Annotated in this window: 56 protein-coding genes and 2 pseudogenes (2 of these 58 cut by a window edge); 25 read left to right on the top strand and 33 right to left on the bottom strand. The window is 46.7% G+C overall.

Features of this window, described 5'->3' with window-relative positions:
* Positions 1 to 401: the 5' portion of a LysR family transcriptional regulator gene (locus LPW36_RS02710; RefSeq protein WP_230607955.1), read on the bottom strand. 568 nt of this gene lie to the left of the window's left edge; only the first 401 of its 969 coding nucleotides appear in the window; it begins with the start codon at positions 399 to 401; its stop codon lies beyond the left edge, outside the window.
* 427 nt (positions 402 to 828) lie between these two features.
* On the opposite strand from LPW36_RS02710, the gene LPW36_RS02705 reads away from it, so the two are divergent.
* The 3 genes from LPW36_RS02705 to dsbI all read left to right on the top strand — a co-directional run bounded on the left by LPW36_RS02705 (position 829) and on the right by dsbI (position 4,107).
* The gene (locus LPW36_RS02705) at positions 829 to 2,625 is read left to right on the top strand and encodes an aryl-sulfate sulfotransferase (RefSeq protein WP_230607954.1); all 1,797 of its coding nucleotides are present in this window, start codon (positions 829 to 831) and stop codon (positions 2,623 to 2,625) included.
* A 93-nt stretch (positions 2,626 to 2,718) separates the two neighbouring features.
* Positions 2,719 to 3,387: a thiol:disulfide interchange protein DsbA/DsbL gene (locus LPW36_RS02700; RefSeq protein WP_230607953.1), complete on the top strand. Its 669-nt coding sequence runs from the start codon at positions 2,719 to 2,721 to the stop codon at positions 3,385 to 3,387.
* Positions 3,388 to 3,399: 12 nt separating this feature from the next.
* Positions 3,400 to 4,107: a protein-disulfide oxidoreductase DsbI gene (gene dsbI, locus LPW36_RS02695; RefSeq protein ID WP_230607952.1), complete on the top strand. Its 708-nt coding sequence runs from the start codon at positions 3,400 to 3,402 to the stop codon at positions 4,105 to 4,107.
* 63 nt (positions 4,108 to 4,170) lie between these two features.
* Here dsbI and sspB read toward each other — a convergent pair whose 3' ends face one another.
* The 12 genes from sspB to citC form a co-directional block, all read right to left on the bottom strand.
* Entirely contained in the window at positions 4,171 to 4,671 is a 501-nt protein-coding gene (gene sspB, locus LPW36_RS02690) for a ClpXP protease specificity-enhancing factor (RefSeq protein ID WP_230607951.1), read from the bottom strand.
* Positions 4,672 to 4,676: 5 nt separating this feature from the next.
* Positions 4,677 to 5,318 (bottom strand): stringent starvation protein SspA, encoded by a 642-nt coding sequence (gene sspA, locus LPW36_RS02685; RefSeq protein WP_230607950.1) that lies wholly within the window; start codon positions 5,316 to 5,318, stop codon positions 4,677 to 4,679.
* Positions 5,319 to 5,634: 316 nt separating this feature from the next.
* Positions 5,635 to 6,027 carry a 30S ribosomal protein S9 gene (gene rpsI, locus LPW36_RS02680; RefSeq protein WP_130592718.1) on the bottom strand — a complete coding sequence of 131 codons (393 nt, stop codon included), beginning with the start codon at positions 6,025 to 6,027 and terminating at the stop codon, positions 5,635 to 5,637.
* A 15-nt stretch (positions 6,028 to 6,042) separates the two neighbouring features.
* On the bottom strand, positions 6,043 to 6,471 hold the full coding sequence (gene rplM / locus LPW36_RS02675; RefSeq protein ID WP_130592719.1) for a 50S ribosomal protein L13: 429 nt from the start codon (positions 6,469 to 6,471) through the stop codon (positions 6,043 to 6,045).
* 322 nt (positions 6,472 to 6,793) lie between these two features.
* Positions 6,794 to 8,227 carry an anion permease gene (locus LPW36_RS02670; protein WP_230607949.1) on the bottom strand — a complete coding sequence of 478 codons (1,434 nt, stop codon included), beginning with the start codon at positions 8,225 to 8,227 and terminating at the stop codon, positions 6,794 to 6,796.
* A 490-nt stretch (positions 8,228 to 8,717) separates the two neighbouring features.
* Positions 8,718 to 9,863, bottom strand: coding sequence for a 2-methylaconitate cis-trans isomerase PrpF family protein (locus LPW36_RS02665; RefSeq protein ID WP_230607948.1), 1,146 nt, complete (start codon positions 9,861 to 9,863; stop codon positions 8,718 to 8,720).
* A 21-nt stretch (positions 9,864 to 9,884) separates the two neighbouring features.
* Positions 9,885 to 10,802, bottom strand: coding sequence for a triphosphoribosyl-dephospho-CoA synthase CitG (gene citG, locus LPW36_RS02660; RefSeq protein ID WP_230607947.1), 918 nt, complete (start codon positions 10,800 to 10,802; stop codon positions 9,885 to 9,887).
* On the bottom strand, positions 10,795 to 11,325 hold the full coding sequence (gene citX, locus LPW36_RS02655) for a citrate lyase holo-[acyl-carrier protein] synthase (RefSeq protein WP_230608027.1): 531 nt from the start codon (positions 11,323 to 11,325) through the stop codon (positions 10,795 to 10,797). Before citX ends, citG begins: the two co-directional genes overlap by 8 nt.
* Positions 11,326 to 11,332: 7 nt before the next feature.
* The gene (gene citF, locus LPW36_RS02650) at positions 11,333 to 12,889 is read right to left on the bottom strand and encodes a citrate lyase subunit alpha (RefSeq protein ID WP_230607946.1); all 1,557 of its coding nucleotides are present in this window, start codon (positions 12,887 to 12,889) and stop codon (positions 11,333 to 11,335) included.
* Between the two features lie 16 nt (positions 12,890 to 12,905).
* Entirely contained in the window at positions 12,906 to 13,802 is an 897-nt protein-coding gene (gene citE / locus LPW36_RS02645) for a citrate (pro-3S)-lyase subunit beta (RefSeq protein ID WP_230607945.1), read from the bottom strand.
* Complete coding sequence (citD, locus tag LPW36_RS02640; protein ID WP_230607944.1) at positions 13,799 to 14,095, bottom strand: citrate lyase acyl carrier protein; 297 nt, start codon at positions 14,093 to 14,095, stop codon at positions 13,799 to 13,801. Before citD ends, citE begins: the two co-directional genes overlap by 4 nt.
* Complete coding sequence (gene citC / locus LPW36_RS02635; protein ID WP_268991460.1) at positions 14,092 to 15,168, bottom strand: [citrate (pro-3S)-lyase] ligase; 1,077 nt, start codon at positions 15,166 to 15,168, stop codon at positions 14,092 to 14,094. The genes citD and citC overlap by 4 nt, the downstream gene beginning before the upstream one ends.
* Before the next feature lie 335 nt (positions 15,169 to 15,503).
* Between citC and dpiB the strand changes: the two genes are divergently transcribed.
* The 5 genes from dpiB (at position 15,504) to degS (ending at position 21,309) form a co-directional block, all read left to right on the top strand.
* The gene (dpiB, locus tag LPW36_RS02630) at positions 15,504 to 17,132 is read left to right on the top strand and encodes a sensor histidine kinase DpiB (protein WP_268991459.1); all 1,629 of its coding nucleotides are present in this window, start codon (positions 15,504 to 15,506) and stop codon (positions 17,130 to 17,132) included.
* A 4-nt stretch (positions 17,133 to 17,136) separates the two neighbouring features.
* Positions 17,137 to 17,826 (top strand): two-component response regulator DpiA, encoded by a 690-nt coding sequence (gene dpiA / locus LPW36_RS02625; RefSeq protein WP_230607943.1) that lies wholly within the window; start codon positions 17,137 to 17,139, stop codon positions 17,824 to 17,826.
* A 284-nt stretch (positions 17,827 to 18,110) separates the two neighbouring features.
* A complete protein-coding gene (zapG, locus tag LPW36_RS02620) occupies positions 18,111 to 18,521 on the top strand; it encodes a Z-ring associated protein ZapG (protein ID WP_230607942.1) in 411 nt (136 codons plus the stop codon).
* A 252-nt stretch (positions 18,522 to 18,773) separates the two neighbouring features.
* On the top strand, positions 18,774 to 20,147 hold the full coding sequence (gene degQ / locus LPW36_RS02615) for a serine endoprotease DegQ (RefSeq protein WP_230607941.1): 1,374 nt from the start codon (positions 18,774 to 18,776) through the stop codon (positions 20,145 to 20,147).
* Between the two features lie 88 nt (positions 20,148 to 20,235).
* On the top strand, positions 20,236 to 21,309 hold the full coding sequence (gene degS, locus LPW36_RS02610; RefSeq protein ID WP_230607940.1) for an outer membrane-stress sensor serine endopeptidase DegS: 1,074 nt from the start codon (positions 20,236 to 20,238) through the stop codon (positions 21,307 to 21,309).
* A gap of 89 nt (positions 21,310 to 21,398) precedes the next feature.
* On the opposite strand, the gene murA is transcribed toward degS, so the two are convergent.
* The 7 genes from murA to mlaF all read right to left on the bottom strand — a co-directional run bounded on the left by murA (position 21,399) and on the right by mlaF (position 26,342).
* Positions 21,399 to 22,664, bottom strand: a complete 1,266-nt coding sequence (gene murA, locus LPW36_RS02605; protein WP_230607939.1) for a UDP-N-acetylglucosamine 1-carboxyvinyltransferase — start codon at positions 22,662 to 22,664, stop codon at positions 21,399 to 21,401.
* 127 nt (positions 22,665 to 22,791) lie between these two features.
* Positions 22,792 to 23,046 carry a BolA family iron metabolism protein IbaG gene (gene ibaG / locus LPW36_RS02600; protein ID WP_230607938.1) on the bottom strand — a complete coding sequence of 85 codons (255 nt, stop codon included), beginning with the start codon at positions 23,044 to 23,046 and terminating at the stop codon, positions 22,792 to 22,794.
* Between the two features lie 153 nt (positions 23,047 to 23,199).
* The gene (gene mlaB / locus LPW36_RS02595; RefSeq protein WP_230607937.1) at positions 23,200 to 23,520 is read right to left on the bottom strand and encodes a lipid asymmetry maintenance protein MlaB; all 321 of its coding nucleotides are present in this window, start codon (positions 23,518 to 23,520) and stop codon (positions 23,200 to 23,202) included.
* A complete protein-coding gene (gene mlaC, locus LPW36_RS02590) occupies positions 23,520 to 24,152 on the bottom strand; it encodes a phospholipid-binding protein MlaC (protein ID WP_230607936.1) in 633 nt (210 codons plus the stop codon). Before mlaC ends, mlaB begins: the two co-directional genes overlap by 1 nt.
* 84 nt (positions 24,153 to 24,236) lie before the next feature.
* Positions 24,237 to 24,752 (bottom strand): outer membrane lipid asymmetry maintenance protein MlaD, encoded by a 516-nt coding sequence (mlaD, locus tag LPW36_RS02585; RefSeq protein WP_230607935.1) that lies wholly within the window; start codon positions 24,750 to 24,752, stop codon positions 24,237 to 24,239.
* A gap of 4 nt (positions 24,753 to 24,756) precedes the next feature.
* Entirely contained in the window at positions 24,757 to 25,539 is a 783-nt protein-coding gene (gene mlaE, locus LPW36_RS02580; protein ID WP_230607934.1) for a lipid asymmetry maintenance ABC transporter permease subunit MlaE, read from the bottom strand.
* Complete coding sequence (gene mlaF / locus LPW36_RS02575; RefSeq protein WP_230607933.1) at positions 25,539 to 26,342, bottom strand: phospholipid ABC transporter ATP-binding protein MlaF; 804 nt, start codon at positions 26,340 to 26,342, stop codon at positions 25,539 to 25,541. The genes mlaE and mlaF overlap by 1 nt, the downstream gene beginning before the upstream one ends.
* 299 nt (positions 26,343 to 26,641) lie before the next feature.
* Between mlaF and LPW36_RS02570 the strand changes: the two genes are divergently transcribed.
* From LPW36_RS02570 to rnk, 10 genes are all read left to right on the top strand, one after another.
* Positions 26,642 to 27,610 carry a calcium/sodium antiporter gene (locus LPW36_RS02570; protein WP_230607932.1) on the top strand — a complete coding sequence of 323 codons (969 nt, stop codon included), beginning with the start codon at positions 26,642 to 26,644 and terminating at the stop codon, positions 27,608 to 27,610.
* Between the two features lie 65 nt (positions 27,611 to 27,675).
* Positions 27,676 to 28,644, top strand: coding sequence for an arabinose-5-phosphate isomerase KdsD (gene kdsD, locus LPW36_RS02565; RefSeq protein ID WP_230607931.1), 969 nt, complete (start codon positions 27,676 to 27,678; stop codon positions 28,642 to 28,644).
* Positions 28,645 to 28,706: 62 nt separating this feature from the next.
* Complete coding sequence (kdsC, locus tag LPW36_RS02560) at positions 28,707 to 29,255, top strand: 3-deoxy-manno-octulosonate-8-phosphatase KdsC (protein WP_230607930.1); 549 nt, start codon at positions 28,707 to 28,709, stop codon at positions 29,253 to 29,255.
* A gap of 2 nt (positions 29,256 to 29,257) precedes the next feature.
* Entirely contained in the window at positions 29,258 to 29,851 is a 594-nt protein-coding gene (lptC, locus tag LPW36_RS02555; protein WP_230608025.1) for an LPS export ABC transporter periplasmic protein LptC, read from the top strand.
* A 16-nt stretch (positions 29,852 to 29,867) separates the two neighbouring features.
* Positions 29,868 to 30,350: a lipopolysaccharide ABC transporter substrate-binding protein LptA gene (lptA, locus tag LPW36_RS02550; RefSeq protein WP_420844705.1), complete on the top strand. Its 483-nt coding sequence runs from the start codon at positions 29,868 to 29,870 to the stop codon at positions 30,348 to 30,350.
* Positions 30,351 to 30,393: 43 nt separating this feature from the next.
* Positions 30,394 to 31,119 (top strand): LPS export ABC transporter ATP-binding protein, encoded by a 726-nt coding sequence (gene lptB, locus LPW36_RS02545; protein WP_130592741.1) that lies wholly within the window; start codon positions 30,394 to 30,396, stop codon positions 31,117 to 31,119.
* A gap of 68 nt (positions 31,120 to 31,187) precedes the next feature.
* Complete coding sequence (gene rpoN / locus LPW36_RS02540; RefSeq protein ID WP_230607928.1) at positions 31,188 to 32,618, top strand: RNA polymerase factor sigma-54; 1,431 nt, start codon at positions 31,188 to 31,190, stop codon at positions 32,616 to 32,618.
* Between the two features lie 20 nt (positions 32,619 to 32,638).
* On the top strand, positions 32,639 to 33,148 hold the full coding sequence (ptsN, locus tag LPW36_RS02535) for a PTS IIA-like nitrogen regulatory protein PtsN (protein ID WP_420844704.1): 510 nt from the start codon (positions 32,639 to 32,641) through the stop codon (positions 33,146 to 33,148).
* A gap of 131 nt (positions 33,149 to 33,279) precedes the next feature.
* Positions 33,280 to 34,152, top strand: a complete 873-nt coding sequence (gene rapZ / locus LPW36_RS02530; RefSeq protein ID WP_230607926.1) for an RNase adapter RapZ — start codon at positions 33,280 to 33,282, stop codon at positions 34,150 to 34,152.
* A 327-nt stretch (positions 34,153 to 34,479) separates the two neighbouring features.
* Positions 34,480 to 34,872: a nucleoside diphosphate kinase regulator gene (gene rnk, locus LPW36_RS02525; RefSeq protein WP_230607925.1), complete on the top strand. Its 393-nt coding sequence runs from the start codon at positions 34,480 to 34,482 to the stop codon at positions 34,870 to 34,872.
* Positions 34,873 to 35,001: 129 nt separating this feature from the next.
* Here the strand turns inward: rnk and pmbA are convergent, their stop codons facing one another.
* Positions 35,002 to 36,342, bottom strand: coding sequence for a metalloprotease PmbA (gene pmbA / locus LPW36_RS02520; protein WP_230607924.1), 1,341 nt, complete (start codon positions 36,340 to 36,342; stop codon positions 35,002 to 35,004).
* Positions 36,343 to 36,559: 217 nt separating this feature from the next.
* Here pmbA and yjgA point away from each other — a divergent pair, with 217 nt between their 5' ends.
* The 7 genes and pseudogenes from yjgA (at position 36,560) to LPW36_RS02490 (ending at position 44,515) form a co-directional block, all read left to right on the top strand.
* Entirely contained in the window at positions 36,560 to 37,117 is a 558-nt protein-coding gene (gene yjgA / locus LPW36_RS02515) for a ribosome biogenesis factor YjgA (protein WP_230607923.1), read from the top strand.
* A gap of 246 nt (positions 37,118 to 37,363) precedes the next feature.
* Complete coding sequence (locus LPW36_RS02510) at positions 37,364 to 39,040, top strand: HAL/PAL/TAL family ammonia-lyase (protein WP_230607922.1); 1,677 nt, start codon at positions 37,364 to 37,366, stop codon at positions 39,038 to 39,040.
* A 19-nt stretch (positions 39,041 to 39,059) separates the two neighbouring features.
* The gene (locus LPW36_RS02505; RefSeq protein WP_230607921.1) at positions 39,060 to 40,682 is read left to right on the top strand and encodes a flavocytochrome c; all 1,623 of its coding nucleotides are present in this window, start codon (positions 39,060 to 39,062) and stop codon (positions 40,680 to 40,682) included.
* A 16-nt stretch (positions 40,683 to 40,698) separates the two neighbouring features.
* A complete protein-coding gene (locus tag LPW36_RS02500; RefSeq protein WP_230607920.1) occupies positions 40,699 to 41,130 on the top strand; it encodes a cytochrome c3 family protein in 432 nt (143 codons plus the stop codon).
* A gap of 10 nt (positions 41,131 to 41,140) precedes the next feature.
* Positions 41,141 to 41,833: pseudogene (locus LPW36_RS17925) on the top strand (cytochrome c3 family protein); the annotation flags it as partial.
* 237 nt (positions 41,834 to 42,070) lie between these two features.
* On the top strand, positions 42,071 to 42,772 hold the full coding sequence (gene phsC / locus LPW36_RS17920; protein WP_420844703.1) for a thiosulfate reductase cytochrome B subunit: 702 nt from the start codon (positions 42,071 to 42,073) through the stop codon (positions 42,770 to 42,772).
* A 264-nt stretch (positions 42,773 to 43,036) separates the two neighbouring features.
* Positions 43,037 to 44,515, top strand: coding sequence for a sigma-54-dependent Fis family transcriptional regulator (locus tag LPW36_RS02490; RefSeq protein WP_230607918.1), 1,479 nt, complete (start codon positions 43,037 to 43,039; stop codon positions 44,513 to 44,515).
* A 1-nt stretch (position 44,516) separates the two neighbouring features.
* On the opposite strand, the gene LPW36_RS02485 is transcribed toward LPW36_RS02490, so the two are convergent.
* The 12 genes and pseudogenes from LPW36_RS02485 to mreB all read right to left on the bottom strand — a co-directional run.
* A complete protein-coding gene (locus LPW36_RS02485) occupies positions 44,517 to 44,792 on the bottom strand; it encodes a barstar family protein (protein ID WP_230607917.1) in 276 nt (91 codons plus the stop codon).
* On the bottom strand, positions 44,792 to 45,310 hold the full coding sequence (locus LPW36_RS02480) for a ribonuclease domain-containing protein (RefSeq protein WP_230607916.1): 519 nt from the start codon (positions 45,308 to 45,310) through the stop codon (positions 44,792 to 44,794). Before LPW36_RS02480 ends, LPW36_RS02485 begins: the two co-directional genes overlap by 1 nt.
* Positions 45,311 to 45,463: 153 nt before the next feature.
* Positions 45,464 to 46,267 (bottom strand): annotated as a pseudogene (locus LPW36_RS02475) (DUF817 domain-containing protein).
* Positions 46,268 to 46,479: 212 nt separating this feature from the next.
* Complete coding sequence (locus LPW36_RS02470; protein WP_230607914.1) at positions 46,480 to 46,980, bottom strand: DUF1993 domain-containing protein; 501 nt, start codon at positions 46,978 to 46,980, stop codon at positions 46,480 to 46,482.
* Positions 46,981 to 47,106: 126 nt separating this feature from the next.
* Positions 47,107 to 48,552, bottom strand: coding sequence for a metalloprotease TldD (gene tldD / locus LPW36_RS02465; RefSeq protein ID WP_230607913.1), 1,446 nt, complete (start codon positions 48,550 to 48,552; stop codon positions 47,107 to 47,109).
* A gap of 5 nt (positions 48,553 to 48,557) precedes the next feature.
* Entirely contained in the window at positions 48,558 to 49,406 is an 849-nt protein-coding gene (gene nit1 / locus LPW36_RS02460) for a deaminated glutathione amidase (protein ID WP_230607912.1), read from the bottom strand.
* Positions 49,406 to 53,221 (bottom strand): AsmA2 domain-containing protein YhdP, encoded by a 3,816-nt coding sequence (gene yhdP / locus LPW36_RS02455; RefSeq protein ID WP_230607911.1) that lies wholly within the window; start codon positions 53,219 to 53,221, stop codon positions 49,406 to 49,408. Before yhdP ends, nit1 begins: the two co-directional genes overlap by 1 nt.
* A 46-nt stretch (positions 53,222 to 53,267) precedes the next feature.
* Positions 53,268 to 54,737, bottom strand: coding sequence for a ribonuclease G (rng, locus tag LPW36_RS02450; RefSeq protein WP_230607910.1), 1,470 nt, complete (start codon positions 54,735 to 54,737; stop codon positions 53,268 to 53,270).
* Positions 54,738 to 54,739: 2 nt separating this feature from the next.
* The gene (locus tag LPW36_RS02445; RefSeq protein ID WP_230607909.1) at positions 54,740 to 55,330 is read right to left on the bottom strand and encodes a Maf family protein; all 591 of its coding nucleotides are present in this window, start codon (positions 55,328 to 55,330) and stop codon (positions 54,740 to 54,742) included.
* 8 nt (positions 55,331 to 55,338) lie between these two features.
* Positions 55,339 to 55,827, bottom strand: coding sequence for a rod shape-determining protein MreD (gene mreD / locus LPW36_RS02440; protein ID WP_230607908.1), 489 nt, complete (start codon positions 55,825 to 55,827; stop codon positions 55,339 to 55,341).
* Positions 55,827 to 56,885, bottom strand: coding sequence for a rod shape-determining protein MreC (gene mreC, locus LPW36_RS02435; RefSeq protein WP_230607907.1), 1,059 nt, complete (start codon positions 56,883 to 56,885; stop codon positions 55,827 to 55,829). The genes mreD and mreC overlap by 1 nt, the downstream gene beginning before the upstream one ends.
* 189 nt (positions 56,886 to 57,074) lie before the next feature.
* Positions 57,075 to 57,671, bottom strand: the 3' portion of a protein-coding gene (mreB, locus tag LPW36_RS02430) for a rod shape-determining protein MreB (protein WP_108900499.1). Its footprint extends 447 nt past the window's final position; the window shows 597 of its 1,044 coding nt (coding positions 448–1,044); the start codon falls outside the window, past its right edge; the stop codon is at positions 57,075 to 57,077.

Here is a 57,671-nt window from a genome sequence, read left to right as displayed (position 1 = left end):
GGCAATATCTCAATGCGCGCTTTTGGCGCCTGACGAAAGAGCTCACCAATCACCTGGGAAAAGATAGTGAATACGCCATTATCTACCGCCCCCACATACAGCGTGCGCGTTAGCGACTCTGGTCGAAACTCATCTGGATCGGTTAAACGTTCCAGTTCCTGTAAAGCTGCCAGCACTCTGGGGGTAAGCAATTTGGCCCTCGGTGTTGCCTGCATGCCATAACCCGACTTAATAAACAGATGGTCATTAAAAATCGATCTGAGTTTAGTTAGTGCTCTGCTGGCGGCAGCCTGGCTCATTCCCTGCCTGTTTGCCGCCACCGTCAGTGATTGTGTTTCAGATAATACTTTGAATAAACCCAGTAATTCCGTATCCAGCGGAATGTTTTCCACTTTACGCATAATCGTTATCCGGAAAGGAGTATTTATCTCTGCACAGAGATAACCTACTATCGGCATAAAGTAAACAAATGTAACAAACGTAACGTGATTTTAGTCAAATAAAATTAAATTAACAAATTGATAGATATGAATATAAAAGAATTTAATCGCAATAAACCATCAAATATTAAGCGCTTAAATTTACATTTAATTTTACATAATATAGAGATGTTTCATTCATTAAGAATACAGAAAAACAATAACTATTAAATGGTTATGGATGAAAACCACTTTCCCTTTTATTGATACGTCTGGTTAAGCCAACCGCTTAGTTATACCAATTAACAGCATAAAAAATTCCCCTTTTGGGATGGTTGGGGTTGGTACCTGATTCTGAGGTATGCCCCTCTAATCGCAAGAAAATAGCATTACCAATCAGGAGATAACTATGACTATAAAGACCAGAAATACGCTGGTGGCAGGCACAATCGCATTAGCGTTAGGCTTTGCTTCCCCAACGCTAATGGCTGCCGGATTTAAACCGGCACAGCCCGCTGGTAATTTAGGTGCAATCGTTGTGGATCCATACGGAAACGCACCGTTAACCGCATTAGTTGAACTGGACGGTCACAAAGTTTCTGACGTTAAAGTCACGGTACACGGCAAAAGTGATAAGGGTGTCCCCATCAGCTACGCGGTTGGTGCAGATTCAATAAAGAGTTATGACGGCATTCCAATATTCGGCCTGTATCAAAAATACGATAACAAGGTCACGGTGGAATATAAGGAAAACAATAAGCAGCTAAAAGATGACTACATCATCAAAACTTCGGCCATCGTTAATAACTATATGGATAATCGCTCGTTAAGCGATTTGCAGGAAACAAAAGTCATCACTGTTGCTCCGGGCTTTGAAGATCGCCTGTACTTAGTTAACACCCATACCTTCACCGCACAGGGCTCTGACCTCCACTGGCATGGCGAAAAGGATAAGAATGCCGGCATTCTTGACGCTGGCCCGGCGGGCGGCGCCTTACCTTTTGATATCGCACCTTTCACATTTATCGTTGATACACAGGGAGAATATCGCTGGTGGCTTAACCAGAATGCTATTTACGACGGCCGTGATGTCAACATCAATAAACGTGGTTATCTGATGGGGATTCGGGAAACCCCACGCGGTACCTTTACCGCCGTACAGGGACAACACTGGTATGAGTTTGACATGATGGGCCAGATTCTGGTGGACCATAAGCTCCCCAGAGGCTTTATGGATGCCACTCATGAATCGGTGGAAACCTCTAATGGCACCGTACTATTACGGGTAGGTAAACGTAACTACAAGCGCGATGACGGCTTGCATGTTCATACCATTCGCGACCACATCATTGAAGTAGACAAATCCGGACGCGTGCTCGACGTATGGGATTTAAACCTGATACTCGATCCGTTACGCGATAGCCTGTTGGGTGCTCTGGATGCCGGTGCGGTGTGCGTTAACGTTGATTTGACCCATGCCGGTCAACAGGCCAAGCTGGAACCAGACACACCTTACGGTGACGCTTTGGGTGTTGGTCCTGGTCGCAACTGGGCACACGTAAACTCCATTGCTTATGATGCCAAAGATGACTCCATCATTCTCTCTTCCCGTCATCAGGGCGTGGTAAAAATCGGCCGTGATAAAGAAGTGAAATGGATACTGGCCCCATCCAAAGGCTGGAATGAAAAACTGTCTAAAAAGCTGCTAAAACCGGTATCAGACAATGGAAAACCGTTGCAGTGTGACGAAAACGGCAAATGCGAAAACACTGACTTTGACTTTAGTTATACCCAGCATACCGCCTGGCTCTCCAGTAAAGGCACCCTGACCGTATTCGATAATGGTGACGGCCGTGGCCTGGAGCAGCCTGCTCTGCCAACCATGAAATACTCACGTTTTGTGGAATATAAGATCGATGAGAAAAACATGACGGTTCAGCAGGTTTGGGAGTATGGAAAAGATAGAGGCTATGACTGGTATAGCCCTATCACGTCCATTGTGGAGTATCAGAAAGACAAAGACACCATGTTTGGCTTCGGCGGCTCCATTCACCTGTTCGATGTTGGTCAACCCACCGTCGGTAAGTTAAACGAGATCGACTATAAGACCAAAGCGGTCAAAGTAGAGATCGATGTGCTTTCCGATAAGCCTAACCAGACCCACTATCGCGCCCTGCTGGTGCGCCCACAAAATATGTTTAAGTAGTTGGTAACCGCTCCCTGAGTGCCTTTCCTCTCAGGGAGCAACAAGTCAGATAACAAAAAATTATTATATTTTTCAATTTATTAAGGAGCCATCATGTATTCATCAGGGTTTAAGTGCTTACTCAAAAGTGCACTTTGTGCCGCTTTGTTAGCTGTGTCATTTATCGCTTCGGCTTTTACTGAAGGAACTGACTATGTCGTTCTGGAAAAACCGATTCCAAACGCAGAGAAAACGCTAATCAAAGTATTCAGTTATGCCTGCCCTTTCTGCTACAAGTATGATAAAGCGGTTACCGCACAGGTAGCGGCTAAAGTGGCAGATACGGTGACTTTTGTTCCCTTCCATTTGGAAACCAAAGGTGAATATGGCAAACAGGCCAGTGAGGTTTTCGCCGTTCTGATTCATAAAGATCAAGCAGCAGGTGTCTCTATTTTTGATGAAAAATCCCTGTTTAAAAAGGCTAAGTTCGCCTATTACGCCGCCTATCATGATAAGAAAGAGCGCTGGTCTGATGGTAAAGATCCTGACGCCTTTATCAAAACCGGGCTTGATGCTGCTGGCATCACTAAAGCGGACTTCGATGAAAATCTGAAGGATGCAAAAGTTCAGGAAACACTGGAGAAATGGAAAGCCAGCTATGAGGTGGCAAAAATTCAGGGAGTACCGGCTTATGTGGTCAACGGTAAGTATCTGATCCTGACCAAGAGCATTAAATCCATCGACTTAATGGCCGATCTGGTTAAAGAGCTGGCCGCTAAATAAGGATTCCACGTTATGGGTCTGTTGAAAACAATGTGGAAAAACTTACGCACCTCACCGGTTGATACGCTGGTCAGATGGCAGGAACAGCGTTTCCTATGGCTATTAATGGTGGTGGTGATGGGCGGATTAATCGTTCTTGCCCATTCGTTTTTCCAGATCTACCTGTATATGGCACCATGTGAACAGTGCGTCTATATTCGTTTCGCTATGTTTGTCATGGTCATTGGTGGGCTGATTGCCGCCATCAATCCGAAAATAATTGTGCTTAAGCTGATTGGATGTATCGCGGCATTTTACGGTGCGATTACTGGTATGGGCTACGCCATTAAATTAAATGGTATTCACCATGCGGTACATAACCCTGACCCTGATGCGCTTTTTGGCGTACAGGGTTGTTCCACCGATCCATCATTTCCTTTCGGGCTTCCACTGGCTGATTGGTCGCCAGAATGGTTTAAACCAACCGGAGACTGTGGCTACGATGCCCCTATCGTTCCGGATGGGGTGACGCTAAACAGCATCCAACAATGGTTTATTGATATGTATGTTCAGGCGGAAGGCTGGTATCTGATTCCATCATGGCAGTTTATGAATATGGCTCAGGCTTGCTTTCTGGCATTTGGGCTGTGTTTTATTATTTTGGTGATCATGACTCTTGCCTGGATCATTAAGCTGGCTCGCGGCAACAAACCGGTACGGGTGGGTTCTCAAATCCGGTAGTGTTTTCTTTTGGGTGTGAAACAGGCGGAGATAATCTCCGCCTGTTTCATAAAACTGGTACCGTTATTTCACCACTCTCAACGCGGGACGGCCGCGTGGAGGTTGAGGTGGCTCATCATCACCCGGGCCGTTATCAGAAACCTCTGGTTCTTCATCTGAAACCAGATGAATTCCTGTTTCTGACTTGTCGCTGTCGGCCTCATCGGTATCCTGATAAGCGAATGCGGATTCCAGATACTCTGGTTCCGGTTCAAACATGGTACCTGCACCGTTCTCTCTGGCATAAATTGCCAGTACAGCCGCCATAGGAACATGGACATGGCGAGGAATGCCGCCAAAGCGGGCATTGAAACGAATATCATCGTTCCCCAGTTCCAGATTGCCTACCGCATGAGGCGCAATATTCAAAATTATCTGACCGTCACGGGCAAATTCCATTGGAACGGAAATTCCAGGGACAGAAACATCCACAACCAGATGGGGAGTGAGCTGGTTATCCAGTAACCAGTCATAAAAAGCCCGTAACAGATAAGGGCGACGCGGAGTCATCTGTGTAGGCTCCATCACTCTTATCCCCGCATTTGCAGACGCATTTCGCGCTCGGATTCGGTTAAAGAAGCCAGGAATGCTTCACGCTCAAATACGCGGTTCATGTACAGTTTAATTTCTTTAGCACCGGCACCTGTCAATTCAATACCCAACTGCGGTAAACGCCATAATAACGGAGCCAGATAGCAGTCAACCAGACTGAACTCTTCGCTCATGAAATAAGGCGCTTCGTTAAACACAGGGGCAATTGCCAACAACTCTTCACGCAGTTGCTTGCGGGCTGATTCAGCCTCTGAAGCACTACCAGTCAGGATAGTATTCAGCAGTGAATACCAGTCTTGCTCAATTCGATGCATCATCAGACGGCTGGTCCCACGCGCAACAGGATACACTGGCATTAATGGAGGATGAGGAAAACGCTCATCTAAATACTCCATAATGATGTGAGATTTGTACAGCGTCAGCTCACGATCGACCAAAGTAGGAACAGAACCATAAGGATTGAGATCGATTAAATCCTGCGGCAGGTTATCCATGTCGACCTGCTCGATCTCGACGCTCACGCCCTTTTCAGCCAGAACAATACGTACTTGATGACTGAAAATATCTATAGGGCCGGAAAATAGCGTCATGACCGAACGTTTATTGGCAGCGACAGCCATGAAAACCTCCAAGTTTCTTAAAATAATGACCAGAAATGGGCAGCCGTCGGACACGACAACTCCCCTAATTTTGTGCTTTCTGCTATGAATTATCTTCCTGCAAGGTAAATGACCTGAATCGATAAGCATACGAAGCGTCGGCTATTCTAGCAGATTTTAGCCATCTTGATCAGACGTCAGTGATGATTTATTCAACATTATTTGTAGGGGGTTTATAAATCTACAGAATAACGACGAAATTCCCTGGCGTTGGCCATAAAAAAACCCGGTATAAACCGGGTTTTTAACATTAAGCATCTGCCCGAAGGGCAAACAATTAACGCTTGGAGAACTGTGGACGACGGCGTGCTTTACGCAGACCGACTTTCTTACGTTCAACCTTACGAGCATCACGAGTAACAAAACCTGCTTTACGCAGTTCGCTACGCAGTGATTCATCATATTCCATCAGCGCACGGGTGATACCGTGACGGATAGCACCAGCTTGACCAGAAATACCACCACCTTTAACAGTGATGTACAGATCCAGTTTCTCAACCATCTCGACCAGCTCTAACGGCTGACGAACTACCATGCGGGCAGTTTCACGACCGAAATACTGTTCCAGACTACGCTGGTTAATTACGATATTACCGCTACCCGGCTTGATAAAGACGCGAGCGGAAGAGCTTTTGCGGCGACCAGTGCCGTAGTATTGATTCTCTGCCATTGCCTATAATCCCGATTAAATGTCCAGAACTTGCGGTTGTTGTGCCGCATGGTTGTGCTCGTTGCCTGCGTAAACTTTCAGTTTACGATACATAGCACGACCCAGCGGGCCCTTAGGCAGCATGCCTTTAACCGCGATTTCAATCACACGCTCAGGGTGGCGGGCAATCATCTCTTCAAAGGTCGCTTGCTTGATACCACCGATGAAACCAGTGTGGTGATAATAGATCTTGTCAGAACGCTTGTTGCCGGTTACAGCAACTTTCTCTGCGTTCAGAACGATGATGTAATCACCAGTATCAACGTGCGGAGTATATTCCGCTTTATGCTTGCCGCGCAGACGACGAGCCAGTTCAGTAGCAAGACGGCCCAGCGTTTTGCCAGTTGCATCTACAACATACCAGTCACGTTTTACTGTTTCTGGCTTAGCTGAAAAAGTTTTCATTTAAATAACTTACCCAATATAAAGTTACACACGTTGGTGAACACCAAAACGTCAAAAAACATTGTTGAGGCTCACACGACCAATCGAGTCCAGCAAACCTACCCCTTCGAGCAGTTAAATGCCGGCACCATTAAAGTTTCTGGGAAAAAAAACTTTGTTGTAACGTGGGGTCGCAAGATTATAGAGAAGTCGCCCCCAAAGGTCGACCTGTTTTTACAGCTAAACATACTTTATTCGCGATTAATTACGCAAAAAATTAGCCCGCAGTCAGTGCCGCGGGCTAAACAATCGAGGATGTTAACTGTTGATTCAGCTATCGGGCTTAAATAATGCCCATGCTGATTAACAGTTCCCACCAGCCAAGGCCAATGGTCATATGAATAAACAGGCTCAGGAAGGCAATCACACCGCCGATAATCCACCATGAACGAATGTCGTTATAACCGGCACCGAACACGATTGGAGCAGCCGCGCCTCCGTAATGGGTCAGACTACCACCGTAGGAGTTAGAAAACAGTAACCCTAACGCCAACAGCATTGGAGGTGCACCCGCCACCATACCAACGGTAGCAAATACCGGCACCATCGCCGCCACATATGCACCACCGGAAGCGAACAGGTAACGAATGGCTACGCTGATAAACATAATCACAAACAGCGCGGTCATTGCATGGTCACCAAACGTAAGGTGTTCACCCATAAAGGTAGCTAACCAGGTAAAGAATTCGGCTTTGGTCAATACGCCAGACATACCGATAATACCGCCGTACCAAATCAGCGTGTTCCAGCCACCTTTATTCTTCAGCACGTCATCCCAGGTAACGACACCCAAAATCAGCGTAACGGCCATAACACACAGTGCTACGGTAGAAGCATCGATGCCAATAAACTCAGCGCCAATCCAGCCTGACAGTGCTAATACGAAAATGACACCCAACAGTTTTTCACGCAGCGTCATTGGACCCAGTTTCTCCAGCCCTTCTGCTGCAATCTCTTTGTTGTTAACTTTTTTCAGCTCTGGCGGATACATCTTGTAGATCAGATAAGGCGTGATAGCCAACATAATCAGGCCCGGAACCGCAGCAGCCAGTGCCCAGCCAGCCCAGCTCAGTTTAATGTGCAGGATATCTGACATCATGGCTAATGCCAGCGCGTTAGGAGCCATTGCCGTCAGGAACATATAGCTGGTGGTTTTAGTCACCATATAGACGTTAACCATCAGATAATGACCCGCTTTACGTGGGCTATCGTTAGGATCGGAACCCAGTGCTACCGAAACGCTGTTAATAATCGGGAATACAATACCCCCGGCGCGCGCAGTGTTAGAAGGGGTCGCAGGTGCAATAAACAGATCGAGAATAGCGGTAACATAGCCTAAACCCAGCGTTGTTCCCCCTAATTTACCAATCAGGATATAGGATATTCTTTTGCCCAGACCGGTAATAACGAACGCAGCACTCAGGGTAAACGCCGCAAAGACTAACCAGGTCGTACCGGAGGAATAGCCCTTCAGCACTTCAGCTATTTTAATATCCTTACCGCCGTAGAGACCAATCACCACCGCTGTTGCTGCAATCGTTGCCAACAAAATAACCGGTTCAGAATAAGGTTTTAATACCAGACCGACAATGGCAGCCAGATAGAGACCAAACAATAGCCAGGCTATTGGCGGCAATCCTGCCGGCGTAGGTATTAATGCAATAACTATGGGAATAGCTATTAACAGCAATAGCTTCCACATTTTTTCTTTACTCATTACTCTCAATCTCCTTAAGATAAAAACAAAATAAGGGGTGTGCTTAAATCAATAGAAATAAGCATCAAAGCTGTTTATAAAAATCGGCGAACTACTTTAGTACTCTATTATTTATTGTTATCGACTTGTTATTATCGACATAGCTGTCGATTCGCTATCTAACCTTAGTAAATAAACACAATGCCTGAAGGCAAATATATTCTTATCAATTGCCTCAGATAATGCGGCAAACCAAATAATAATTATGTGACGCAGACTGAATTGAAGTTATAAATTTAATGTTTTTAATTATCCTTTTAATTCTTATTAACTTTATATATTTAACTATTCATATGAATAATATTATCCACAAAGAAAAAATGGCACTTACCAAGGAATAATAAGTACCAAGACAGATAAACAAACAGGAAATTAACCATGACCTATTCGAGTCTTATATTTTCTAATTTTTATTACTTAATTTATAAAGGATATAATAAATGATTTATTATTAATTGAAATCAATATCACCCCGCATTAAAACCCGGGCAGTTCGATATACCGTTCCGTTTAATACTTTCAGTTCACCGTTCTGGTTTTCTACTCTGGCGCTAACCGATAAAACTCCGCTGCAATGACCGATATTCAACTCCGCTTTTTCACTACAGTTGCCAGCGATTTCGTGCACCAGCGTTCCCGGAGTTTTGGCCGCTACGCCAAGACAGATCCCCCCGGTAATGGCCAGTACCGGATGCAATTTCCCCATAGACAGCATTCTGGCCTGGATATCGATGGCATCAGTGGGTACAACCTGACCGGACAACGCAGTATAGCTCATCGGTGGTGCAATAAAACAGAACTTAGGGACCGCCTGACTGTTGTGTTTAGCATCATTCATATCCTTCGCCAGTCCAATCAATACTGCCGCCGCCTCGCGAATAGCCAGCATTCTGTCTAACAGACCCGCATTACCGTCAATTTCAGCCGGTAATTCATTGCCGATGAGACCTAAATCAGCGGCTCTGACAAATACCAGAGGATTAGCTGCGTCAATAATGGTGATTTCCGTAAGCCCGTAACCGGGTACATCGATCACATCTTTAGGCTGTCCTGTTGGTAGTAATTTTCCCGTTACCGCACCGCCGGGAGAGAGGAAATCCAGTTGGATACGGGCACCGGTACCAGGCACGCCGGAAATAGAGAAATCGCCGTTATACAATACCTTACCCGCTTTAACCGGCACATGGGAAACAATGGTTTTTTGGGTATTGGTATTGAAGATTTTGACTTGAGTTACCGGTTCCGTGATCTCATCCACCAACCCATTTTCAATCGCAAATGGCCCTACCGCAGAAGAGATATTGCCGCAGTTTCCTTTACGGTCTACCGCATTAGTCGATGTTTCAACCTGACAAAAAGTATAGTTAACGCTGTTCTTTTCACCGTTTCGCTTTCCTACAATCATGGCCTTACTGGTGGTTGAAGTTCCGCCACCCATACCGTTTATCTGGCGTCCTGAAGGATCGCTACTGCCATAAATGCGACACAGCAATTTGTCCTGTTCTGAAATTTCCGGAGGAAGCGTATCCTCCACAAAACAACCGGCTTTACTGGTTCCCCCTCGCATCCAGAAGCAGGGAATTGTACGATTTTCCACGATAAACTCCTCCAGCGATAATTAATGAGTATTCTTGCTATGGGATTCAGGAAATTGGGCCAAAAACCAGGTCACAATCAGCAAATCGGCGCTGCCACCGGGGCTTAAATTGCGCTCAATGCACTGCCGGTCGAACTCTTTCAGTTTGGTGATGTAATCGGTTTGCATCACCCCACCTTCGGTTAAAAACTGTTGCGCCGTTTGCTGCAACCAGCGCAAACCTTCCGGTCCACCGCGGGAGGCAACATTGGTGTCACCATTCACCGCCATCAGACTGAGCAATGCCTGTAATAAGGCGCGCTGAGGGTCAATTCCCTGAGCAATTAAACTTTGATAAACCGGTAATGAAACGGTCAATACCGACTGAAAACCAGACTCGGCCTCACCCCGGGCACCGGATAATCCGTACTGCTGATAGAGCCTCTGCCCTGCCGTTAGCGCCTGATTATTCTGTTCCAGCTCACGCATCACCATGCCCTGGCTCATGGATGCCACTTCATGACATAAGCTTTGCTGGGTAACCGCCTTCTGATTAGAAACCAACCGGCCTATCGCGGTTGCCAGTAGTCCCAGTGAAAAAATCGTGCCTTTATGAGTATTGACGCCGGATGTGGCCTTATACATTGAAGCTTCACAAGCCAGCCCCAGCGGGCGTAAACCGTATAGAATATCGCTACCGGGTTGCAGGTGAGTGCTCATTCCATACTCGATGAAATAAGGGATCCAAACCCGAATCGCCTCCGCACTGCGATAGAAATCCGTCAGATCCATATCTTTATGCGCGCCGTTATTTCGCATATCCACCAGACCGGGTTTAGGTGTCAGATTGACTTCGTTAAGCATGGCGCTGTTAGCCAGTTGGCTACAGCGAGCTACCCAAGGTAGCTTATTAAGTTCCAGACAATGAGCGGCATTCGCCGAATTCATTGAACTAAACATGACTGATTAACTCCTCCATCGCCTGATACAGCGCCGGTATGGAATGGGTACGTTCGCGGGCGCAAATTCGCGCATCACGGGAGCAAAGAAAGCACTGTCTTGGAGCCATTCCCATTGACTGACGGGAGATAATGCCTTCGCTACCGACCACATCAATATCCCACAGGCGACCAACCGCGCTTTGTTCTTCACTGTCTACACAAGCACGCTTAACCTGACTGGCATCATGAGCTATTGCTACCAGCCCTTCCGGGCCGGTTGGCAAACAAAATACTGCTTTATCAACAACCTTCCACTTGTGCTGCTGACATAACTTATCCAACGTTTGCCAGGCCAGATTAAAAGCCTGGCGCACTACGGTGCTGTCTTTAATTTCACCCGGAGCCACAACGGTTAAAGAAATCAGCGTGGATTGATATTTAGCTAACCAGCGCTGTTGCCGTTCCTGACGCGCCTCTCTGCTCAGCAAAACCTCTTCCAGCGTGACTTTGTGATAACTCGCCTGTTCCGGGAGAATATGCATCACAGGGTTACTCTTTTATCTGATTAACAACGTCAATCACCGAACCATCACGATAACGAACAACTGCCACCACCCGATCGGTAAACTCAATCGGCTTAGGCTTACCGGTTAGCATTAATGCACGCTGATACAGGTCATTAATGCTGACAATATCGATACCTGACTTCTGTAACCGTTCTGCCAGTTCAGGGCGTGCCGGGTTAACCGCAATGCCGTGGTCAGTAACCAGAATATCGATACTGCTTCCCGGTGTGATTAAGGTTGTTACCTGCTCAACGATGGTTGGAATACGACCACGCACCAGCGGTGCCACAATGATGGATAGCTTGGAAGCGGCGGCAGTATCACAGTGTCCACCAGAGGCTCCACGCAGTACGCCATCAGAACCGGTTAATACGTTGATATTAAACTGGGTATCAATCTCCAGCGCGCTGAGGATCACCACATCCAGATGGTCAACGGAAGCCCCTTTGGAAGTGAAGTTAGCGTACTGATTAGCGCTGATTTCAACATGATTCGGATTACGCGCCAGTGATGCAGCAGCACCGCTGTCAAAGCTCTGTACATCCAACAGCTTGTCGATAAGCCCTTTCTCATGCAGATCAACCATCGCCGCGGTAATGCCACCTAAGGCGAAACCGGCGGTAATGTTCTGGCTGCGCATTTTATTTTCCAGAAAACGTACCACCGCCAGAGAAGCACCACCGGTACCGGTTTGCATTGAGAAACCCTGTTTAAAATAACCAGAGTTAATGATGACTTCAGCCGCTTTGCGGGCAATCAGCAGTTCACGCGGGTTGGTGGTCATACGGGTAGCATCAGCACCAATCTTATCCGCATCACCAACGCGATCGACTTGTATAATCAGATCAACCTGATCCTGACAAATACTCAGCGGATGATGTGGATAAGGCAGAATCTCTTCCGTTAACAGCACCACGGTTTTAGCGTGCTCTGCATCCACCCGGCCATAACCCAGCGAACCGCAGCAGGCTTTGCCGGTAAACCCATTGGCATTACCAAACTCATCGCATGCCGGAACCCCAAGGAAAGCCACATCAATGCTTAACTCCCCGGATTCCACCAGATTAACGCGACCGCCGTGAGAGTGAACCTGAACCGGCTCTTTCAATAAACCACGGGAGATCTCTTCTGCCAGTGGCCCGCGAAGACCAGAAGTATAAATTCGGGTCACCACGCCATTACGGATATGTTCAATCAACGGAGAGTGGCAACCAGCCAGCGAACTGGAGGCCAGCGTCAGGTTTTTGAACCCCATGGCGGCAATTTGAGCCATGACTAAATTAACGGTTAAATCCCCACCGCGAAAAGCATGGTGGAAAGAGATAGTCATCCCATCCTGCAGGCCAGAGCGACGAATCGCATCTTCCAGCGAATTGCAGATTTTCTTATCTCTTGGCTTTTTCGATTGCAAATTAGCCTTGGAAACATCGCGAAAAGGCGACAGTTTCAACGGTGGTTTAGCGCCAGATTCTTCATCAAAATCATTAAGTTGCTGAATCAGGCTATTACATAAATTGGTTACACGTTGTTGGCGAGCCATTATTATTCACCTCATCTTATTCTTCACGAACGCCGGAAAGCGCTGCGCGTTGTACCACCAGACGAGCACGTTCAATAATCGGGCCGTCAATCATTTTGCCATTTAGAGACACTACACCCAGCCCTTCAGCCGCCGCAGCTTCTGCCGCTTCAATCACTCGCTGGGCATGGTCCAGCTCTTTGATTGTTGGTGCATAGAGGTTGTGAAGAAGTTCTATTTGACGAGGGTTAATCAGCGATTTGCCATCAAAGCCTAATTGCTTAATATGAGCCGCTTCATTCAGGAAGCCCTGCTCGTTATTGGCATCGGAGTAAACGGTATCAAACGCCGCAATTCCCGCCGCGCGAGCGGCCTGCAGAATAGAACAGCGGGCAAACAGTAACTCAATACCTTCCGGTGAGCGTTCGGTACGCAGGTTGCGCACATAGTCTTCAGCACCTAAGGCGATACCAATCAGGCGCGGAGAAGCCAGTGCGATATCAACAGCATTATTAATACCTTCCGCAGATTCAATCGCCGCCATCATACCGGTGCTGCCAACTTCACGACCACACTCCGCTTCAATGCGAGCGATATGTTTTTCCATATCAATCACATCCTGAGCGCTATCGGTTTTTGGCAGGCGAACAATATCAACTCCGCCGCGCACTACCGCTTCAAGATCTTTAATGCCAAATTCAGAATCCAGCGCATTTACCCGCACAACGGTTTCAATCTTCTGGTACATCGGATGTTGTAGCGCATGAAATACCAGCAAACGCGCGGCATCTTTTTCTCTCAACGCCACTGAGTCTTCCAGATCGAACATGATGGCATCGGCAGAATAAATAAAGGAGTTACTCACCATGGCGGCATTAGCGCCGGGAACAAACAGCATACTGCGGCGGACCCGCTGCTTCAGAGCTGGATTCATTTTAATGCCCCCCACGGAAGTTCTTTGCTGTCACTGGCTCTTAACAACACGGTTTGCAGACGAGCACGTAAAATACAATCCAGAGCGCCTTTATCATCAATAATCAGTTGAACGCCTGTTACACCCAGTTTGGCTAAGGTATCCATCACAGTTTCCCGAATGGCATCACCAAACTGTTTTTCTACGCTGCTGTTTAACTGCAGATCGATTTCCGATCCTCCAATGGGAGCTATCCGTACCATGACATCACTTGACTCAAGTGTGCCGGCTACGGCTTCTTTTACAATTTTCATAATTCACCTACGGTAATAACAGATTCTTCTGAGGTATCTCCTGCACTTTTCTGCCGAATATTCGGGTTATTAATTAAATAGTTATAAGTGCAGTCAGGTACCAGATTGGCGATAACATCCATCTGTTTTTTAGCCAACAGACGACGTACCCAGGAAGCTGAAATCGCGGTGCCTTCATGTTGCAAACGCTCTATTTCAACTGACTCAATAGGAGGGAAAGTTAATTCAGGAGTATTTAACCAGTAACGCATATCAGCGTTGTATTTGCTGGTCACTTCGCAGAAAGGCTCGGTGCCCACAAAACGATGAGTAACCCCCAGCGCCGGTGCCAGATACTGCCGAAAAATTTTCAGATCAATTTCGGTATAGCAGTTATCAACAATGCCCTGTTCTTTAATAAAGTAACAAGGGAAGGTTGCCCGGGAAATCATATACTCAGACCCGGGATGGACCGTCAGATTAGGAATGCTTGCCGTTCCCTCAGTGACCAGCCTTAAACGGTCAACATAAGGAAAAGTCGAGGTATTTTCTTTAACTAAAAACAGGTGAAGCCAGTCGCACTGTGCTGCCGCTTGCTGTACCAGATATTGATGCCCCAGAGTAAATGGGTTGGCATTCATAATGATACAACCAATCTTATCCCCCGGCTGGCGACTGGTAGCCAGTTGCTGACTATAACGACGTAAACGACAGCTGCTGTTTTCCATCAGAACGACAATGCCGGGAACTGAAGCGATAGGAAAGAAACCACACTGGCGAAACAAAACTTCATTTTGAGTTTTCGTATAAATAAACAGATGGGTATGGTGGCGTTCATAAGCCAGATTAACCAGCTCAGTGGCCAGAGAGAGCGCAATCCCTTCTCCCCGTAGCTCTTCGTTAATAGCAACACATTTAATTATATTATCGGCAATGCCACCGCAGGCGATAATTTGGCTATCGCGCATCACAGTAATAAACTCTTCAACCGATGTATCAATATTCAAATCGTTCTTACGCAGAAATTTCGTGATCTCAGCTATCTTTTTATACTCTGAACGTTTTACACGACTGAATATTGTTGAGTTATACATGTTTTATTCTCTATATAAGTATTTAGCTATAGCAATAAAGAAAAATACCGTGTTAACTTCCATTTTTATCCGAAGTTAATAATTAAAAGAAAATGATGTCTATAACATTATCGGAAATGTTATTTTAATATTTAAAAAATAAGCCAATTGACTAATAAAACCATGGATTACATCATAGTAACTAGGCTGAGGTAGTTAATTGATCTGCTTCACACTTAACCGAATAAACATTAATATCTTAATGGTTTTTATTTTTTTTATTAATTAAATGCATTTTATAAATAAATTAATTATATTCATTCCTGATAACTTAAATAATAAAAAGCGAATGTTAAATGCGTATTAAAACTAAAAAGGAATATATTAAGAATATGTTAAAAAACATGTCATTTCAATGGCGTGTATTCTTATTATTGCTTGTCGTTTTTACTTTGCTGTTAGGCGCATTAAACAAATTCATGGAATATCAGTTAGATAATTATCTGACCGAAAAGGTCAGTGAAATCGCCATGAATCAGGCCAAGATTATTGCCTCAATGGATGATGTGATTGAGGGTGTGGAAAAAAGAGATACCCAAAAGCTTAAAAAGATAGCTGACCGTCTCAGTATGGAGTCTAACTTCAGCTATCTGGTGATTGGTGATGAAAACTCTATCCGCCTGTATCACCCCAACCCGGAAAAGATTGGTTATACCATGCAGTGGAACAAGCCCGGCGCACTGGAACGAGGTGAAAGCTATATTATCAGCAGTGAAGGCTCCATGGGGCTGGCACTCAGAGCAAAAACCCCAATCTGGAATAAAAATAACCAGGTCATCGGCGTTATATCCCTGGGTTATCTCAATAGTAAAATTGATATGTGGCGCTCCAATCAAATCCTTCCGCTCACCAGCGCCCTGATGCTGATTCTGTTTATCCTCATTCTTCTCTCATGGCAATTTTCCACCCATATTAAAAAACAGATGATGGGCATGGAACCGATGGAAATCGCCAGAGTACAACGCCAGCAAGACGCTCTGTTTGGTGCCGTTTTCGAAGGACTTATTGCCGTTGATACAGAAGGTAAAATTACGGCCATCAATCAGAATGCCCAAAAAATGTTGAAGCTGGTCGGTACAGCAAAGTATCTGGCGGACCATCGGGTACAGGACTTAATTACGCCTGCCGATTACTTTCTTGAAACCAGTGGCACTAACCGTATTGACGATCTGCTGATCATTAATGGTTTAAAAATTATTGCTAACCGGGTGGGAATTTGGATTGATGGCGAATTTCAGGGTTGGGTCATCAGTTTCCGTCGTCATGATGAAATTAATACCCTCAGTGCCCAGCTTAGTCAGATACAACAATATGTAGAAAACCTGCGCACGCTACGCCATGAGCATCTTAACTGGATCTCCACCATTGGTGGATTATTACAGCTAAAAGAGTATGACCGTGCGCTGGAGATGGTTAAATTCGAATCATCTAACCAACAGTCTCTCATTGATAGTATTAGCCAAATGTTTAAAAATCGCCTGATTGCAGGCCTACTGTTTGGTAAGTACCATCGGGCCAAAGAACTTGGATTGGAAATACAGTTCATTCCCAGCAGTTCACTGAGCGCTAGCGTGAGTCCACTGACAGAGAATGAGCTGGCCAGTATTCTGGGAAATTTATTAAATAATGCTTTTGAAGCCACATTAAAAAATCCTGACAGCAATAAACTCATTGAGTTTTTTATTTCAGATGAAGGCTCTGAACTAATTATTGAAGTTTCAGACAATGGCTGCGGCATTGCTCCCGATATTCGTGACACTATTTTTACGCGAGGCGTGACGTCTAAAAACAGCGGAGACCACGGCATCGGTCTCTATCTGGTCAAAACCTATATTGACCAACATAACGGCACCATCACTATTGATGATAATGAACCTTGCGGCACCGTATTCTCTATTTTTATCCCCAAAGGAAAAGGAAGTTAATTAAATGAAATATCTAAATATTCTAATTATTGAGGATGAAACCCCGCTCGCGGAAATGCACGCTGAATTTATTAAACGTCACAATAGCTGTCGTCAGGTTTGGCTTGCCGGTAATCTTGAGCAAGGGCGCATGATGATTAATAACTTCAAGCCCGACTTGATCATTCTGGATAACTATTTACCAGATGGCCGTGGCATTGAGCTATTACAGGAACTTTCCGCTGAAAAATATCATGGAGAAGTCATTTTTATTACTGCCGCCAGTGATATTGATACCGTTTCGGAAGCCATTCGCTGTGGTGTTTTTGATTATCTGCTTAAGCCAGTTTCTTATGACCGTCTGGAACAGACGCTGGTTCGCCTTAGCCACCTGCATCGGGTTCAGGAACAAACGGAAGATGTCAGCCAATGGCAAGTAGACGAAATGTTTAACACCTTCGCCCGCATTCAGGCTAAACCAACCATGCCTATCGGCATTGATGAAATTACATTAAAGATTGTTCAGGACGCATTCAGCGACGCACAAGTTGGCTATACCGCTGAAGATATTGCTAAAAAATTAGGCTTGAGCCGCACAACAGCCAGACGCTATCTGGAGTTTTGTGCCAGGGAACGATTCCTGCAGGCTGAAATTATTTACGGCAAAGTCGGTCGGCCTCAGCGTATTTATCGCTTAAGCATCCCGGTCGAATAATACTAACAAATTAATAAATAAAGCATTACTAAGGATAACGACGTAAAACTCCCATTACCGGTTTAAGATTAAAAAGTGCGTTTTATCATGGTAAGATATAGGGAAATGTCGAACGAGGTTCCCCCGGAGCACTATTTACGGGTATAGTTGTTTGGTAAAAATTGAGTAAGTGGATTTCACTGGTAAGGTGAGCACAGAACTATCAGTAAAAGAGACTTGTTCCACTATTACTCTGTTATCCGGGATTGCCCCTCTGTAATTTGTGATCGTAAAAAGGAGTCAATATGACTTGGGAGTATGCACTGATTGCTGGCTTAGTTGTTGGTCTTATCATTGGCGCGTTAGCTATGCGTTTTGGTAACAGAAAACTACGTCAACAAACTGCATTACAGCAGGAGCTAAATAAGAATAAGGCAGAGCTGGAAGCTTACCGTCAGGAGTTGGTTAGTCACTTTTCCCACAGCGCAGAGCTGTTAGAGAAAATGGCGCAAGATTATCGCCAGTTCCAGAAACATATGATTAAAAGTTCAACCGCGCTGTTACCTGATATGGCCACCAGCGATAATCCGTTTAGCTATATCAACTATAAGCCCGTTTCTTCTGCTTCAGAACAAGATCAGCTGTCTGCTGATATCCCGCCGCGGGACTATTCTGAAGGTGCTTCCGGATTATTCCGCTCGGAACGCAAAGACTAAAATCTCTGATGACGCTATCTCCCCGATAGCGTCATTTTCTTCTGCTACAATTAATTACCTTTCTTTACTTTATGCTTTTTATCTGCGCCCCGGCTGTATTTGAAGCGTATCACATTTCCTGATACGACCTATCTCAGCCCTGACTGGCGCTTGAATCATGAACTTTTTGACACGATATACAGTCATAGCATTAGCTACACCATTTTGTCATAGTTTAAACATGTAACCTGTTGGTATTGAGAGTAATCACCCATGAAAAAAACTACTTTATTATTAATCGCCCTGACCGTCAGTTTGGGATTAACTTTTTCCTCAGTACCGGCGGCCAATGCGGCTCTACCAACCACCGTAGCCGGAGAGCAAGTTCCCAGCCTGGCCCCAATGTTGGATAAAGTTCTTCCTGCTGTTGTCAGCGTATATGTTGAAGGTACACAGGTTCAGCGTCAGCGGATCCCTGAAGAGTTTAAGTTCTTCTTTGGTCCAAATATGCCGTCTGAACAACAACGCACCCGTCCATTTGAAGGACTGGGTTCTGGTGTCATTATCAATGCAGAGAAAGGTTATGTGGTGACTAACAACCACGTGATTAACAATGCAGACAAAATTCGTGTTCAGTTGAACAACGGTAAAGAGTATCAGGCAAAACTGATTGGACGTGATGAGCAATCAGATATCGCCCTGCTGCAGTTAACCGACTCTAATCCAAAGGATCTGACCTCTATTAAGATGTCTGATTCTGATACCCTGCGCGTTGGTGATTTCGCCGTTGCGGTAGGTAACCCATTTGGTCTGGGTCAGACCGCTACATCCGGTATTATTTCCGCTTTAGGCCGTAGCGGCCTGAATCTGGAAGGCCTGGAAAACTTTATCCAGACAGATGCCTCCATTAACCGCGGTAACTCCGGCGGTGCGCTGGTTAACCTTAACGGTGAGCTGATTGGTATTAATACCGCGATCCTCGCCCCCAGCGGCGGTAACGTGGGCATCGGCTTTGCCATCCCAAGCAATATGGTGCAAAACCTAACCGACCAGTTAATTAAGTACGGTGAAGTTAAACGCGGCATGTTAGGTATTAAAGGCAGTGAAATGACTGCCGAGATGGCAAAAGCGTTTAAAGTTGATGCCCAGCGCGGAGCATTTGTGAGCGAAGTTCTGCCTAAATCTGCGGCGGCGCAGGCTGGCATTAAATCTGGCGATGTGATCACCTCACTGGATGGTAAAACCATCAGCAGCTTTGCTGAACTACGGGCTAAAGTCGCTACTGCCGGAGCCGGTAAGAAAGTAAAACTGGGTCTGCTGCGTGAAGGCAAGCCAATGGAAGTTAGCGTAGAGCTGCAAAACAGCGAGCAAACTTCCATTAGTGCAGAATCCCTGTCACCGGCCTTGCAGGGAGCAAGCTTTAATAATGGTGAAGTTAAAGGCACCAAAGGTGTGATGATTAAAGACGTGGAAAAAGACTCCCCGGCCGCTCAAAGTGGCTTAAAGGCTGGCGATATGATCATTGGGGTCAACAGCGACCGTACCACTAATATTGGTGAACTGCGCAAAATACTGGATAGCAAGCCAAATGTGCTGGCGCTCAATATTTTACGCGATGATGACAATATCTATCTAATTCTACGTTAATTCCGATCGCAAAAAAGGATACGGCACTATGCCGTATCCGTTCAAGTCATGGTATCCTTCCTTACCTTTACTATTTTTGATGATATGCATGCTTGCCAAACTGTTACGTTCAATAATTATTGGCTTAATTATTGCCGCTGCTTTGCTGATGATATTTCCCTCGCTGCGTGATGCGTCGGGGCTATTTAACAATTCCCTGAATTTACCCCTCAGTGAATCACCAGTAAGCTATAACAGTGCCGTCAGGCGCGCTGCCCCTGCGGTGGTTAACGTCTATAACCGCAGCGCTCTTAGTTCTTCCAGTCAGAATACATTAGGGATTAACACCCTGGGCTCTGGCGTTATTATGAATAAGAAAGGTTATATCATTACCAACAGACACGTTATCCTGAATGCTGACCAGATAATTATCACATTACAGAATGGTCAGGTTTATGAAGCGATTTTAGTAGGTGCTGATACTTTAACCGATTTGGCAGTTCTCAAAATTAAAGAGGACAATCTGCCGGTTATTCCGATTAACTCAAAACGTTCTCCCCATGTTGGCGATGTGGTTCTGGCGATAGGTAACCCTTATAACCTCGGGCAAACCGTTACTCAGGGCATTATCAGCGCCACCGGGAGAACCAGCCTCAGTCCCTACGGTCGACAAAACCTGCTGCAAACCGATGCCTCAATTAACCACGGTAACTCCGGCGGTGCATTAATTAATACCTTAGGTGAATTAGTGGGTATCAATACCCTGTCATTAGATAAACGCACCGATGGTGATACGCCTGAAGGTATTGGTTTTGCTATTCCAACCGAGCTTGCCACTAAAATCATGAATAAATTGATTCGGGATGGACGGGTAATTCGTGGTTTTATCGGTATCGAAGGTCGTGAATTCAGCCAGATGCAAAATCAGGGGAGCCCATTCGATCGACTACAGGGTATTCTGGTGCGTTCCGTAACCCCGGGCGGCCCGGCAGAACAGGCCGGATTACTGGTCGGTGACATTCTGGTTAACGTCAACAACAAACCTGCGACCTCCGCCATTGAAGTGATGGACGAAGTCTCCGAAATCCGCCCTGGCACCAATATTCCGGTCGTGGTATTACGTCAGGGCCAACGCATGACCTTCACGCTGAAAATCTCCGAATACCCGGCGCAAAACAACTAATTTATTCCAGACGTTTCAGTAAAAACAGAAAGTGCGCAGAACATATGTTCTGCGCACTTTTTCATTAATTCAAATAACCAACTTAGCTGTTATTCATCTTTCTCTTTAAAACGCTGAATATTCGCACCCAGAGCATTTAACTTTTCTTCAATGCGCTCATATCCACGATCGATATGATAAATACGATCAACAACCGTAACGCCTTCAGCGATACAGCCCGCCAACACCAGGCTTGCCGATGCGCGTAAATCCGTTGCCATTACCTGAGCGGCAGACAGTTTCTCTACGCTATGACAGATAACGGTGTTGCCCTCTATTTCAGCATGAGCGCCCATACGGATCAGCTCAGGAATATGCATAAAGCGGTTTTCAAAAATGGTCTCGGTAATCACACCGGTTCCTTCAGCCACCAGATTCAGTAAAGAAAACTGTGCCTGCATATCGGTAGGAAAACCAGGGTGTGGCGCAGTACGAATGTTCACACTGTGTGGACGCTTGCCCTTCATATCCAGGCTGATCCAGTCACTACCGGTTTCTATTTCAGCACCGGACTCACGTAATTTGGCCAGTACGGCATCCAGCATATCCGGACGCGTATTGCGACAAATCACTTTACCGCCGGAAATCGCCGCCGCCACCAGAAAAGTACCGGTTTCAATACGGTCAGGCAGTACGCGATAAACACCACCGCCTAAACGCTTAACGCCTTCAATAGTGATATGGTCAGTACCCGCTCCGGTGATTTTTGCACCTAATGTATTCAAAAACTCAGCTGTATCCACGATTTCTGGCTCGCGTGCCGCATTCTCGATAACGGTAGTCCCTTCTGCCAGAGTTGCTGCGCTCATAATGGTTACCGTAGCGCCTACGCTCACTTTATCCATCACAATATGCGCAGCTTTCAGACGACCATTAACCGATGCTTTAACATAGCCCTCTTCCAGCTTAATCTCTGCACCCAGTTGCTCCAGGCCCGAAATATGTAAATCAACCGGACGAGCACCGATAGCACAGCCACCCGGCAGAGAGACCTGACCATAACCAAAACGAGCAACCAAGGGTCCTAATGCCCAAATAGAAGCACGCATGGTTTTTACCAGATCGTAAGGCGCACACAGCTCGGTTACATGACTGGCATCAACAAAAATCGAACCATTGCGCTCAATTTTAACCCCCAGTTGGCTCAACAGTTTAAGGGTGGTATCAATATCTTTCAGCTTTGGAACATTCTGTAGCTCTACGGGTTCTTCCGCCAACAGCGCTGCAAAAAGAATCGGTAAGGCTGCATTTTTAGCGCCGGAAATAGTTACTTCACCACTTAGTCGGGTGGGACCCTGTACTCGAAACTTGTCCATAATCACTCTCTCTAATACAACAACATTTAAATGGTCAGATGCGGATTTAATATTTCTTGTTATGCTTATGCGTTGTTATTTAATCAACATCGATAAATTTACTACTGACATGGGATATTTGGCCCAATTACATACCGCTCAGTTTACGGTCACGTTCCCACTCTGCCGGGGTATACACCTTAATCGACAGTGCATGGATACGGTTATCAGAAATATATTCCATCAGCGGCGCATAGACGGCCTGCTGCTGCTTAACGCGGCTCATACCTTCAAACATATCACCAATGGCAATCACCTGAAAATGGCTACCGTCACCGGTGACGCGAACATCTTGCAGATTTAATGCATCGAGCAAAATTTGTCTTATTTCATTAATATCCATCGTCTTCACTATATTAATCAGAAAGGACCTGCTTTTCAGAATGAAAAACAGCTTAAATTAGCATGTACGCTCAGATTAGCTACAAAAACATCGCGGAGATATAGATATCTATATCTCCGCGACTCATTTCAAATCAGCCTGATGAACATACTATCACACCATGGTTGGTGTACTCACGAGGTAAGGCTGAATAATTTGTTGCAGATTATACAAAGATGCCAACATTTGCAGCTTCTCCGTAATTCCCGTTAGTTGTAGCGGCTGCTTGCGAGCTTCCCCCTCATCCAACAGATGAACCAGCATCGCTAATCCTGCGGAATCTACCCGGGACAGGCCAGATACGTCAATGGTAGCAATATCCGTACCGATAGCCTGCTGCCGAGCTTGCCAGAACGGCAGTAACGTTTCGCGATCTAAATCACCGCTTAACGCTATTACGCCATTTTCAGCCTGCCAGTTCAGAGCGTTCTGCATTATTTTTTATCATCCAGAGTAATTGGCTGACTGGCTAACGTCTTCAGCTGTTGAGTTAAGCCATCAACACCTTCACGGCGCAGGGTTTCAGCCCACTCATTTTGCTTGGTGGTGATCATACTGATACCTTCAGCAATCATGTCATAAGCCTGCCATTCACCGGTTTTGGTATTTTTACGCCATTGGAAGTCCAGACGAACTGGAGGACGGCCGTTGGTGTCATTAATGGTGATACGAATAGAAACGTTATCCTTATCCCCTAATGGTTGCTCAGGCGCAATTTGATACTTTTGACCATTATACATCGCCAGTGCCTGCCCATAAGCCTGCTCCATATAGGCTTCAAAGGCTGGCATATAAGCATCACGCTGTGCCGGCGTTGCATCACGATAATAACGACCTAACACCAGTGCACCGGCATATTTAACCTGAATATAGGGCAGGAGCTCTTCCTTCACCACGGTACGTAAGTAGTCAGGGTTTTGCTTAATCTTAGGTTGTTCATTGGTCAGACGGGTAAAGACTTTTTCCGCCGCAACTTGCATCTGCTGGTAAGGATTACTGGCATCAGCCGCATTTGCCGCCAAAGGGGCAATAATGAAAAGTGCTGCCATCATAAAACGTTTTAACATAGCTGTTCCTCTTATCCTACTGTTGTCCATAATGTTGAATAAACATGGTTAACTCCGTAACCAACCTTTTGCCAGCCGGTTATATTAATGAACCGGTGCAGGCGCAGTACTTTCATCAGCCGGTTTTTCATCACCGCCGCTTTTATATAAGAACTGACCAATAAGATCCTCCAATACCATTGCTGACTTGGTATCTTTGACCTCATCGCCATCTTTCAGAATTTTGGTTCCCATTTCTTCATCTTCAAAGCCAATGTTCAGCGCCAGAAACTGCTCACCCAACAAGCCGGAAGTGCGAATCGATAAAGAACTGGTATCCGGAATATGGTTAAAACGTTGCTGCATATCAATTGCTACGCGCGGGAAGTAGGTTTTTTGATCGAGGGTAATATCAGCCACACGGCCAACCAAAACACCCCCTACTCTCACCGGGGAACGCGCTTTTAACCCGCCGATGTTATCAAATGTAGCGTAAAGCCGATAAGTTGGCTCATTACCCAAAGATTTCACATCAGCGACTTTTAAACACAGGAATAAAAGTGAGCACAGGCCAATCAGCATGAACACCCCTACCCAGATTTCCGTTTTTTTACTTTGCATCGATTTAATTCCCAAACATCATTGCGGTCAGTACAAAATCTACGCCTAATACGGCGAGAGAGGCATGCACGACGGTACGAGTAGTCGCCTGGCTAATTCCTTCCGATGTAGGAATACAGTCATAGCCATTATAAAGCGCAATCCAGGTTACTGTGATTGCAAATACTACACTTTTAATTAAACAGTTCAGCAGGTCGGTGTGCCAGCTAACGGAGTCCTGCATTGCCGCCCAGAAGAAACCATCATCGATCCCTTTCCAGTCCACACCAACCATGGCTCCCCCCAGAATACCGACCGCGACAAAAATCGCGGTTAACACCGGCATACTGATAAAACCAGCCCAAAAACGTGGAGTAATAACCCGGCGCAGTGGATCAACGGCCATCATCTCCAGGCTGGAAAGCTGCTCCGTCGCTTTCATCAGGCCAATCTCCGCGGTTAACGCCGAACCAGCCCGACCGGCAAACAGCAAGGCGGTAACAACCGGCCCCAGTTCGCGCAGTAAAGAGAGTGCCACCATCATACCCAGACTGGCTTCTGCACTGTAGGTGGTAAGGATCAGATAGCCCTGTAACCCCAGAACCATGCCGATAAACAGGCCGGAAACCATAATAATCAGCAGAGACTGAACGCCCACAACATACAGTTGCTTGAGTAATAGCGGCCACTGCTTGCGAAACTCCGGCTTTCCAACCAGTGCTCCATATAACATCAAACCGGAGCGGCCAAATGAGGTGCAAAAATGGATACCACGACGCCCTAAAGACGCCAATGCCTGTAGCAACATTAACTTAGTAACTCCGTTTTATAATCACCGGCGGGAAAACGGAAAGGAACCGGGCCATCTGCCACACCGTCCAGAAACTGTCTGGCGCGAGGGTCAGGGTTAGCACGTAATTCGTCCGGCGTTCCTTCTGCAATAACACGATGCTCCGCCACAATATAAGCATAATCAGCAATGCTCAAGACTTCCGGCACATCGTGTGAAACCACAATGCAGGTGATACCTAATGAATGGTTAAGCTCATCAATCAGTTTAACCAGTACCCCCATGGTGATTGGATCCTGACCGACAAAAGGTTCATCGAACATAATCAGTTCAGGTTCAAGAGCAATTGCCCGAGCCAAAGCGGCCCGACGCGCCATACCGCCCGACAGTTCTGCTGGCATCAGGTTGGCAGCACCGCGCAGGCCAACCGCCTCCAGCTTCATCAATACGGTGCTGCGTAGCAACGCTTCAGGTAATTGGGTGTGTTCCCGTAAAGGATAAGCCACATTGTCAAATACCGTTAAATCAGTGAACAGTGCTCCTGACTGGAACAGCATGCTCATCTTTTTACGGACTTCATACAGGTGGCGACGGGAAAGGGTCGGGATGTTGTCCCCGTCAAAAATGATATCACCGCTATCCGGAGCCAACTGCCCGCCGATTAACCGTAATAATGTGGTTTTACCAATGCCTGAAGGGCCCATAATTGCAGTAACTTTACCGCGGGGTACCGTCAGGTTGATATCCTGAAATATTGGACGACCATTACGGGAAAACGACATCCCCCTTACTTCGACCAAATTCGCTGCCGATTTAATCATAACGTCCTTAAACTATTAGGATGAATACCTATATCGTCCATCATAAGTATTAATATACTCGGGCTCAACATTTCATTCTGCTTGATAAACAGAGGCTGAAACGCAGGCGGTGTTTTACTTTTCATCCAACGCCAGTCAAAATTAACTCAGGGATGTTACCAATGTTCTCAGCCGGAGCCAAAGTCCCTTGTGATAATTCAGTAATAATAATGTTAAACCAACTCTGAATATTACTGTCCATCTGACCTGACTAAGACGATTGTATGAATGAAAAAGTTCAATTTTAAACAGGATAGCGCATGCTGATTGCCGTAGTAATGCTGTTTGTTGGCCTCATTCTGCTGGTTTATGGTGCCGACCGCTTAGTTTTTGGTGCTACTGCTATTGCAAACACCTTAAACATTCCCCGTCTTGCCGTTGGTATTATGATCACCGGAGTAGGCACCTCATTGCCGGAACTGGCCTTTTCGGTTACTGCCGGGCTTAACGGCAAAACCAATATGGTGGTAGGTAACGCCATTGGCTCAAACATCACCAACATATTACTTATTTTAGGATGCGTTGCTGTTATTCGCCCATTGAATCTGCATTCTAAACGACTTAAGCATGAAGATCCCTTACTGTTTCTGATCATGTTACTGGCGGGTTTTGTCCTTTATGATAACCAGCTCAGTCGCAGTGATGGTATTATTCTGCTGGTTACCTTTATCAGCTTTATGGCGCTGGTATTCAAAATGAGCAAACGTAATTTTCTTCGGGAAACGGATTCACTTTCAGTAAGTCAGGAAGCAGAAACGCCCAAAGAGATAAGCCAAACCGTCGCTTTTTTATGGATACTGATAGGCGTATTGGTTTTACCCATCGCCGCCAAAATAGCGGTAGATAACGCCACCGTGGTTGCCCGTTATTTAGGTTTAAGTGAACTAATGATAAGCCTCACCATTATCGCTATTGGCACCAGTCTGCCAGAACTGGCAACCGCTATCACCGGTATGTATAAGCATGAAGATGATATGGTAGTGGGTAATGTGATTGGCTCGAATATTTTTAATATTTTAGTGGTCATGGGAATACCGGCGTTAATTTCCCCGGGCAACTTCTTTAGTGAAGCCTTTCTCCGAGATTACTGGATTATGCTGGCAGCCAGTCTGCTTCTGACCTTGCTTTGTGTAGGTCGCCGCCGTCGATTAACGCGGTCAATGGGAATAGCACTACTGGCCGGTTTTACCCTTTATATTGGCGTACTGATGTATTTCGCATACGCCTGAGTTTAAGTTTCCCCGATCCACAAAAAGACTAAAGGAAACTTTATTAATGACAGTGAGAATGAGTAATGTCTAACTTTGATTTTCAACAAGCGGGAAAACAGGTTCTTGATATTGAACGATCCGGGCTTGAACAACTCTATCAATACATCAATCAGGATTTCTCACACGCCTGTGAGCTGATGTTTCACTGCAAAGGCAAAGTTGTGGTGATGGGAATGGGTAAATCCGGGCATATTGGTTGCAAAATGGCAGCCTCTTTTGCCAGTACCGGTACCCCCTCATTTTTTGTTCATCCGGCGGAAGCCAGCCACGGCGATTTAGGTATGATCACTGCGGATGACATTGTGATTGCCATCTCTTATTCCGGTGAATCCAGTGAGATTATGGCGCTGATTCCGGTGATTAAACGTTTACAAATTCCATTGATCTGTATGACCGGTAATCCAAACAGTTCAATGGGCAAAGCGGCCGATACACATTTATGTATTAATGTTCCTCAGGAGGCTTGCCCACTGGGGTTAGCACCCACTACCAGCACCACTGCTACATTGGTAATGGGTGATGCATTAGCTGTTGCTTTATTAGAGGCCAGAGGATTCACCGCCGACGATTTCGCCCTGTCACACCCGGGGGGAGCGCTTGGGCGCAAACTGTTATTACGCGTTAGTGATATTATGCACACTGGTGACGAAATCCCGCGGGTGAATAATCAGGCATCACTGCGCGAAGCTTTAGTTGAAATTACCAGAAAAAATCTGGGCCTGACCGTGATATGCAATGACGATATGTTGATTCAGGGGATCTTCACCGACGGCGACTTACGTCGGGTCTTCGATCAGGGTGTTGATATCAGCAACGCTAAAATTGCCGATCTGATGACCAAAGGCGGCATTCGCGTTCACCCTGATATACTGGCGGTAGAAACACTGAATCTGATGCAGTCGCGCCATATTACGGCCGTTCTGGTGGCTGAAGGCGATCGATTAGTGGGTGTAGTTCATATGCATGATATGCTGCGCGCCGGTGTGGTTTAAGGCAAAATAGCTGGCTTACACTATTTAAGTGAAAATTAAGTGACAAGTGAAAGAGTATAAACATGATTAATACCTGCTACGGTGCGGTAAGCAAAGCGGTTTTTCAACGGGCGGCTCAAATTCGCCTGTTGATCTGTGACGTGGATGGCGTAATGTCTGATGGCCTGATCTATATGGGTAATCAGGGAGAAGAGCTAAAAGCCTTTAACGTCCGGGACGGTTACGGTATCCGCTGCCTGATTACTTCCGGCATCGATGTTGCCATTATTACCGGACGTAGCGCTAAACTGGTTGAGAATCGAGCCAAAACGCTGGGAATTACCCATCTGTACCAGGGACAATCTGATAAACTGATGGCTTTCGAGAAAATACTTAAAGATGTCTCTCTGGCGCCAGAACAGGTGGCTTATATTGGTGACGATTTGATCGACTGGCCAGTGATGCAAAAAGTGGGTTTGGCGGTAGCGGTAGCCGATGCGCACCCATTGCTTCTGCCAAAAGCACACTTTGTAACGCAAATTGCCGGTGGTCGTGGTGCTGTACGCGAGTTATGTGATTTAATTCTGCAAGCGCAAGATAAACTCGAAGGGGCACAAGGGTTATCCATATGAGTATAAGCAAGACAAAGCTAAGCCTGACGATTGTACTAACGCTAATCGCTTTAGGTCTTACTGGCTGGAATCTCGCTGATTTTGGTGACAATAAAACCATCGTGCCACCGGATGATAAAGAACCCACCTATCAGAGCCAACAAATGGTCACGATAGTGTACAATCCGGAAGGACTGTTAAATTACAAATTAACGGCGGAAGACGTAAAATACTACTCCACTCCGGAAGATACCTGGTTCACTAAGCCGGTTATGATCATGTATGACAAGGATCAGGTAGCTACCTGGTCAGTGCGTTCCGATCGCGCTAAATTAACCAAAGACCGTATGCTTTACCTTTATGATAATGTGGAGGTCAACAGCCTGACGACGACGTCGCAGCTGGAAAGAATCAAGACTAACAGTGCTGATGTCAATCTGGTGACTCAGGATATCAGCTCTGACGATCATGTTACTCTGTACGGGGCTAATTTTACCTCCGAAGGAATGAAGATGCGTGGTAATCTGCGCAGTAGAACAGCTAAGCTGATTGAAAAGGTAAAAACCTATTATGAAGTTCAACCAAAAGCCGGCAATGAAACTCAGCCATCATCGTAAAAACGTGGTTAACAGCATGGTAGCCGGCATACTTCTGGTTACCAGCGCCTCTGCGTTTGCATTAAAGAATGATACAAATCAGCCGATTAACATTAACTCTGCTCAACAATCATTAGACATGAATGGTAATGTCGCCACCTTTATCGGTGATGTTATTGTGAAGCAGGGAACCATTGATATTCGTGCAGATAAAGTTGTTGTCACTCGCCCTGAAGGCGGAGGCGGAAAAGAAGTGGTAGAAGCATTCGGTAATCCAGTGACCTTCTACCAAATGCAAGACAGCGGTAAACCAGTAAAGGGCCGGGGTTTGAAACTCCGCTATGAACTGGCGAATGACTTTGTTGACCTGACGGGCAATGCCTATCTGGAACAGCTGGACAGTAATGTTCAGGGTGACCGCATCACCTATAAAGTGAAAGAGCAGAAGATGGAAGCGTTCAGCAACAAAGGCAAACGCGTAAACACCGTTCTGGTACCATCTCAGATACAGAAAAAATAAACACTTTTAACCGCAGTTAAAGATAAAGAGTAAACAATAGCGAATGGCAACGTTAACAGCAGAGAATCTGGCCAAGGCCTACAAAGGTCGCCGAGTGGTAGAAGATGTCAGCCTGACCGTCAACTCCGGTGAAATCGTTGGTTTACTTGGGCCAAACGGCGCAGGTAAAACCACTACCTTTTACATGGTGGTAGGTATTGTCCAGCGTGATGCGGGTTCAATTCTTATCGACGGTGAAGATATCAGTCTGTTACCGCTGCACGCCCGTGCCCGTCGCGGTATTGGCTACCTGCCACAGGAAGCCTCTATTTTTCGTCGCCTGAGCGTTTACGACAATCTGATGGCGGTGCTGCAAATTCGCAACGATTTAACCAATGAACAGCGGGAAGATCGTGCTAATGAGCTGCTGGAAGAGTTCCATATTGAACATCTTCGTAAAAACCTCGGGCAGTCTCTCTCCGGTGGTGAACGCCGTCGGGTAGAGATTGCCAGAGCGCTGGCTGCTAATCCTAAATTCATTTTGCTGGATGAGCCCTTTGCCGGCGTTGACCCAATATCGGTTATCGATATTAAAAAAATCATTGAGCACCTGCGTGACAGCGGGCTTGGTGTACTAATTACCGACCATAACGTACGTGAAACACTGGACGTTTGTGAACGCGCATACATCGTTAGTCAGGGTCATTTAATTGCTCATGGAACACCATCATCTATCCTGGAAGATGAACATGTGAAGCGGGTCTATTTGGGCAATGAATTCCGATTGTAGCTATGGCTACCCTGTGGGAACATTCGCTTAGCCATTCAGGAATGCGATAATAAGTGTAATATGTCATTATGAAGCAAGGTTTACAGCTCAAGTTAAGTCAACAATTAACCATGACGCCCCAGTTACAGCAGGCAATTCGCCTGTTGCAGCTATCGACACTTGAACTGCAACAAGAGATTCAAATCGCACTGGAAAGCAATCCACTGCTTGAGCAAGCGGATAGTCATGACGAAATAGATTCTCACGAAGAGACCGAGCACGAACAGCTCGATACCAGCGAAGCGCTACAGCAATCGGATATTCCTGAAGATCTCCCTCTCGACGCCTCATGGGACGAAATTTACACCGCAGGGACTCCGTCCGGCACCCATAACGATTATGGTGATGACGAACTCCCGGTGTTTCAGGGTGAAACCACTCTGACCCTACAAGACCACCTGATGTGGCAAATGGATCTAACCCCGTTCTCCGATCTGGATAAAGCTATTGCTACCGCCATTATAGATGCGGTGGACAATACCGGCTATTTGACGGTTACGTTGGAGGATATCGCTGACAGCCTGGGGCAGGATGAAGTCGAACTCGACGAAATTGAAGCAGTACTGAAACGCATTCAGCGCTTCGACCCGGTGGGCGTTGCCGCCCGGGACCTGCGAGAATGTTTGCTGGTGCAGCTTTCCCAGCTATCCCCTGATACACCTTATCTGAATAATGCCCGCCAGATTGCCGATCAACATTTGGCGCTGTTAGGCAGCCATGATTTCCGCTCATTGCTAAAACTGAGCCGAATCAGTGAAGAGTCACTAAAAGGTGCCATGCAGCTGATTCAAAGCCTCGATCCTCGCCCCGGTCAGTCAATTCATGCCAGCGAGTCTGAATACGTTATTCCGGATGTGTTGGTACGCAAGGTTCATGGTAAGTGGGTGGTGGAACTCAATACGGAAAGTATCCCACGCTTGCAGATTAATCAATATTACGCCTCTATGGCAAATACTCACAATGCCAGCGATAATCAATATATCCGTACCAACCTACAGGATGCCCGCTGGCTGATAAAAAGCCTTGAAAGTCGTAACGATACGCTACTTAGAGTAACGGAATGTATTGTAGAACGGCAGGAAGAGTTCTTTGAACTGGGGGCTGAATACATGAAGCCCATGGTTTTGGCGGATATCGCCCAAGCCGTTGATATGCATGAGTCAACCATCTCACGCGTAACAACACAGAAGTACTTACATAGCCCCAGAGGGATATTTGAGTTAAAATACTTCTTCTCCAGTCACGTAAATACCGATAGTGGTGGTGAAGCTTCCTCCACTGCAATTCGTGCGCTGGTTAAGAAATTGATTTCGGCTGAAAACCCGGGCAAGCCGTTGAGCGACAGTAAAATCGCCAGCATGCTAACCGACCAAGGGATTATTGTTGCCAGAAGGACGGTAGCAAAATACAGGGAGTCGTTATCTATTCCCCCGTCAAATCAGCGTAAACAACTGGTCTGACTCAATGGTTCCTACAAATGATGAACACGTTATCTACCATGCAATTACGCTCTATTCTGAAATTAGACAGCACACGCAATGCCGTTCACTGCTCCAGTAAAAAACGGGCGTTAGAGATTGTCAGCGAAATGGCCGCCAGCCAGCTGAATATACCCACCAGCGTAGTGTTTGAGGCCATCCTCAGCCGCGAGCGCATGGGCAGCACAGGTATTGGCGCAGGCATTGCCCTTCCACACGGTAAACTGGAAGAAGACACCACTCGTGCCGTAGGCGTATTTATCACTCTGGATAGTCCTATCAGTTTTGATGCGGTCGATAATCAACCGGTTGATATCTTATTTGCCCTGCTAGTTCCGGCAGATGAGTGCCAGGCTTACCTGGCAACGCTATCCGCTATAGCTCAACGTCTGGCGGATAAAACCCTGTGCCGTCAATTGCGAATGGCTCAAACCGATGAAGAGCTTTATCAACTATTTACTCAGGAATCGTCTGATAAAGAGAATGAACCAACTGAAAATCAATCTGTTTAAAAACAATTGTTCGTGTTAACGTTTATTCAATCAGGGTTGATTTTAACCCACAACAACACATGAAGTGTTGTGTAAGGTCCAGATACCGGCGATATTGATATCGTATCGTGATGATTAAGAGGAATAGCAACATGGTGCTGATGATTGTCAGCGGCCGTTCAGGCTCAGGTAAGTCCGTAGCGCTGCGCGCGCTGGAAGATATGGGTTTCTACTGCGTCGATAATTTGCCGGTAGTCTTATTGCCCCAGTTAGCCGAAACGCTGGCAGAAAGGAAAACTTCTGCGGCGGTAAGTATTGATGTGCGAAATTTACCTGAAACCCCAGAAATTCTCGAAGAAGTTCTGAATAACCTGCCGGGTGATTTCTCTCCTCAGCTGCTGTTCCTTGATGCCGATCGCAATACGCTAATCAGACGTTACAGCGATACCCGTCGTCTGCACCCGCTGTCGAATAAGAATCTATCGTTAGAGAGCGCCATTGACGAAGAGGATGCTCTGCTTGAGCCGTTGCGTTCACGGGCTGACCTGATTATCGATACCGCAGAAATGTCAGTCCACGAACTGGCCGAAATGCTAAGAACCCGACTGTTAGGTAAGCGCGAACGTGAACTGACCATGGTATTCGAGTCATTTGGCTTTAAGCACGGTATTCCAATCGATGCCGACTATGTTTTTGACGTGCGTTTTCTGCCAAACCCACACTGGGATCCCAAACTTCGTCCAATGACCGGTCTGGATAGGCCTGTGGCTTCCTTTTTGGATCGTCATACTGAAGTGCATAACTTTATTTATCAGACTCGTAGCTACCTTGAGCAGTGGCTGCCGATGCTGGAAACGAACAACCGTAGCTATCTGACGGTAGCCATTGGTTGTACCGGTGGTAAGCACCGTTCAGTTTATGTGGCAGAACAACTGGCTGATTATTTCCGTTCCCGTGGGAAAAACGTGCAGTCACGTCATCGCACGCTGGAAAAGCGTAAAAATGACGGTAAAAACAGTAACTAAGCGTGAAAAAATCGTTAATTAGCCTTTGCCCTGCTTTACTGATATGATGAATTTAACAACATATCGTATTGCACTGATGCACCAAACATCAGATAAGCCAAAGGCGATATAAAACCAGAATCTGTAGAGCGTGATCCCGATCTCTTTAATTTAACGTGGTTTTATTAATACTCAGGAAATAGCGCTCTTAGCCCCCGCATTCAACCTGCGGGGGTTTTGTTTTGCTTAGTATATTATTTTACTGCTGGTCTGAAACTCAGGCCGACAAACAATGAACCCTAAAATTAGATAGGACTAGTCTAATCAAAGATATTATCGGAGTGATGTATGCTTAAACCCGCCATAATCATAAATGAACTGGATGCAGAGCGTATCGACATGCTGCTTGAACACCCTGAATTCGCTTCATCACCGGTGGCTCAGGCACTTAATGCAGAAATCGATCGGGCAGAAATTGTTGCGCCAGGTGAAGTCCCTGCGGATGTTGTGGCCATGAATAGCCGGGTGCGGTTTATCGATCTCAGCACGCAGGAAGAACGGACTCGCACTCTGGTATTTCCTCATGACCTGAAAGACAGCGCCGAACAAATTTCTGTTATGGCGCCTATTGGCGCAGCGCTGTTAGGGATGCGGGCAGGCAACGATATTAGCTGGCATTTACCAAACGGTACCGTCACTCAGATTAAAGTGCTGGAGATTTTGTCTCAGCCCAAAATATAAGGTGATTCACGGTAACCAGTTCCTGTTTACCATGACACTTAATTCTTTTTTAATATGAAACAGGCAGACTTCTAATAGAAATCTGCCTGTTTGTTTATGATGAATAATAAAAATAGATAGTTACATTACTTACTCACCCGCAATCTTCATCTGTTCCAGCAGAACGGAACCGCATTGAATATTGCTGCGGGTTTCAATATCGTCACCGACAGTAACCATATTACGCAACATGTCTTTCAGGTTACCTGCGATGGTAATTTCACTAACCGGATACTGAATTTCGCCATTTTCAACCCAGAAACCGGCTGCGCCACGAGAGTAATCACCGGTTACCGTGCTAACCCCTTGCCCCATCAGTTCTGTCACTAACAGACCGCGATCCAGCTGTTTTAACATGGCGTTAAAATCATTTCCCTGACCTTTGATACGCCAGTTATGAATGCCGCCCGCATGGCCGGTGTTGGTCATATTTAATTTACGCGCTGAATAGCTGGTCAGAAGGTAGGTTTCCAGTACTCCGGCTTTGACGATATCACGGGTTTGGGTACGAATCCCCTCGCTGTCAAACGGCGTTGAAGCCATACCTTTGAGCAGATGTGGATATTCACCAATGGTCAGCCAGTCCGGCAGAATCTGCTGACCTAAGTGGTCCAGTAAGAAAGAGGATTTACGATAGATATTTCCACCGCTGATAGCGGAAACCAGATGACCAAACAGTCCGGTGGCTACTTCAGCGGCAAACATAACCGGTGCCTGCATGGTTGCCAGTTTACGTGGGTTCAGGCGCGCCAGAGTACGACGCGCGGTCTCCTGCCCTACCCATTCAGCGCTTTTCAGGTCGGCAATATCACGACCAATGGTATAGGCATAATCACGCTCCATATCACCATTATGTTCTGCAATGACACAACATGACATGGAATGGCGGCTGGAACAGTAGCTTTGCAGCATACCGTAACTATTACCGTAAACTTTGATGCCATAGTGGCTGTTAAAGCTGCCGCCTTCACTGTTGGTAATACGGCTATCTGCTGACATAGCGCTACGCTCTGCCAATGCGGCCTGCTGAATAAAGCGTTCAGCATCCAACTCCGTTGGGTGGAACAGGTCTAAATCCGGTGATTCAAAGGCCATCAGCTCACGTTCACCCAGCCCTGAATAAGGGTCCGGCGAAGTATAACGAGCAATGTCCAGAGCAGCCTGAACGGTACGGGCGATAGCGTCCGGACTTAAATCGGTGGAAGAGGCATTGCCCTTACGCTGTTGGTGATAAACCGTAATGCCTAACGCACCATCACTGTTAAACTCCACGTTTTCCACTTCACCAAATCGGGTAGATACGCCAATACCGGTAGATTTAGTAATGGCAACTTCCGCAGCGTCTGAAGCGGCTTTAGCAAGCTCCAGCGCTTGGGCAACCGCCTGCTCTAACATTTTACGTTGTTCTGCAACTTGAGTGACTATTTTCATTGTTCAGGGCTCTACCATCATCAGAAAAGAATTGAGTGAAGTTTAACAGGATATGCGTCCGATTTCGCAGAACGCCAACAACCTGTTAAGATTAATCTCCAGATTTCGTCCCCGGCACTAGCCTATTCGGACGCTGTTTATCCTATAATAATGGAAAAACAGAAAGAGATTAATGGATTACCCATTTTAAGCATCCTGATTTAGGTTAAGTAACAATATGAATAAATTCGATAATGACAACGAATGGCTTGATGACGAGCTTCCCGGCGAAGAGCAGGAAGACGATGAGATCATTTGGGTCAGTAAAAGTGAAATTAAACGGGATGCCGAAGCGCTCAAAGATCTCGGTACCGAGTTAGTTAAGCTGGGTAAAAACGCTCTGGAACGTATTCCACTGGATGAAGATTTGCGTGCCGCCATTAATCTGGCACAGCGGATCAAAAAAGAAGGCTATCGCCGTCAAATCCAGCTGATTGGTAAAATGTTGCGTTCACGGGATGTGGAACCCATTCAAACCGCATTAGATAAGCTGAAAAATCGCCATAACCAGCAGGTCTCGCTGTTCCATAAGCTGGAAAACCTACGCGACCGTCTGATAGACCACGGCGATGATGCTATCTCTGAAGTGTTAGCGCTTTACCCTCAGGGCGACCGCCAACAGTTACGTTCGCTGGTACGAGCCGCACAAAAAGAGCGTGCGGGAAATAAGCCACCAAAAAGTTCGCGTTTGATATTCCAGTATTTAAAAGAGTTGGCTGAAGCCCCTCAGGAATAATCATCTCCAATCTGATTTGTCAGCTTTTCTGTTGTTCAGAATTGCTGACAACCTCATATTTCAACGCTTGCCTCTATTTTAAATCCCCCAATAGCCACTCACTACCGCCCCTTTTCGTAACGCTATTTTTCCGCTCATCAGTGACGATATATCAAAAATCCCCACTCTGGATGTGCCCGTAACCTCTAAGTCCACCTACCTATAAATAATTAGAATACCCATAACTTTATTATGGGGAATCAAAAAATGAAAAATAACGCAATGTTTACCCTCGTTACCGGTGCTCTGGTCGCTGGTGGTTTATTTAGTGGAAGCTTAATGGCGCAGGAATCTCTGGTACTCAACGGGCATAATCTGACATTAGCCGATGCCTGGAGCGTAGCAGCGCAGGGTAAGAGTGTAAAAATCGATCCCGCGGCGATGGAGCGGGTAAAAAAATCTAACCAGCTGCTAATGCTGGCGGCAGAACAGGGCGTTCCGGTTTATGGCTTAACCGTGGGCGTAGGTCTGAATAAAGATAAATCGCTGTTTGATGCCCACGGTCGTTTAAGCCCTGAGGTGGTAGAAGCCTCTAAAGCCTTTAACCGTAATGCGCTACGCGCCCACGGAGCCGGGGTTGGCCCGGATATGCCGGTGGATATGGTACGTCTGGCCATGGTGATCCGTTTAAACACCATGCTAACCGGTGCCACCGGAGCACAGCCTTACGTGGCGGAACTGTATGAGAAATTCCTCAATCAGGGAATTACGCCGGTAGTTCCTTCTCAGGGTTCAGTCGGCGAAGCGGACATTACTCTGGCTTCCCATATCGGTGATGCCATGATGGGTGAGTGGCGGGTTAGCGTAAACAACAAGGTTATTCCTGCCGGAGAGGCGCTGAAAAGTGCCGGTATCACCCCGCTGGACCCTATTGGTAAAGACGCCCTTTCGATTCTGTCTACCAACGCTATCTCTACCGCTTATTCCGCTAAAGCAATTATGGATGCACAGCAGATTGTTGATATTACACCGGTAGTATTTGGCCTGAGTCTGGAAGGGCTAAACGGTAATATCTCACCGGTATTGCCACAGAATATTAAAGTTCGCCCATTCTCAGGATTAGATGACAGCGCCAAATCAATCTGCGATGTTTTGACCGGCTCCTATTTATGGGAAAAGAATGATGCTCGCCCTCTGCAAGATCCACTTTCTTTCCGTACCACGGTGTTTGCCTTAAACGAAGCAAAACGCGATTTGGTTAATGCCCGGCAGATGCTGTCGGTTCAAATGAACAGCTCTGACGATAACCCTGCTGTCATTCTGGATGCCACACAGGAGTACGCCGACAATAGTCAGGTTAAACAGTACTACGTACAGGGCAAAGATGTTAAAGGTGCCATCTACCCCAGCGCCAACTTTGAACCACTGCCTCTGGCTTTAGCAGTGCAGAAACTTTCGTTGTCACTGGGCCATCTTTCCCATAACAGCGTACAGCGCACGCTGCACCTGTCCGATGACCATTTCACCGGTTTAAGCCGTTTCCTGACGGCAAAAGATAATCCTGGCCATGCATTTGGCGCTATCCAGAAACCTCAGGTTGCGCTGCACTCTCAAATTGTCGACTTAGTCAATCCGGTTTCTCTCGATGGTCAAGTGATGGCAGGCACCATTGAGGACACCTTCACCAATAATCTGTACGCTTCCCAGCGTTTACAGCGCATTGTCGACAACATGAATGTGATTTATGGCCTGGAACTGCTGCATTCCACCCAGGCTATCGATTTACGTAAAGCGATCATGCCGAAGATGACCATGGGTAATCAAACTGAGGCGCTGTATCAGGCTTACCGCAAAGTCGTTCCTTTTGTCGATCAGGACCGTATTTACAGCGATGACATTAAAAACAGTGCCGATATTGTTGCCGGTTATCACAACCAGAAATAGGCGTTAAAAGGGAATAATTATGAGCAACAACAAAAAAACGTTACCGCCAGACAGCATTAACAACCCGACCCGGCGTAGCTTTCTGACTAAAGGTGCACTGCTGGCAACGGGAGGCGTTATGTCTCTGGTTATGGCACCTGCTCAGGCAGTTCCGGTAACCATCAATGTGCCAGAGACGGTCACCGGCGGCAGAACCCGTTTTCATCAAATTTATGATGTGATTGTGGTCGGCAGCGGTTTTGCCGGTCTTGCCGCCGCGCTGGAGGCAAAAAGCCACGGGTTGAGCGTTCTGGTTATAGATAAAATGGCAGTGTTTGGTGGAAACTCAACCATTAACGGCGGCGCCTTCGCCGTTGCCGGTTCCCCACAGCAAAAAGAAGCGGGTATTCAGGACTCGCCGGAACTGATGTATCAGGACATGCTAAAAGCGGGTCGTGGGTTAAATCATCGGGATATTCTGCACGTACTGGTTAACGGCACCCAGGAAGCCTACGAGTTCACCCTCAAGCATGGCGTGCGTTACAAACCTTTCGTGCAACACTTCGGCGGACATTCGGTTCCCCGTACCCTGCAAACCGTTGAAAGCTCCGGTGCCGGAATTATTATGCCTCTGCGCCAGTCGGCACAAAAGCTGGGGGTTATCTTTAAGTCACGCTGCAAGTTTGAGTCCTTTATTCAGGATAATCAGCAAACCGTGGTTGGCATTGAAGTAAAAGAGAACTACTACTTTCCCGATGAGAACTCCGGATTACTGAAAAATTATGGCGCTCGCTATGGGGTAGTCATGTGCAGCGGCGGCTTTAGTAACGATTTGCGTTTTCGTATGATTCAGGATCCTCAACTGGTTAGCGATCTGGACACCACCAACCATCAGGGCGCTACCGCAGAAGGTATTCTGGCCATGCTAAAAATTGGCGCAACGCCGGTACAGCTGGACCTGATTCAGTTAGGCCCCTGGTCATCCCCGGATGAGAAAGGTTTTGGTAACGTCTCTCAGTTCAATACCATTGCTGGCTACCCTATGGGAATTATGGTGGATGCGCGCACCGGTAAACGTTTTACCAACGAGCTGGCTGACCGTAAAGCCCGTGAAGATGCCATCCTTGCTCAACGCGATGAACAGGGAAAGCCAGTCTACCCTATCTGTTTCACCAATAAGGAAGGGGCAAAAAATGCCCAAAGCTTGCCTGCAGCACTGAAATATCAGGTTGCCTGGCAGTTTGACACCCTGAAACAGCTGGCGGACCACTTTGCTCTCCCTTATGAAAATCTGCAAAAAGAGGTGGATGAGTACAACACCGCCGTTGCCAACGGTAGTGGCGATCGCTTAGGGAAAGACGTTAGCCGGGCAATTTCGCTGGCTGAAGGCCCTTACTTCGCCGTTCGCGTCTGGCCTAAAGTGCACTACACCATGGGTGGCGTACAAATTAACCCAAATGCTCAGGTGCTCAATTCACTCACTGGCCATCCTATACAGGGGCTCTATGCCGCGGGGGAAGTCACAGGTGGTCCACACGGGGCCAGCCGATTAGGCAGTTGCGCCGTGGCTGATGGATTAGTACTGGGCCGCATTGCTGGTGCTCATGTTGCCACTCAGACCGCCAATCCATTGTTTAGCACTTCAGATTCAGATAACGCCTGAGGGACGGGAGAAACTTATGTCTATCTATCAACGTATCGCCGTCATCTTAGTTGCGCTGTTTAGCCTTTCAGTCTGGGCTCAAAATGAGAAGCCCGCGGCTGACGACGCTAAAGCCTTTCAACAAAAGTTAAGCGATATCACCATTAAACCCTACCATCAGCCGCTGGCGGCAACCGGACGTGATGCCAGTTGCCAGCTTTGTCACGGAGCCAAAACGCCAACCACACCAGCTAATGACAGTAATTGTCTGACTTGCCACGGCAGCCTCGATCAAATTGCCGCCATGACGGAACCGAAGTCAAAAGAGGGTCATCCGGAACCTAATCCGCATAACTCGATTCACTACGGTAAAGATGTTCCCTGTAGCACCTGCCACAGCGAGCACAAACCATCACAGGTCTATTGTAACAACTGCCATTTATTCAAATACCCGAATATGAAACCCTGATGAGGATGTTATGAAAACAATATCAATGGGGAAATGGCTGGGGTATTTGCTCCGTTCACTGAGTCTGCTGGGGGTACTTGCCCTTAGTTATAGTGCTCAGGCGGCTGAAGTTAACAATAATCAGTGTCTGCGTTGCCATAGCGATAGTGATATCCACGCGGTAACCTCTGATAATGCAGGGGCAAAACTCTTCATTGCTGAAGAAGCCTATCAGGAAAGCGTTCACGCAACGGTTCCCTGCGTTGCCTGCCACCAGAGTGAACAAGGTAATGCCGGATTTGAGGCTCTGCCCCATACGCAAACCACCGTTGCAGCCAATAGCTGTGAGAGTTGCCACGGGCTGGTGCAGCACAACATCACCGATGCATGGAAAAACAGCGTTCACGCCAGCAAAACTACGCAGGGTAAGTTCACCTGTGAGTCCTGTCATGATGCTCATACCATGCAAAGCAGTGTGATAACTAAACCCACCGTGCAGCAAATTACTTCCTCCAATGCTCTCTGTACTGACTGCCACACCCGGGCCGTGGAATATCAGGCGCTTTCTGGCGGCAAAAAGGTCACAGAGCAGGATTTGACCCATGCCTCTATCCCTAATGCCGCTTTACACCTGGATTCATTGCGCTGTATTGATTGTCATGCGGACAGCAACGATCTGACATTACACAACATCGTACCGGCCAAAGAGAGCGTCAGTTGTAATCAGTGCCACAGTGACAAATCTATTCTGGTTCAACGCCGTCATTTTGCACCGACGGAGCAAACTATCGCCGGTAGCCTGCTGAATCAGGGGCTATTTGATGATAAATCGCTACAGGACAAGCTAAATTCGCTGGGTGGCATTCCGGCACAGCAGGAAGTCCAATGGATTAACGGTTCATTGTTTAAAAACAGCTATCTGATCGGTGCCAACGGTGATGTTCGACTGGATCGCGCTATTATGTGGCTGGCAGCAGCCCTGCTGCTTATTCTCGCATTACATGGTGTATTACGCCTGATCATCAGCAAAACATCCTCTGGTGAATGGCATAAAACCTATCTGTATACCTTACCGGTCAGGGTATGGCACTGGCTAAACGCACTCTGTTTTATTCTGCTATTGGTTTCAGGCATCGCTATGCACTTTACTCAAGGTGAACTGGCGACCTGGGCTGACCTGCACAATATCACTGGCCTTACGCTGTGTGCCGTCTGGTTGCTGTTTATTGTGGTAAACCTGTTGGGTAATGGTCATCACTATGTGGTGAAACTCAACGGCCTGCCGGGTCGCCTGCTGCGCCAGACTCGCTATTACCTGTTTGGTATCTTCCGTAGAGAGGCGCATCCGGAACATCCTTCAGCGCAGAGTAAATTTAATCCTCTGCAACAATTAGGCTATATCGGCGTGATGTACCTTCTGGTGCCATTACTTATCATCACAGGTCTGCTGATGCTGTATCCGGAAAACACTCCGGACAGGGTATTTGGCCTGCCGGGCAAACAGTTGGTGGCCTATACCCACTATCTGCTGGCCGCGGTGTCATTACTGTTCCTGCTGGTTCACCTTTATCTGTGTACGACTGGTGATAGTCTGGCAGCACTACTGAAAGGAATGATAGACGGTTATCACCGCCATAAGAGTAATAACGGTAAATCACAGTGAAAGTAGAGGAATCAGTTCCCCCGATTAATACCGGGGGAACTGATTTCTAATTTGACTTATCCGTAATATACCCCAAAACCAACCCTATTTAACTCATTGTAATAATTGAGTTACCTGCCATTTACATTCAATTGAAACATCTGGAAACATTTCTTCTTCTCTTTGAGTTAAATCAGAGAAGCATGGGTTATATGGGCCTACATTATCAGTTGGCGACTAAATTTCAGCCGAAATTATCGCGATAGCTTAATAAGGATGGCCACCATGCATGAAGCCCTGTGCAGTACTCTACAACTGGAAAAAGCGATCTCTGCCTGTATTCAGGCAGCACCAGAGACGTTTCCTATTGATGGCATATTTCTTAACTACTACCGTGATGATATCCAAAGCATTCAATTTCTAGCCCTCGCTACACGTAACCGTAGTCGGGTAAAGCTGAATGTGTTATCTATCCCGATTCATGTCCTGTCACGATTTATTGTTAGCGATAACTTCACCACCACCATTCTTAACCGGCTGGCTGACGATCCGCTGACTGATTACGTGATTAAGCATCACTTTCGTAAAGTAAAATCCGCCATTGTGATGCGCCTGAAAGTGGACGATATTCGCCTGGGCGCAGTGGTGTTTTTTAGCTACAAAAGCAATGCGTTCCAAGCTGAACATGCTGAACTGGTGGAATCATTACGGGGATCTTTTTCTCTGTTAGCGTCGCGAGCTTTATCGCAGCTTAAGCTGATTAACGAGCAAAAGCCTTACACCCAGTATTCTCATTTGCCCTCATCGGGCAGCCGGGGAAAACTGCCGGAAGGGTTTATCTCCGCGCAAAGCAGTCCTATGGCAGCCCTGTTTAGTCAGCTTCCTTTGATCGCCAGGAGCCAACAGGCCATTATGATTTGTGGGGAGAAAGGCAGCGGTAAATCGATGCTGGCGCACCATCTGCATCAACAGTCAGCAAACCCGCATGCTCAGTTGGCGGCACTGTATGCAGAAACCCTGACGTTGTTTATTACCGCACCAGACCAAAGTACCAGAGTGATAACACTAACCGAAACCACGCTGACAGACAACACCCTGTTTAAATATGCTGATGGCGGAACGTTACTGATAGAAAATATTGAATGTCTGCCTGAGGCAACATGCTGCCAGCTAATTAAAAACATTCAAATTTATAAAGAGAAAGGTAATAACATCCGAATTTTGATTACTCAAACCCAGCTTAAACCGGTACATACCGATCCCGGCAATTTATTAAGCTGTATTCGCTATTATAATTTATTCTGCCTTAGCGTGACGCTACTTCCTTTAAGACAACGCCGTGAGGATATTCCTGAATTAGTGACACACTACTTATTAAAACTGGGAAAAAACCGTCAACACAAGTTACCGCTACTCTCCACCCGCTTTCAACAATCATTATTAAATTATGACTGGCCGGGAAATATTTCTGAATTAATTTCCCGTCTGGAAAAAGCCATCATCTCTTCCGGCACCCATATTCTGGATATTAAACCCGGAGAATATGACAGAAATTATCCGGATATCAGACAGCCAATTCTCCCTCTTAACGAAATCGTCAAAAGGCATATTATTGAAACGCTGAAACAAACCAACGGGAAAATATCCGGTGAAGGTGGTGCAGCAGAAATACTTAAAATCAACAGTAATACGTTGTATAGCAAAATGAAAAAGTTGGGTATTACTAAGGATATATTTAGTCAGGAAGCCCAAAACAGAAACTGAATCAGGCGTTATCTTCCAGACTATTAAAACTTAATAAACCATCAAGCTCTTGCTCCGCCTCTTCAAACAGATTATACAACGAAGCAAAATCCATTGACTGACGGTCAAAATGGGTAAATACGATTTGAACCGGTAAGCGAATACCTGCGGTTAATGCGTCCCATAATGCATCTAAATTATTACCAAACCAGTCTGGTAACAGGAATATATCAGCGAACTGTAAATAAAAGTCCGGCATTGAACGAATATCAGCAAAATCGAAAACAACGCTTCTCATTAGCTTTTTACCTCCATGAATCGTTTATAATGATCGCGTGAGACATATATCAGACCATCATTTGAATACAGTAATCTGTCTGCTCCCCGATGCCCGCAGCGGTAATTAATATCCGCTTCGTACCAGACTCGTCCGGATGCTTCAGGCAGCCCTCCTTCCCGATTAGAGAAGCGGTCCCCACCGATAGCCCTACCAGGTAGAACAGAACAAAGATTACCATCGCGAGCATCCCAGCCTTGCGAACGGGCCTTACTCTTAGTGATGTAATAATCCGGCAAACGTTTATTTTGACGAACATATGACGCCACAACATCTTGCCGGGTAAGCTTATCAATTTCCTGAGTTGATATATCCGTAGAGGATGGCTTACCGTTATTACGATCAACGGGTTGTGATGAGTTCTCCGCTGAGCGAGACTCAATTGAAGAGTGCCGGGTACTATTTATTTTATTGAAAGCAACGCCAACAATAATCAATAATACGCAAAATATCAGTATCCCTATGGTATTTCTCTTCATGCTCTCTCAGTTACAAATTACGATAACTCACTCTATATTAATATTTAGCTTATATCAGCTTTTTTACCAATATGTATTATTCCACACTTCCACTCAATAAGATGTCACAGTGTGTATCAAAAAAATACATTGGATAAAAATATTCGATCGCGATTAGTTAGTCAGCTTATTTTCGCTTTCTTTACATTTATTGAGAAATTTTAACTCGGCCACGATAACAAAAGTAATCACCACCAGTAACCCCCATGAACTGATTTTCCCTAAATGCACTATCTGCCAGGAGATGGCCTGATTAGGATATTACCAGCCGCCGAACAGAGTAACGATATTCTCCGCAATCCAAATAAAGAAACCAATCAATAAAAAAGCTAACGGCAATGGTATCCAGAACTCCCGTGCTATAGGTTTAAAATGAACTTTGGTATGCCAGAATACCGCAATCAACATCAAGGTTAACGGCCAACGGTAGTCGCCAATAAAGTGGTGAGTAAAAAAGTTAATATAAATAGCCGCAGCCAGAATAATCACTACCAGATGAGATGGATACCCTGTCAAACGCACCGACAGATGACGCCATGCCTGCAATATATAGCTACCCACTGCCGCGTACATAAAACCACTGTATAGCGGTACGCCAAACAGTTTGCTGTAGGCAAATTCCGGGTAACTCCATGAACCAATCCCCGGAGCCGTTTTAAACACCTCCAACGCCAACCCCAACAGATGGAACAGTGAGATAGCAATCAGCTCCTTTTTGATTTCCAGCCCGCTGTATACCAGAGCAAACTGAACCACCAGTGCAACCATCAGCACAAAGTCATAGCGTGGCAAGCCACCCAAGGATAAAAACTTGGACAAGGCCAGCGTGATAAAAAATGAAACCGCAAAAATACAGCTTATCGCCTCTTTTAGCCCGAAGCTCCAAAACTCCAGCAGTGGCAAAGGTAATGTCCGCATCCATCCCTGTATATACCAGGGACGAGCATATCCCATTGCCGGTGATAAAGAGTAGGTATCTATTGCTGACATGGCCGTAATCTCACTGAGGTTAGAATAGTCAGCAATATAATCGGGCTATGTGTGAAGTGAGTGAAGGGAATGTGAAGTAGGGAAATAATCACTTTATTCTCTGACCTTCTTATCAAACGCAAGAAGGTCAGAGGGTTAAATTAGATCTTACCGAGATAATCGCGTTTACCTACCGGCACACCATTGTGGCGTAAAATGTTATATGCCGTAGCGATATGGAAGTAGATATTTGGCAGAGAGTGCTGTAATAAGAAGACTTCTGCCGGAAGTGCATTGTCATACCACGGCAGTTTGATATCACGCTTCTCACAATCGGCGAAGTTGCTCTCTTTTAACGTGGCAATGAAATCGACGGTTTTTCTGATGCGCTCTTTCAACTGTTCAAATGAGGTTTCGGTATCGGCAAAGCTTGGTGGTTCAATACCGGCCAAACGCGCTGCACAGCCTTTGGTCATATCGCTTACCAGTTGAACCTGACGCGACAGAGGAAACATATCCGGCGCTAAACGATCGTTGAACAATACCGACTCATCAATTTTGCGCTCTGCACAAAATGTCATCGCCATATCAATCAAATGATCAAGGTTATTCAGAACACGAGTGGTACTTTGCGTAGCTAACTGATAGTAGGAAATACTCATTTTAATACCCCGTAGAAAGATGACATGAAAACTGTCGAACTCAGGAGGAGAACATTCCTGATTAATGGCATAAATCAAAACCGGGTAACGAATAAACCGTTACCCGATCTGTTTTTATTGAGTACCTCAGGCGGTTCCGCCTACGGTTAAATTATCCAGCTTCAGCGTTGGCTGCCCGACGCCGACGGGCACGCTTTGCCCCTCTTTACCGCACACGCCAACCCCTTTATCCAGCGCCAGATCGTTGCCGACCATAGAGATTTGCTGCATTGCCTCAATGCCAGAGCCAATCAGTGTCGCCCCTTTAACCGCTTTGCCAATTCGGCCATTTTCAATCAGATAGGCTTCAGAAGTAGAAAACACAAATTTTCCGGAAGTAATATCCACCTGACCGCCGCCAAAGTTAGGGGCATACAGGCCGTATTCTACGCTGGCAATAATCTCTTCCCGGCTGGACTTACCCGCCAGCATATAGGTATTGGTCATACGCGGCATTGGCAAACTGGCATAAGATTCGCGACGTCCGTTACCCGTTGGGGCTAACCCCATCAGTCGGGCATTTAGCTTATCCTGCATATAGCCTTTCAAAATACCTTTTTCAATCAGCACGTTGTACTGACCGGGAACCCCTTCATCATCAATGGACAGAGAACCGCGACGCCCCATCATGGTACCGTCATCCACTACAGTACAGAGGTCTGATGCCACCAGTTCCCCCATACGACCGCTAAATACCGACGAGCCCTTACGGTTAAAATCACCCTCAAGACCATGACCAACCGCCTCATGCAATAGCACTCCAGGCCAGCCCGCGCCCAAAACCACAGGCATTGCACCAGCAGGCGCAGCAATGGCAGAAAGATTAACCAGCGCCATTCTTACCGCTTCCTGAGCAAAGACTTCTGCACGAATTCCCATTTCAGTTGGTTCAAGGAAATACTCATAACCAACACGACCACCGCCGCCGCTGGAACCGCGCTCACGCTTGCCGTTTTCTTCCACCAGCACGCTCACCGACAGGCGAACTAAAGGCCGGATATCCGCAGCCAGTGTGCCATCGGTGGCAGCAACCAGTACCATTTCATACACGCCGCTCAGGCTGGCATTGACTTCCTGTACCCGCTGGTCTTCAGCTCTGGCGATTTTATCTACCCGATGCAGTAATTCAATTTTGGCTTCACGGGTCAGGCTTTGCAGCGGATCGATGGCCGGATAGAGAGAGGAGTAAGGCACTGCACCCAACACATGGCTTTTACCATTTCCTTTATCGCTGACAATGGAGCGTGCTGCATGGGCGCTTTGGGTCAGGGCATTTAATGTAATCTGATCCGCATAGGCAAAGCCGGTCTTTTCACCGCTGATCGCCCGAACCCCAACACCCTGATCGATATTGTAGGAACCATCTTTAATAATACCGTCCTCAATAACCCAGGACTCATGGTAGCTGGATTGAAAATAGAGGTCGGCATAATCCAGACGCCGTTCAGACAATTGCCCCAGAACGCTAAACAGATCCTGATGGCTTAATTTATTCGCAGCCAATAGCTGCTCACTGACCAGCGTCAGATTCATAATGGTTATTCACTCTTATTTAATGGATTTTTCAACACCGGCTGAAATCTGTTGTGTTTGACGACGGGCATTTGCTCACGCAATTTTTGCATACCGGAAGTATCTACATGTACCTTGATACCTTCAACCGCATCCGCATTAATGCCGACCACGCTTCCCCATGGATCGATAGCCATTGTATGGCCCCAGGTACGACGGGTAGAACCGTGACGCCCAACCTGAGCGGGTGCCAGAATCCAGCACTGGTTTTCAATGGCACGAGCACGCAGCAGAATTTCCCAATGGGCTTCCCCGGTAACACGGGTAAACGCCGCCGGAATAGAGATCAATTCAGCGCCCTGCTCTCTCAGTGCCTGATACAGACCCGGAAAACGCAAATCATAGCAAATGGTCATTCCCAGTCGGCCAACCGGCGTATCAACCACCGTTAAATGCTGGCCATAGGCATAGGCATCTGACTCGCGGTAATGGTTGTGCCCGTCGGCAACGTCAGCATCAAACATATGCATTTTGTCATAACGGGCTTTGATTTCGCCCTGATCATCAAACAGCAGGCTACTGGCGGTTAAACGGTCCGGATCTTCACGGCTGATAAGCGGCATTGAACCTACTAAAATCCATACGCCGTAACGTATGGCCATCTCCCTGATGGCATCCTGAAGTGGCCCGGTTCCTTCTGTTTCGGAATATTTATAATAAGTTTGAGTATCAGCAAACAGTAACGCATTCTCCGGCGTCATGACCAACTTCACATGGGGTTTCAACTGCTTAATTTGTTGCTCAATTTGCGCCAGATTGGCACGCACATTATCCCCACTACAGAGTTGTAACAGGGCTACGTTAGCACTTCTCATTAATCGCCTTCTCCCTTAGGTTGACGCAATACTTCGTTCACACTTGGATTTTCGAAACTACCATCAATTTTATAACGAATCAGTGAAATCTTATTCCATAGAGGCGCAAGAACCTGACTCACCGTAAACACCGCTGCCCCTGCAATAGGGTTTACCACAAATGCAGTGGCTACCCCCACCGTAGCCGAAATTTCAGGTGCGACGACAGCATTAAGATTGAGGCGTTGTTTGGCTAAATCAATGGAGCCATCAACAGCAATGTCCGCAGATAAACCATCGATCAAAGTATCACTGGTGGTTGCAACGCCTTTCGCCAGCGTAAAGCTTCCATTGATAGTATCAAAGTAAAAACCATTGCCAAACGTATCACTAAAATCAAACTGGAGTTTACGTATTAACGCGTTAAAACTTAACAATCGTAGTATCTGCCCGGCATGACCGCCACCCGCATTATCGACCATCCCTTTACCCAGCTTGGTAATTACCTGTCCATCAAGGGTATCTACCTGAGGTGACCAGGGCTCTCCCTGCCACGCCAGACTAAAACTCACATCAAATGGTGCATCTTTAAGCGAGGTGTAAATGCCAAAGTAATCCATGCTGCGATCGATTTGCTGCCCGGATAATTTACCATCAACCCGGGTGGCAGAACCTGCCGGTGAACGCAACCAGTCGCCGCTGAACGTTAAACGGGTATTACCGGTGTCAATAATACCATTGCTCAGGCTTAAGCTTTCGGAGCGGAACCTTATATCGGCGTCAACGATCCCCAAACGTTGCCCCATTCCCCAGCACTCTTTACAGCGAATTGCAAGGGATGGCAGAAGGTCAAAATTAATGGAGGAAAGCGATGACTTGCCTGCCTTACCTTTACTCTCGTCAGAGCTGCCCAACAGGCTCTCTTTTTTAGGATTAAAGTACAGGTAGCCAATATCTACCTGCCACGGCTGATTATTGTTAATACTGAGTCGGGCATCGATCTCTTTACCTTTGATCCCCACTTGTGTATTTGCTGAACGGGTATCCACATCAACGGCAACATCGCGCCAGAACTGTCCGGCCAGTTCAACCTGCGGCGAACGGAAAATCCAGCGCGGCGGCATGGCAAATTTTCCTGTTTTTCCGCCGGTCTCCGCCGAACTCAGTGAACCAAGAACCTCCATTAACTTTTCACCATTTAACGCCGGTAATTGCATATCAAGACGTTCATCGGAAGAGAGCGCTGGTATTTTTTGACTATTCATCTGCCAGGCAAGACGCGTCAATCGGGTTTGGTCATTAGTGAATACCCACTGACTATTGATCGCCTGATTGCCCGCAATAGTCCCATCCATATTAAAGCCTTTCAGGTCACCGCTGGCCTTCAGTTTCACCGGCAGCGCCGATCCTGATGACTTATTTAACGGCGATGGCAATCGACTGCTCACGCCTTTTAAATCGCCGGTAAATAACACATCATATTTAGCACTACCTTTTGGTGGTAATGCGATATTAACATCGCTCTTCCAGCCAGCATTACCCGCTACTTCTGAAGCCATATCTTTTGGTAGCCATGGCAGCTTAGCCACCGACCAGTTACCGGTGATACCAACCTTAACACCATAATCTTTGGAATTTTGCTTGGTGGAGAAGTTTAAACCTACCGGTTGATCAAACCACAGGGCCGTTAATGGTTTACTAATCAGATCACCATTATCAAAACTGAAGGTACCACTGACATTTTCCATAGTGGAATCAATGGGTTTAATATGCAGGCTATTATCTTTCAGGGTAATATCACCTTTGGCAATGGCATCCTTACCATCAAGAGGGATATTCAGTTGTAACCGCCCGCTAACATTACCTTTAACTTCAACTTGCTCCAGCGCTGCGCCTACGGATGACTTCAACGGCGAACCATTCATATAGTCACGAACATCGATGCCATCACCATCCACATCGGCAGCAACGGTTAACTGCTGTTTGGCATAGTCCGCAATAATGGCTTCAATATTACGACCATTGACCTTGCCCAGCTTCGCCGTTGGAGCATTCATCCATAATCCTGCATTGATGAAATCCAGGTCTATGGTCATATTGGTTAATGGCTTCCAGTCAGGCTGGAACTTAAAGGTGGTTTCCGTTAATGGCGCATACACCTCGAACAGGCCATCTTCTTCCGGATAAGGAAATTTAACCGGATTACCGGAAAAGATCAGAGTGGCGTTATCTGACTTACCGGCAACAATGGAGGAAGAGAGGTAATCGACTAAATCTTTACCCATCAGCGGCTCAGGGAAGTAACGCCAGGCATCACCGGCATCATATACCCGAATGCCCGCCAGAATACTTAACCAGGGGTCGCCGCCTTCCGGTTGAGTGTAGTCAAACCCACCGTTGACCCACAAAGATTTGGCCTGAACATCAATATGCTCACTCCATAAACGAAACTCATTTTGGTTATTTATCCAGTTTAACGTGGCATTGGCCTTACTCACTTTCAGAGGGGCACGAAATACGTTGCTGTATGGTAATGTGCTGTTATTCAGAGCGATATTTAAGGTTCCTTCGCGGGTATTCCCGGCGATAGTCCCTTGAGTATGATTGCTTCCCGGAATTAATTCCCAGGGCTTCCAACTGGCTTCCTGCCACTCGGCCTGAAAGCGAATTTGTTCCGGCTGCTTTAACGGAATATCCAGCGCCAGCAGCGGCAGATTGCCATGAGGCTCCATACTAAACCAGATATCCAGAACATCAGGCGTCAGAAAACTAAAGATAGGCAATAACGGGTTGATATGGTCAAGGCTGAGATTCTCCGCCCGAATACGTAGCATCTCCTCCCACTTATTGCCACCGGAAACGATACCCTCGGGTTGCCAGAACAAGCTAACCCGACCGTCAGGCCAGACCACGCCATCCGTTTTCAGGTTGAGAGACGGCACATCCAGACGCCAGCCTTTATCCTGTCGGCTCATATGTACTGCCAGTTGGTTTACATCTAACTGGTGCATATTTTCATTATTATGCCAGTTAGCTCTTCCCTGATTCAGGAATATATCTCCCCCATCAATCATCCCCTTTTTAATATAGAGCCAGGAAGAGAGGCTAAACTGGGCATTATCAAATCCAGAATTCGATTTAAACCAGTGACTGAGCCACGGCAGCATGTTGACGTTATCAGCCTGAAGGTAGATGGTGCCATTATCCAACAGCCCCTCTTCATCCCTGAGATCGAGACGTACCTCCAGTAAACTTTGGGTGCCATTTTCGGTTGAAACATGAACCTGACCTTCAGCACGGTGGCGGTTACGGCTATTCATCCAGGTTAATCGTGGAAGCTCAACGATAACCCGATCGCCAGACAGCGCTAAGAAAGAGAGTTTACTGTCGCGTAAAATGAAGTGGTCAAACTGTTTTAAAAAGATGTTTTCCAGTGTGGTTAAGTCTGAAGACTCTTTGCTCTCGCCCGACTGCCCCACCATATAGTCAAGGTCACCCTTAACCTGATAAAAGGTCAGGTCCCGGAACTGAAAGCGAAAACGCAGTAAAGATTCCCAAACATCAAGGGCTACAGTGACCCGGGAGATATCAATTTTTCCGGCAGAGGTTTCCAGCGAGATATTGCGTAAATCAAGAGCGGGGCCATATATTTCCCATTTACCGCTCATCTGCTCCACTTGGGCAGGAATGCCGGTAAATCGGTTAACGGTATCCAGAATGGGTTGACGATAATCATTAATTCGGGGCAAGGCAAAGCGCAAACCACCGACAACCAGCGTAAGCAGCACTAATAGCAGTATCACTATTTTAAACAGCATGCGGCTCGTTCGCCTCATCCTTCCTCCTCTGGCTACTAAACGGGTTTAATGTCTCACTGGCCCACTACATCATCACCACATCAAACTGTTCCCTGTTATAAAGTGGTTCTATCTGAATTTTAACCTGTTTTCCAACAAAGAGCTCTACTTCTGCCAAAGAGTATGACTCTTCACTCTTCAGCGCATCGCCAACCGTAGGAGAAGCATAAACCAGAAAGCGATCCGCATCGTAAGCGTGGTGCACCCGTACAATTTCCCGCAGGATTTCATAACAGACGGTTTCCACCGTTTTCACCCGACCACGACCGCGGCAGCTTGGACATTCGCCACACAACACATGTTCCAGACTTTCACGAGTACGCTTGCGAGTCATTTCAACCAATCCTAACGCAGAAAACTCATTTACACTGGTTTTAACCCGATCTTTAGACAATGCCTGCTCAAGAGAATTCAATACCCGGCGACGGTGGTCTTCACTGGTCATATCAATAAAATCAATAATGATAATACCACCTAAATTACGCAATCGTAGCTGACGGGCAATCGCCTGAGTGGCTTCAATATTGGTATTAAAGATGGTTTCATCCAGATTACGATGACCAACAAATGCGCCGGTATTAATATCGATGGTCGTCATGGCTTCGGTCTGATCGATAATCAGATAGCCACCAGACTTTAGCTCTACCTTTCTATCCAAAGCCCGCTGAATCTCATTTTCAACATCGTACAGATCAAAAATGGGCTGCTTGCCGGTATAACGCTCCAGCTTGGAGGTCATCTGTGGCATAAACTCTGCGGTAAACTCCACCAGAGAATCATAGGTCAGACGAGAGTCCACACGAATACGATCCAGTGATTCACCAACAAAATCACGCAACACGCGCTGGGTTAGCGCCAGCTCACCGTACAGCATATTTTTCGTACCGCCACGGCTCTTGCGCTCAATCACTTTACTCCACAGGCGCTTAAGAAAAGCCGCATCCTGAGCCAGCTCTTCATCACCCACACCCTCTGCGGCGGTGCGGATAATAAAACCGCCCATCTCATCGCAATACTCCGCCACAATCTGCTTTAAGCGCTCGCGCTCTTCTTCGCTGTCAATACGCTGAGAAACACCGACATGGGCAGCGCCGGGCATAAACACCAGATAGCGGGAAGGCAGCGTAATATCCGTAGTCAAACGGGCGCCTTTAGTACCCAGTGGGTCTTTTACCACCTGAACGACCAAATCCTGCCCCTGACGCACCAACTCGGTAATGTCGCGTACATGAAACTGCTTTTGTTCATTATCAGCAATACACTCGGTGTGCGGCATAATATCTGATGCATGAAGAAAAGCAGCTTTATCCAATCCAATATCAATAAACGCGGCCTGCATTCCCGGCAGAACCCGACTGACACGACCTTTATAAATATTGCCTACAATACCGCGCTTAGATTCCCGATCGATGTGAATTTCCTGCAGAATGCCGCCATCAATAAAAGCGACCCGGGTTTCAGAGGGGGTGACGTTAACTAACAGTTCCGCCGTCATTTTTACTCCTTATTTATGCACCCGGTCTGAGCTGCCAAAAAGGCATCCAGAAGCTCACGGGTTTCAACCAAAGGTAAACCGACAACGGCATGATAGCTACCATGAATTGTCCTGACAAAAGCACCGCCAAACCCCTGAATACCATAAGCTCCCGCTTTATCCATCGGTTCGCCGCTGGCAATATAATCGATAATATCCTGCTCACTCAGTTGGCGAAAAACAACCTCTGTGCTAACAGAATAACACATCACATCCCGTTGATTAGCAAAAGCAATTGCCGTAATTACCACATGCTGTCGGCCTGACAACATCCTCAGTATGCGAGCGGCATCTTCGGTATCTTTTGGCTTTTCCAGAACCTTATCGTCCAGCACCACAATGGTGTCAGCGCCCAAAACCGGATAATCCTTTTCGGCCACCAATACCCCTGCCAGCGCTTTGCTTTTTGCCAGACGACAAACGTAGTCTAACGGCTTCTCCCCTTGCAGCTGGCATTCTTCGACTTCGGTATTTAAACGTTCAAAAGGGATCTGCAACAACCGTAGCAATTCACGGCGACGGGGAGAGGCGGAAGCCAGATAAATAGGCTGCATATAAAATCTCATCGGACAGCGAAGCGCCGACGCACTTTACGCATTAATAAAAATAGCCACGGCCATAACAGACCGTTAATTGCACTATTCCACAAAATCTCCGGGCGAAATGTAACGTTATGCACCAGGAATTCAGCCCAGAAAACAATCACGCTCATCACTAAAGAGAGTAACACCACGATAAGTGCCTGCTGCCACAGCGCCATATTACGCAGCAACTGACTGCGGAAGGCCACGACATAAGCAATAATACCCAGCGCTAATCCTCTGACACCCAGTGTCGCCCCCAGAGTTAAATCCCAGATCAAACCAAGAATAAAAGCCGTACCAACATTAATGCGGTGCGGTAAGGCCATCACCCAATACACTAAAATCAACATCACCCACGAAGGACGAAACTGGTGCAATTCCGCTGGCCACGGCATGGTTTGCAATACCATGGCCAGTAAAAAGGTGATCCAGACAATCAGACGGCCAGAGCTATTATAACTGCTCATTACCGACCCCGATTAGTTGGTGCTACAAGTTGTTGCGCCGGTTGTCTTGGTGTTGCTGGCTGTCTTAATGGCGTTGGCGGTTGAGGCGCTGCGCCCGGAACCGCCGATGACGGCGTAGAATTTGCTGGCGGTACCGGAGGCGTTGTTTCCGGAGGCAGAACCTGAGGCATCATCTGGCGTAAGCGCTCTTTTGCTATACGTCTGACCTCTTCTGAAGGCAGAGGCTGAAGCCCATCACGATCGTTTGGCCATAACAACAACAAATAGCGTAAACGCTGTAACGCAACGGTTGGATGCGCCTGAATCACGGTATTAGCCCGTTGATTGTCAATCGTGACGGAAGAGACAACGGCGACCGGATAGCCTTCAGGAAAACGGCCACCAAGGCCTGAAGTGACCAAAACATCACCCACACGAATATCGGTATCCCGCGGTAGATATTCCAACTGTAAATCTTCCGTACAGCCAGTTCCTACGGCAATAACACGAATGTCATTTCGCAGAACCTGAATCGGCAAAGAGTGAGAGGTATCGCAAATTAACAAAACACGGCTGGTGTTACGAGCAACGGCAACCACCTGCCCGACAACGCCCTTGTCGTTAATAACCGGCTGGCCTTCATATACACCGTCCTGAAACCCTTTATCAATAACCACCTGGTAGCTGTAAGGATCGGACTCCGTTGAAAGCACCTGAGTAATCATTTTATGCTCATCGCCACGCAGCGGTGAACCCAGTAGCTCACGTAATCGGTTATTTTCCTGCCTGAGTTGCCCCAATAGCTGAATGTCGCTGTTTCTCAGCAACAGTTCATTACGCAGTAATTCATTTTCTTTCTGTAGTTCTTCACGAGAAGTAAAGGAGTCAGACACGCCATCTAAAATGTCGCGAGGTCCATTTGCCACAAAAAAGAATGGGCTAACGGCCGTGTCCAGATAACTACGTACTTTTGAGAAAATACTTAACCGACTATCGACAACAATCAGGACGATAGCAAAGATAACGGCCAGAAAAAGGCGTAACTGCAGGGATGGCCCCCTGCTAAAAATAGGCTTCATAAATTGCATTATCCTTGTCGACAAGAAGGGGTGCGACCCCTTCTGGCAGGGACAACTTAATTTCTATCTGTGCTTACACTACAGTGGCGTTCTGAAAGACAGAACCGGACAGGCATTATAATAATGGTCCCTGTTACCTGCAGCCTTCCATAGAACGTTCACTGTCAGAGAAAGAGAACAAAAATGAAATTAGTCCTCGCTGAATAAATCACCGCCGTGCATATCGATCATTTCTAACGCTTTACCACCACCACGGGCAACACAAGTTAGAGGATCATCGCCCACAACGACAGGGATACCAGTCTCTTCCATCAGCAAGCGATCTAAATTACGCAATAGTGCACCACCGCCAGTCAGAACCATTCCACGTTCGGAAATATCAGAAGCCAGCTCAGGAGGACATTGCTCTAACGCCACCATAACTGCACTAACGATACCCGCCAGAGGTTCCTGCAGGGCTTCAAGGATTTCATTTGAATTTAATGTAAATCCACGCGGCACACCTTCTGCCAGATTACGGCCACGGACTTCAATTTCACGGACTTCATCACCAGGATAAGCCGATCCAATTTCATGTTTAATACGTTCAGCAGTAGCTTCACCAATTAGTGAGCCATAGTTACGACGCACATAGTTGATGATCGCTTCATCAAAACGGTCGCCGCCGATACGTACAGAAGAGGAGTAAACCACACCATTCAGAGAAATGACGGCAACTTCTGTGGTACCACCACCAATATCAACAACCATAGAACCCGTTGCTTCAGATACCGGCAGGCCAGCACC

The sequence above is a fragment of the Limnobaculum eriocheiris genome, from assembly GCF_021010575.1.
GTDB classification, from domain to species: domain Bacteria; phylum Pseudomonadota; class Gammaproteobacteria; order Enterobacterales; family Enterobacteriaceae; genus Limnobaculum; species Limnobaculum eriocheiris.
Note: the sequence above shows the minus strand (reverse complement) of the source record. Positions and strands in the feature narration are given on the sequence as shown.

What these genes read in the sequence shown, in the direction of transcription:
- LPW36_RS02705 (WP_230607954.1), top strand. Translation starts at nt 829, where the DNA reads ATGACTATAAAGACCAGAAATACGCTGGTGGCAGGCACAATCGCATTA.
- LPW36_RS02700 (WP_230607953.1), top strand. Translation starts at nt 2,719, where the DNA reads ATGTATTCATCAGGGTTTAAGTGCTTACTCAAAAGTGCACTTTGTGCC.
- dsbI (WP_230607952.1), top strand. Translation starts at nt 3,400, where the DNA reads ATGGGTCTGTTGAAAACAATGTGGAAAAACTTACGCACCTCACCGGTT.
- sspB (WP_230607951.1), bottom strand. Translation starts at nt 4,671, where the DNA reads ATGGAGCCTACACAGATGACTCCGCGTCGCCCTTATCTGTTACGGGCT.
- sspA (WP_230607950.1), bottom strand. Translation starts at nt 5,318, where the DNA reads ATGGCTGTCGCTGCCAATAAACGTTCGGTCATGACGCTATTTTCCGGC.
- rpsI (WP_130592718.1), bottom strand. Translation starts at nt 6,027, where the DNA reads ATGGCAGAGAATCAATACTACGGCACTGGTCGCCGCAAAAGCTCTTCC.
- rplM (WP_130592719.1), bottom strand. Translation starts at nt 6,471, where the DNA reads ATGAAAACTTTTTCAGCTAAGCCAGAAACAGTAAAACGTGACTGGTAT.
- LPW36_RS02670 (WP_230607949.1), bottom strand. Translation starts at nt 8,227, where the DNA reads ATGAGTAAAGAAAAAATGTGGAAGCTATTGCTGTTAATAGCTATTCCC.
- citG (WP_230607947.1), bottom strand. Translation starts at nt 10,802, where the DNA reads ATGTTTAGTTCAATGAATTCGGCGAATGCCGCTCATTGTCTGGAACTT.
- citX (WP_230608027.1), bottom strand. Translation starts at nt 11,325, where the DNA reads ATGCATATTCTCCCGGAACAGGCGAGTTATCACAAAGTCACGCTGGAA.
- citF (WP_230607946.1), bottom strand. Translation starts at nt 12,889, where the DNA reads ATGGCTCGCCAACAACGTGTAACCAATTTATGTAATAGCCTGATTCAG.
- citE (WP_230607945.1), bottom strand. Translation starts at nt 13,802, where the DNA reads ATGAATCCAGCTCTGAAGCAGCGGGTCCGCCGCAGTATGCTGTTTGTT.
- citD (WP_230607944.1), bottom strand. Translation starts at nt 14,095, where the DNA reads ATGAAAATTGTAAAAGAAGCCGTAGCCGGCACACTTGAGTCAAGTGAT.
- citC (WP_268991460.1), bottom strand. Translation starts at nt 15,168, where the DNA reads ATGTATAACTCAACAATATTCAGTCGTGTAAAACGTTCAGAGTATAAA.
- dpiB (WP_268991459.1), top strand. Translation starts at nt 15,504, where the DNA reads ATGCGTATTAAAACTAAAAAGGAATATATTAAGAATATGTTAAAAAAC.
- dpiA (WP_230607943.1), top strand. Translation starts at nt 17,137, where the DNA reads ATGAAATATCTAAATATTCTAATTATTGAGGATGAAACCCCGCTCGCG.
- zapG (WP_230607942.1), top strand. Translation starts at nt 18,111, where the DNA reads ATGACTTGGGAGTATGCACTGATTGCTGGCTTAGTTGTTGGTCTTATC.
- degQ (WP_230607941.1), top strand. Translation starts at nt 18,774, where the DNA reads ATGAAAAAAACTACTTTATTATTAATCGCCCTGACCGTCAGTTTGGGA.
- degS (WP_230607940.1), top strand. Translation starts at nt 20,236, where the DNA reads ATGCTTGCCAAACTGTTACGTTCAATAATTATTGGCTTAATTATTGCC.
- murA (WP_230607939.1), bottom strand. Translation starts at nt 22,664, where the DNA reads ATGGACAAGTTTCGAGTACAGGGTCCCACCCGACTAAGTGGTGAAGTA.
- ibaG (WP_230607938.1), bottom strand. Translation starts at nt 23,046, where the DNA reads ATGGATATTAATGAAATAAGACAAATTTTGCTCGATGCATTAAATCTG.
- mlaB (WP_230607937.1), bottom strand. Translation starts at nt 23,520, where the DNA reads ATGCAGAACGCTCTGAACTGGCAGGCTGAAAATGGCGTAATAGCGTTA.
- mlaC (WP_230607936.1), bottom strand. Translation starts at nt 24,152, where the DNA reads ATGTTAAAACGTTTTATGATGGCAGCACTTTTCATTATTGCCCCTTTG.
- mlaD (WP_230607935.1), bottom strand. Translation starts at nt 24,752, where the DNA reads ATGCAAAGTAAAAAAACGGAAATCTGGGTAGGGGTGTTCATGCTGATT.
- mlaE (WP_230607934.1), bottom strand. Translation starts at nt 25,539, where the DNA reads ATGTTGCTACAGGCATTGGCGTCTTTAGGGCGTCGTGGTATCCATTTT.
- mlaF (WP_230607933.1), bottom strand. Translation starts at nt 26,342, where the DNA reads ATGATTAAATCGGCAGCGAATTTGGTCGAAGTAAGGGGGATGTCGTTT.
- LPW36_RS02570 (WP_230607932.1), top strand. Translation starts at nt 26,642, where the DNA reads ATGCTGATTGCCGTAGTAATGCTGTTTGTTGGCCTCATTCTGCTGGTT.
- kdsD (WP_230607931.1), top strand. Translation starts at nt 27,676, where the DNA reads ATGTCTAACTTTGATTTTCAACAAGCGGGAAAACAGGTTCTTGATATT.
- kdsC (WP_230607930.1), top strand. Translation starts at nt 28,707, where the DNA reads ATGATTAATACCTGCTACGGTGCGGTAAGCAAAGCGGTTTTTCAACGG.
- lptA (WP_420844705.1), top strand. Translation starts at nt 29,868, where the DNA reads ATGGTAGCCGGCATACTTCTGGTTACCAGCGCCTCTGCGTTTGCATTA.
- lptB (WP_130592741.1), top strand. Translation starts at nt 30,394, where the DNA reads ATGGCAACGTTAACAGCAGAGAATCTGGCCAAGGCCTACAAAGGTCGC.
- rpoN (WP_230607928.1), top strand. Translation starts at nt 31,188, where the DNA reads ATGAAGCAAGGTTTACAGCTCAAGTTAAGTCAACAATTAACCATGACG.
- ptsN (WP_420844704.1), top strand. Translation starts at nt 32,639, where the DNA reads ATGAACACGTTATCTACCATGCAATTACGCTCTATTCTGAAATTAGAC.
- rapZ (WP_230607926.1), top strand. Translation starts at nt 33,280, where the DNA reads ATGGTGCTGATGATTGTCAGCGGCCGTTCAGGCTCAGGTAAGTCCGTA.
- rnk (WP_230607925.1), top strand. Translation starts at nt 34,480, where the DNA reads ATGCTTAAACCCGCCATAATCATAAATGAACTGGATGCAGAGCGTATC.
- pmbA (WP_230607924.1), bottom strand. Translation starts at nt 36,342, where the DNA reads ATGAAAATAGTCACTCAAGTTGCAGAACAACGTAAAATGTTAGAGCAG.
- yjgA (WP_230607923.1), top strand. Translation starts at nt 36,560, where the DNA reads ATGAATAAATTCGATAATGACAACGAATGGCTTGATGACGAGCTTCCC.
- LPW36_RS02510 (WP_230607922.1), top strand. Translation starts at nt 37,364, where the DNA reads ATGAAAAATAACGCAATGTTTACCCTCGTTACCGGTGCTCTGGTCGCT.
- LPW36_RS02505 (WP_230607921.1), top strand. Translation starts at nt 39,060, where the DNA reads ATGAGCAACAACAAAAAAACGTTACCGCCAGACAGCATTAACAACCCG.
- LPW36_RS02500 (WP_230607920.1), top strand. Translation starts at nt 40,699, where the DNA reads ATGTCTATCTATCAACGTATCGCCGTCATCTTAGTTGCGCTGTTTAGC.
- phsC (WP_420844703.1), top strand. Translation starts at nt 42,071, where the DNA reads ATGTGGCTGGCAGCAGCCCTGCTGCTTATTCTCGCATTACATGGTGTA.
- LPW36_RS02490 (WP_230607918.1), top strand. Translation starts at nt 43,037, where the DNA reads ATGCATGAAGCCCTGTGCAGTACTCTACAACTGGAAAAAGCGATCTCT.
- LPW36_RS02485 (WP_230607917.1), bottom strand. Translation starts at nt 44,792, where the DNA reads ATGAGAAGCGTTGTTTTCGATTTTGCTGATATTCGTTCAATGCCGGAC.
- LPW36_RS02480 (WP_230607916.1), bottom strand. Translation starts at nt 45,310, where the DNA reads ATGAAGAGAAATACCATAGGGATACTGATATTTTGCGTATTATTGATT.
- LPW36_RS02470 (WP_230607914.1), bottom strand. Translation starts at nt 46,980, where the DNA reads ATGAGTATTTCCTACTATCAGTTAGCTACGCAAAGTACCACTCGTGTT.
- tldD (WP_230607913.1), bottom strand. Translation starts at nt 48,552, where the DNA reads ATGAATCTGACGCTGGTCAGTGAGCAGCTATTGGCTGCGAATAAATTA.
- nit1 (WP_230607912.1), bottom strand. Translation starts at nt 49,406, where the DNA reads ATGAGAAGTGCTAACGTAGCCCTGTTACAACTCTGTAGTGGGGATAAT.
- yhdP (WP_230607911.1), bottom strand. Translation starts at nt 53,221, where the DNA reads ATGAGGCGAACGAGCCGCATGCTGTTTAAAATAGTGATACTGCTATTA.
- rng (WP_230607910.1), bottom strand. Translation starts at nt 54,737, where the DNA reads ATGACGGCGGAACTGTTAGTTAACGTCACCCCCTCTGAAACCCGGGTC.
- LPW36_RS02445 (WP_230607909.1), bottom strand. Translation starts at nt 55,330, where the DNA reads ATGCAGCCTATTTATCTGGCTTCCGCCTCTCCCCGTCGCCGTGAATTG.
- mreD (WP_230607908.1), bottom strand. Translation starts at nt 55,827, where the DNA reads ATGAGCAGTTATAATAGCTCTGGCCGTCTGATTGTCTGGATCACCTTT.
- mreC (WP_230607907.1), bottom strand. Translation starts at nt 56,885, where the DNA reads ATGAAGCCTATTTTTAGCAGGGGGCCATCCCTGCAGTTACGCCTTTTT.